General features: G+C 38.2%; 51 protein-coding genes, 1 pseudogene and 1 riboswitch (1 of these 53 only partly in view). Of the genes and pseudogenes, 13 read left to right on the plus strand and 39 right to left on the minus strand.

Annotation, left to right across the window (positions count from 1 at the left end):
* The 10 genes from kduI to J7E81_RS25780 form a co-directional block, all read right to left on the minus strand.
* Positions 1 to 308, minus strand: the beginning of a protein-coding gene (gene kduI / locus J7E81_RS25735; protein ID WP_215046857.1) for a 5-dehydro-4-deoxy-D-glucuronate isomerase. It extends 523 nt beyond the left edge of the window; 308 of the gene's 831 nt are visible here — the first part of the coding sequence; the start codon lies at positions 306 to 308; the stop codon falls past the left edge of the window.
* Positions 309 to 405: 97 nt separating this feature from the next.
* Entirely contained in the window at positions 406 to 1917 is a 1512-nt protein-coding gene (gene arfA, locus J7E81_RS25740) for an arabinosylfuranosidase ArfA (RefSeq protein ID WP_215046859.1), read from the minus strand.
* Between the two features lie 114 nt (positions 1918 to 2031).
* The gene (gene iolE, locus J7E81_RS25745) at positions 2032 to 2922 is read right to left on the minus strand and encodes a myo-inosose-2 dehydratase (RefSeq protein ID WP_215046861.1); all 891 of its coding nucleotides are present in this window, start codon (positions 2920 to 2922) and stop codon (positions 2032 to 2034) included.
* Between the two features lie 143 nt (positions 2923 to 3065).
* The gene (iolG, locus tag J7E81_RS25750) at positions 3066 to 4091 is read right to left on the minus strand and encodes an inositol 2-dehydrogenase (RefSeq protein ID WP_374104100.1); all 1026 of its coding nucleotides are present in this window, start codon (positions 4089 to 4091) and stop codon (positions 3066 to 3068) included.
* A gap of 147 nt (positions 4092 to 4238) precedes the next feature.
* Entirely contained in the window at positions 4239 to 5243 is a 1005-nt protein-coding gene (locus J7E81_RS25755; protein ID WP_215046865.1) for a LacI family DNA-binding transcriptional regulator, read from the minus strand.
* 56 nt (positions 5244 to 5299) lie between these two features.
* The gene (locus J7E81_RS25760; RefSeq protein WP_215046867.1) at positions 5300 to 6418 is read right to left on the minus strand and encodes a glycoside hydrolase family 88/105 protein; all 1119 of its coding nucleotides are present in this window, start codon (positions 6416 to 6418) and stop codon (positions 5300 to 5302) included.
* A gap of 15 nt (positions 6419 to 6433) precedes the next feature.
* A complete protein-coding gene (locus J7E81_RS25765; protein ID WP_215046869.1) occupies positions 6434 to 7261 on the minus strand; it encodes a carbohydrate ABC transporter permease in 828 nt (275 codons plus the stop codon).
* Positions 7258 to 8220, minus strand: coding sequence for a carbohydrate ABC transporter permease (locus J7E81_RS25770; RefSeq protein WP_215046871.1), 963 nt, complete (start codon positions 8218 to 8220; stop codon positions 7258 to 7260). Before J7E81_RS25770 ends, J7E81_RS25765 begins: the two co-directional genes overlap by 4 nt.
* Positions 8138 to 10633 carry a hypothetical protein gene (locus tag J7E81_RS25775; RefSeq protein WP_215046873.1) on the minus strand — a complete coding sequence of 832 codons (2496 nt, stop codon included), beginning with the start codon at positions 10631 to 10633 and terminating at the stop codon, positions 8138 to 8140. The genes J7E81_RS25770 and J7E81_RS25775 overlap by 83 nt, the downstream gene beginning before the upstream one ends.
* A gap of 61 nt (positions 10634 to 10694) precedes the next feature.
* The gene (locus tag J7E81_RS25780) at positions 10695 to 11963 is read right to left on the minus strand and encodes an ABC transporter substrate-binding protein (RefSeq protein WP_215046875.1); all 1269 of its coding nucleotides are present in this window, start codon (positions 11961 to 11963) and stop codon (positions 10695 to 10697) included.
* Between the two features lie 333 nt (positions 11964 to 12296).
* Here J7E81_RS25780 and J7E81_RS25785 point away from each other — a divergent pair, with 333 nt between their 5' ends.
* Both J7E81_RS25785 and J7E81_RS25790 read left to right on the plus strand, forming a co-directional pair.
* On the plus strand, positions 12297 to 14672 hold the full coding sequence (locus J7E81_RS25785; protein ID WP_215046877.1) for a glycoside hydrolase family 95 protein: 2376 nt from the start codon (positions 12297 to 12299) through the stop codon (positions 14670 to 14672).
* Between the two features lie 551 nt (positions 14673 to 15223).
* Entirely contained in the window at positions 15224 to 15547 is a 324-nt protein-coding gene (locus J7E81_RS25790) for a tyrosine-type recombinase/integrase (RefSeq protein WP_215046879.1), read from the plus strand.
* 72 nt (positions 15548 to 15619) lie between these two features.
* Here J7E81_RS25790 and J7E81_RS25795 read toward each other — a convergent pair whose 3' ends face one another.
* The 5 genes from J7E81_RS25795 to J7E81_RS25815 form a co-directional block, all read right to left on the minus strand.
* A complete protein-coding gene (locus J7E81_RS25795; RefSeq protein WP_215046881.1) occupies positions 15620 to 16474 on the minus strand; it encodes an ROK family protein in 855 nt (284 codons plus the stop codon).
* Between the two features lie 76 nt (positions 16475 to 16550).
* The gene (locus tag J7E81_RS25800; protein WP_215046883.1) at positions 16551 to 19661 is read right to left on the minus strand and encodes an alpha-mannosidase; all 3111 of its coding nucleotides are present in this window, start codon (positions 19659 to 19661) and stop codon (positions 16551 to 16553) included.
* Positions 19662 to 19686: 25 nt separating this feature from the next.
* Positions 19687 to 20511 carry a carbohydrate ABC transporter permease gene (locus J7E81_RS25805; RefSeq protein WP_215046885.1) on the minus strand — a complete coding sequence of 275 codons (825 nt, stop codon included), beginning with the start codon at positions 20509 to 20511 and terminating at the stop codon, positions 19687 to 19689.
* Positions 20512 to 20525: 14 nt separating this feature from the next.
* A complete protein-coding gene (locus J7E81_RS25810; protein WP_251028894.1) occupies positions 20526 to 21398 on the minus strand; it encodes a carbohydrate ABC transporter permease in 873 nt (290 codons plus the stop codon).
* A 124-nt stretch (positions 21399 to 21522) separates the two neighbouring features.
* Complete coding sequence (locus J7E81_RS25815; protein ID WP_215046889.1) at positions 21523 to 22896, minus strand: ABC transporter substrate-binding protein; 1374 nt, start codon at positions 22894 to 22896, stop codon at positions 21523 to 21525.
* Positions 22897 to 23287: 391 nt separating this feature from the next.
* Here J7E81_RS25815 and J7E81_RS25820 point away from each other — a divergent pair, with 391 nt between their 5' ends.
* Positions 23288 to 24421 (plus strand): GntR family transcriptional regulator, encoded by a 1134-nt coding sequence (locus J7E81_RS25820; protein WP_215046891.1) that lies wholly within the window; start codon positions 23288 to 23290, stop codon positions 24419 to 24421.
* A gap of 167 nt (positions 24422 to 24588) precedes the next feature.
* Here the strand turns inward: J7E81_RS25820 and J7E81_RS25825 are convergent.
* Together J7E81_RS25825 and J7E81_RS25830 are read right to left on the minus strand one after the other, a co-directional pair.
* Positions 24589 to 24855: pseudogene (locus tag J7E81_RS25825) on the minus strand (phosphorylase family protein); the annotation flags it as partial.
* Positions 24856 to 24955: 100 nt separating this feature from the next.
* Entirely contained in the window at positions 24956 to 25465 is a 510-nt protein-coding gene (locus J7E81_RS25830; RefSeq protein WP_215046893.1) for a DUF6241 domain-containing protein, read from the minus strand.
* 283 nt (positions 25466 to 25748) lie between these two features.
* Between J7E81_RS25830 and J7E81_RS25835 the strand changes: the two genes are divergently transcribed.
* The 3 genes from J7E81_RS25835 (at position 25749) to J7E81_RS25845 (ending at position 27327) form a co-directional block, all read left to right on the plus strand.
* Positions 25749 to 25934, plus strand: a complete 186-nt coding sequence (locus tag J7E81_RS25835; RefSeq protein WP_215046895.1) for a hypothetical protein — start codon at positions 25749 to 25751, stop codon at positions 25932 to 25934.
* Positions 25935 to 26206: 272 nt separating this feature from the next.
* Positions 26207 to 26860, plus strand: coding sequence for a TerC family protein (locus J7E81_RS25840; protein ID WP_251028887.1), 654 nt, complete (start codon positions 26207 to 26209; stop codon positions 26858 to 26860).
* A gap of 281 nt (positions 26861 to 27141) precedes the next feature.
* Positions 27142 to 27327, plus strand: a complete 186-nt coding sequence (locus J7E81_RS25845) for a hypothetical protein (protein ID WP_215046897.1) — start codon at positions 27142 to 27144, stop codon at positions 27325 to 27327.
* Positions 27328 to 27586: 259 nt separating this feature from the next.
* Here J7E81_RS25845 and J7E81_RS25850 read toward each other — a convergent pair whose 3' ends face one another.
* From J7E81_RS25850 to J7E81_RS25895, 10 genes are all read right to left on the minus strand, one after another.
* The gene (locus J7E81_RS25850) at positions 27587 to 28462 is read right to left on the minus strand and encodes a 5'-methylthioadenosine/S-adenosylhomocysteine nucleosidase (protein ID WP_215046899.1); all 876 of its coding nucleotides are present in this window, start codon (positions 28460 to 28462) and stop codon (positions 27587 to 27589) included.
* A gap of 175 nt (positions 28463 to 28637) precedes the next feature.
* Positions 28638 to 28741: riboswitch (purine riboswitch) on the minus strand.
* Between the two features lie 344 nt (positions 28742 to 29085).
* The gene (locus tag J7E81_RS25855) at positions 29086 to 29622 is read right to left on the minus strand and encodes a D-lyxose/D-mannose family sugar isomerase (protein WP_215046901.1); all 537 of its coding nucleotides are present in this window, start codon (positions 29620 to 29622) and stop codon (positions 29086 to 29088) included.
* A 48-nt stretch (positions 29623 to 29670) separates the two neighbouring features.
* Positions 29671 to 30555 (minus strand): class II fructose-bisphosphate aldolase, encoded by an 885-nt coding sequence (locus tag J7E81_RS25860; protein WP_215046903.1) that lies wholly within the window; start codon positions 30553 to 30555, stop codon positions 29671 to 29673.
* Positions 30556 to 30569: 14 nt separating this feature from the next.
* The gene (locus J7E81_RS25865) at positions 30570 to 31586 is read right to left on the minus strand and encodes a carbohydrate kinase family protein (RefSeq protein ID WP_215046905.1); all 1017 of its coding nucleotides are present in this window, start codon (positions 31584 to 31586) and stop codon (positions 30570 to 30572) included.
* Between the two features lie 82 nt (positions 31587 to 31668).
* The gene (locus J7E81_RS25870) at positions 31669 to 32667 is read right to left on the minus strand and encodes an ABC transporter permease (protein ID WP_215046912.1); all 999 of its coding nucleotides are present in this window, start codon (positions 32665 to 32667) and stop codon (positions 31669 to 31671) included.
* A 1-nt stretch (position 32668) separates the two neighbouring features.
* Positions 32669 to 34159 (minus strand): sugar ABC transporter ATP-binding protein, encoded by a 1491-nt coding sequence (locus tag J7E81_RS25875; protein ID WP_215046914.1) that lies wholly within the window; start codon positions 34157 to 34159, stop codon positions 32669 to 32671.
* Positions 34160 to 34239: 80 nt separating this feature from the next.
* The gene (locus J7E81_RS25880) at positions 34240 to 35196 is read right to left on the minus strand and encodes a sugar ABC transporter substrate-binding protein (RefSeq protein ID WP_215046916.1); all 957 of its coding nucleotides are present in this window, start codon (positions 35194 to 35196) and stop codon (positions 34240 to 34242) included.
* A gap of 310 nt (positions 35197 to 35506) precedes the next feature.
* Positions 35507 to 36748, minus strand: a complete 1242-nt coding sequence (locus J7E81_RS25885; RefSeq protein ID WP_374104101.1) for a response regulator transcription factor — start codon at positions 36746 to 36748, stop codon at positions 35507 to 35509.
* Positions 36749 to 36774: 26 nt separating this feature from the next.
* Positions 36775 to 38559 (minus strand): cache domain-containing sensor histidine kinase, encoded by a 1785-nt coding sequence (locus tag J7E81_RS25890; protein WP_215046920.1) that lies wholly within the window; start codon positions 38557 to 38559, stop codon positions 36775 to 36777.
* A 22-nt stretch (positions 38560 to 38581) separates the two neighbouring features.
* Complete coding sequence (locus J7E81_RS25895; RefSeq protein ID WP_215046922.1) at positions 38582 to 39586, minus strand: substrate-binding domain-containing protein; 1005 nt, start codon at positions 39584 to 39586, stop codon at positions 38582 to 38584.
* A gap of 285 nt (positions 39587 to 39871) precedes the next feature.
* On the opposite strand from J7E81_RS25895, the gene J7E81_RS25900 reads away from it, so the two are divergent.
* Positions 39872 to 40378: a hypothetical protein gene (locus J7E81_RS25900; protein ID WP_215046924.1), complete on the plus strand. Its 507-nt coding sequence runs from the start codon at positions 39872 to 39874 to the stop codon at positions 40376 to 40378.
* Between the two features lie 164 nt (positions 40379 to 40542).
* Here J7E81_RS25900 and J7E81_RS25905 read toward each other — a convergent pair whose 3' ends face one another.
* Positions 40543 to 41052, minus strand: coding sequence for a DUF6241 domain-containing protein (locus J7E81_RS25905; RefSeq protein ID WP_215046926.1), 510 nt, complete (start codon positions 41050 to 41052; stop codon positions 40543 to 40545).
* 68 nt (positions 41053 to 41120) lie between these two features.
* The gene (locus tag J7E81_RS31015; RefSeq protein ID WP_285292055.1) at positions 41121 to 41249 is read right to left on the minus strand and encodes a hypothetical protein; all 129 of its coding nucleotides are present in this window, start codon (positions 41247 to 41249) and stop codon (positions 41121 to 41123) included.
* Between the two features lie 87 nt (positions 41250 to 41336).
* Here J7E81_RS31015 and J7E81_RS25910 point away from each other — a divergent pair, with 87 nt between their 5' ends.
* The 4 genes from J7E81_RS25910 to J7E81_RS25925 all read left to right on the plus strand — a co-directional run bounded on the left by J7E81_RS25910 (position 41337) and on the right by J7E81_RS25925 (position 43384).
* Positions 41337 to 41522 carry a hypothetical protein gene (locus J7E81_RS25910; RefSeq protein WP_215046928.1) on the plus strand — a complete coding sequence of 62 codons (186 nt, stop codon included), beginning with the start codon at positions 41337 to 41339 and terminating at the stop codon, positions 41520 to 41522.
* A gap of 477 nt (positions 41523 to 41999) precedes the next feature.
* Positions 42000 to 42569 carry a competence protein ComK gene (locus tag J7E81_RS25915; RefSeq protein ID WP_215046930.1) on the plus strand — a complete coding sequence of 190 codons (570 nt, stop codon included), beginning with the start codon at positions 42000 to 42002 and terminating at the stop codon, positions 42567 to 42569.
* Between the two features lie 170 nt (positions 42570 to 42739).
* The gene (locus J7E81_RS25920; RefSeq protein ID WP_215046932.1) at positions 42740 to 42967 is read left to right on the plus strand and encodes a helix-turn-helix domain-containing protein; all 228 of its coding nucleotides are present in this window, start codon (positions 42740 to 42742) and stop codon (positions 42965 to 42967) included.
* A gap of 153 nt (positions 42968 to 43120) precedes the next feature.
* On the plus strand, positions 43121 to 43384 hold the full coding sequence (locus tag J7E81_RS25925; RefSeq protein WP_215046934.1) for a helix-turn-helix domain-containing protein: 264 nt from the start codon (positions 43121 to 43123) through the stop codon (positions 43382 to 43384).
* 259 nt (positions 43385 to 43643) lie between these two features.
* Here J7E81_RS25925 and J7E81_RS25930 read toward each other — a convergent pair whose 3' ends face one another.
* Together J7E81_RS25930 and J7E81_RS25935 are read right to left on the minus strand one after the other, a co-directional pair.
* A complete protein-coding gene (locus J7E81_RS25930; protein ID WP_215046936.1) occupies positions 43644 to 44723 on the minus strand; it encodes an acyltransferase family protein in 1080 nt (359 codons plus the stop codon).
* A 438-nt stretch (positions 44724 to 45161) separates the two neighbouring features.
* Positions 45162 to 45575 (minus strand): acyltransferase, encoded by a 414-nt coding sequence (locus J7E81_RS25935; RefSeq protein WP_215046938.1) that lies wholly within the window; start codon positions 45573 to 45575, stop codon positions 45162 to 45164.
* 633 nt (positions 45576 to 46208) lie between these two features.
* Here J7E81_RS25935 and J7E81_RS25940 point away from each other — a divergent pair.
* On the plus strand, positions 46209 to 47192 hold the full coding sequence (locus tag J7E81_RS25940) for an LCP family protein (RefSeq protein WP_251028888.1): 984 nt from the start codon (positions 46209 to 46211) through the stop codon (positions 47190 to 47192).
* Positions 47193 to 47336: 144 nt separating this feature from the next.
* Entirely contained in the window at positions 47337 to 48596 is a 1260-nt protein-coding gene (locus tag J7E81_RS25945) for a right-handed parallel beta-helix repeat-containing protein (protein ID WP_215046941.1), read from the plus strand.
* A gap of 62 nt (positions 48597 to 48658) precedes the next feature.
* Here the strand turns inward: J7E81_RS25945 and rfbB are convergent, their stop codons facing one another.
* The 8 genes from rfbB to J7E81_RS25985 all read right to left on the minus strand — a co-directional run bounded on the left by rfbB (position 48659) and on the right by J7E81_RS25985 (position 57639).
* Positions 48659 to 49681: a dTDP-glucose 4,6-dehydratase gene (rfbB, locus tag J7E81_RS25950; RefSeq protein WP_215046943.1), complete on the minus strand. Its 1023-nt coding sequence runs from the start codon at positions 49679 to 49681 to the stop codon at positions 48659 to 48661.
* 83 nt (positions 49682 to 49764) lie between these two features.
* On the minus strand, positions 49765 to 50643 hold the full coding sequence (rfbA, locus tag J7E81_RS25955) for a glucose-1-phosphate thymidylyltransferase RfbA (RefSeq protein ID WP_215046945.1): 879 nt from the start codon (positions 50641 to 50643) through the stop codon (positions 49765 to 49767).
* A gap of 26 nt (positions 50644 to 50669) precedes the next feature.
* The gene (gene murJ / locus J7E81_RS25960; RefSeq protein ID WP_215046947.1) at positions 50670 to 52166 is read right to left on the minus strand and encodes a murein biosynthesis integral membrane protein MurJ; all 1497 of its coding nucleotides are present in this window, start codon (positions 52164 to 52166) and stop codon (positions 50670 to 50672) included.
* Positions 52167 to 52175: 9 nt separating this feature from the next.
* Positions 52176 to 53228: a polysaccharide pyruvyl transferase family protein gene (locus J7E81_RS25965; protein WP_215046949.1), complete on the minus strand. Its 1053-nt coding sequence runs from the start codon at positions 53226 to 53228 to the stop codon at positions 52176 to 52178.
* A 42-nt stretch (positions 53229 to 53270) separates the two neighbouring features.
* Complete coding sequence (locus J7E81_RS25970; protein WP_308162284.1) at positions 53271 to 54167, minus strand: glycosyltransferase family 2 protein; 897 nt, start codon at positions 54165 to 54167, stop codon at positions 53271 to 53273.
* A gap of 64 nt (positions 54168 to 54231) precedes the next feature.
* Positions 54232 to 55506, minus strand: a complete 1275-nt coding sequence (locus J7E81_RS25975) for a hypothetical protein (RefSeq protein WP_251028889.1) — start codon at positions 55504 to 55506, stop codon at positions 54232 to 54234.
* 2 nt (positions 55507 to 55508) lie between these two features.
* Positions 55509 to 56324, minus strand: a complete 816-nt coding sequence (locus tag J7E81_RS25980) for a glycosyltransferase family 2 protein (RefSeq protein WP_215046953.1) — start codon at positions 56322 to 56324, stop codon at positions 55509 to 55511.
* 28 nt (positions 56325 to 56352) lie between these two features.
* Positions 56353 to 57639 carry a glycosyltransferase gene (locus J7E81_RS25985; protein ID WP_215046954.1) on the minus strand — a complete coding sequence of 429 codons (1287 nt, stop codon included), beginning with the start codon at positions 57637 to 57639 and terminating at the stop codon, positions 56353 to 56355.
* Positions 57640 to 57671 lie beyond the last annotated feature (32 nt).

Below are 57671 nucleotides of genomic sequence, written 5' to 3' on the forward strand. Positions count from 1 at the left end.
TATAAGCCGTCATAGCGGATCATGTCATATTCCACACCATCGAGGGAGACAACTCCATCTCCGCCGATGTTAATAATCCCCATTTCACGCCGTTCCAAGAAATAATTAACCCCTAACTCTTTATCCAGTGTTATTGCTAATTCTTGTTTTGCAGGGGTTACCCCGCCAAAGATCATCCGGTCAACATGTGTGTAAGTTAAATGCACTTGATCGGCTTCAAACAGTGTATCTACTAAAAAATGCTTTCGTAATTCATCTGTTGTATATCTTTTAATCTCCTCAGGATGGTTCGCATAACGTGTTTCCATTTTATATTCTCCTTTATTGAAATGTATTTGAACAATTGAAAAAATGTTTCCCTATCCTTTCGATCTGGTGCTAGAAAAGATAGGAGAACCCAGTTTTTTACTTTCGCTTTGCCAACCGGATTACATTCCATGATAACTTCGGAAGTTCGGTTGAAACTCGGCCATTTTCTGACTTTGCATTCCCATTGGAATGTGGTGCAACAGGAGTTCCATCTGCTGAGTTGGTAAGCTTTAGGTCATCATTTTCAAGAACGGTATGTTCCATCACTTCATAGCCTTCAAAGTTTCGGATATCCACCTCTAATTCCAACCCTTCTTGTAAATGGCGGTTTACGGCAAATATCGTCAGCTGTTCATTCTCCTCGTTATAAACGGCAGTGGATTCTAAGTACGGAACATCCGTGAAATCTTTGCTATCATATTTTGGACTTGAAATAATCGGATTTAATGCAACACCTCTACCATAAACAGAAGCATGCATATAGGGATAGAAAATAGTTTGTTTCCATGCCTTCCCGTTATTTTCAGTCATGATCGGAGCAATGACGTTCACTAATTGAGCAAGGCAAGCAATCTTTAATCGGTCCGCATGCTTTAACATGGTAATCAGCATACAACCAACTAATAAAGCATCTTCAAACGTATAAATATCTTCAAGCTGCGGAGGAGCAATACTCCATGGCTGAATCTTCTGATCTGCCTCATTACTGTGGTACCAAACATTCCATTCATCAAATGCAAGATTAATATTCTTTTTGCCGCGCTTTTTGGCTTTAATATAGTCGGCAATTGAAATGACAGAACGAATGAAATCATCCATTTCAAGGGAAAGAGCTAAATAGTTAGAAATATCATTGTCACGATTCCCATAATATTGGTGAAGAGAGATATATTCAACATGATCATACGTATGATCAAGTACAGTGGCCTCCCAATCTGCAAAAGTCGGCATCGTACGGCTTGAGCTTCCGCAGGCAACTAGCTCAATAGTTGGGTCGACCCATTTCATTACTTTTGCAGCTTCTTGAGCAATCCGGCCATATTCAACAGCAGTCTTGTGACCAATTTGCCATGGACCGTCCATTTCGTTACCTAAACACCAAGTCTTGATCCCATAAGGATCCTTTACACCGTGAGAGATTCGCAGGTCACTATAGTAAGAGCCTCCCGGATGATTACAGTATTCTACTAAATTTCTTGCAGCATCAATGCCGCGGGTTCCGAGGTTTACAGCCATGTTCACTTCAGCGTTTGCCAGCTTGGCCCACTTCATGAACTCGTTCGTTCCAATTTCATTTGTTTCCGTCGTACGCCACGCCAATTCCAGGCGGTGCGGACGCTGTGCCACAGGGCCTACCCCATCTTCCCAGTTATAACCGGAAACAAAATTCCCACCGGGATAACGGACTAATGGTACCTGAAGCTCTTTTACCATTTCGATTACATCCTGACGGAATCCATTTTCGTCCGCCTGAGGATGCCCTGGCTCGTAAATACCGCCATATACGGCACGGCCTAAATGTTCTATGAAGGAACCATAAATGCGATTATCAATCTCAGAGATTCTAAAATCTTTTTCTAAAATCATTTTAGCTTTGTTAGTTGTCATCCTTCTCTTCCTTCCATGATCTATTTATTTAAGTACCAAGTTCTAATAGGGCGCACCGATTGGACCGCCCTACCGCTTCAAAAAAGAAGCACGAGAACCGTCCCCGCATTTCCTTTACAGCCCGCTTTGTTCAGCGATATAGTTTCTCGCTTTTAAAGCATATTCCAAAGGATTGGCAATGGCCGGGTCTTGTTCCGCTTCTACGACAAACCAGCCTTTATAACCAGATGCTTCTAATGCGTCAAAAACGGGTTTAAAGTCAATGGCTCCATCGCCAGGAACGGTGAATACTCCTTGTTTGACTGCTTGAAGGAAGCTCAACTTCTCTTCACGGACCTTGTTAGCGACATCCAGGCGGACATCTTTTAAATGCACGTGAAAAATACGGTTCATATGTTTATGTAGTACCTGCAGATAATCTTCTCCTGAAAAAACAAGATGGCCTGTATCGTACAGAAGTGAGACCTTATCCGGATCCGTTTCTGCCATTAGGCGGTCAATTTCCTCAGCGGTTTGGATGCCTGTTCCCATATGATGGTGATAGACAATTTTCATCCCTTTTTCAGCGGCAAGGTCTCCAAGCAGGTGCAGTCCTTCAACCAAACGCTTCCACTTTTCTTCCGTAAAAACAGGTTTCTCATCAAACAAGGGGGTCTCCATCTGTCCTTGAATGCTGTTGCCTTGTTCAGATATCACAATGACCTTTGCACCCATTTCATGTAAAAAATCCCGGTGTTCAATAAAGGCTTGGGTGGTTTCCTCAAATGGCTTCGAGGTTAAGAAGGCACTAAACCAGGCACTGGCAATTTCAAGCCCACGTAATCCTAATGCCTTTTTTAATACCTCGGTATTACGCGGATATTTATTGCCGACCTCACTGCCAGAAAATCCCGCAAGGGCCATTTCACTGACACATTGCTCAAAGGTTATTTCTCCGCCAAGCTCGGGCATATCATCATTGGTCCAACCGATTGGCGCAATCGCCAGCTTCACATCCTGAAACATATCGCTTCTCCCTCCGTTGTTCTCTTAGTAGAATCATAACCCCTGACGGTTCTAGCTATTTCCATTGGTTTACTTAATAATTCCGTCTGTTTTCCTGTTTATTCTAGAGCTAGTATAACCGTCAAACTTATTTCAACCACAGACTACAAAATCACAGCCGACTGACCGGCACTCTGAAGCTGCACCGGTGCCCCAGTCTCGAGCGACTCTTTAGCCGCCTTCGCAATCCGCTCCGCCTGCAATCCATCATATCCGCTGCAAATAACCTCTTGATTTTTCAAAATAGCCGTTACAAATTCATTCACTTCATCAATATAAGCCTGCGTATAGCGTTCTAAGAAAAAGTACAATGGTTTTTCCTTTGAAACATGCTGAGCCGTAGAAATCTCCACCGTATTCGCACGATTATTCTCAGCTTGTGCGGCACCCTGATCCCCAAAAACCTCCAGACGCTGGTCATATCCATAAGCAGCGCGGCGGCTGTTATCAATCACACCCAGCGCACCATTCGCAAATTTCAAGGTAATAATCGCTGTATCAATATCGCCTGCTTCACCAATCGCCGGGTCAACCAGCACCGCTCCATTTGCAAACACTTCAACGACTTCACTGTCCATGATGTAGCGCGCCATATCAAAATCGTGAATCGCCATGTCCATGAACAGTCCGCCCGATGTTTTTATGTAATCAATTCCTGGTGGTTCTGGGTCACGTGAGGTGATTTTTAAAATATGTGGGACGCCAATGTCACCCGTTTGGACTAGCTCGCGAATCTTGCGGAAATTAGGATCAAAGCGGCGGTTAAAACCAACCTGCAGCTTCACACCTGCTGCTTCAACCTCTTCAAGGGCCTCTTCTGTTTCTTCAACCGAAAAACTAACCGGTTTTTCGCAAAAAATATGTTTACCTGCTGCTGCCGCTTCCTTAATCAAATTGGCATGAGTCGTGGTGGGTGAACAGATGAATACGGCATTGATTTCTGGATCATTCAAAATATCCTGGTAATTCGCCGTCAATACTTCGATTTGTTTTTCCTTTGCCCATTCCTCCAGATGGTCAATGACCACATCGGATACACTTTTCAACCTTACTTCCGAAATCCCTCTTAAGTTATCAACGTGGATCTTTCCAATTCGTCCTGCTCCAATAATCCCAACAGTCAATGCCATATTCAACATCCTCCCCTTAGTAGATTGCTTCTTAATGCAACCTCTATCTATGATTGTTTTTGTATCATCCTTCACAAACAAGGTTAAGCGCTTAACTCAACTCTTAAAATGAAAGCTGACGAAACACTTGTTAGTCAGCTTTCATTATTATGAACTTACATCTTTCACTGACTCCCGCTCAACGAGTGTGGGAGTAAGCATAATTCGATTCGCAGGCATACCAGGATCCTCAATCGAATCCAGCAATTGTTCAATGGTGTAGCTGGCCAGCTTTGCAATCGGCTGAGCAATCGTGGTTAAACCTGGATCAGCGATTTCCGCGTGGATGGTATTGTCAAAGCCAATAATCGAAATATCATCAGGAACCGATACACCCGCTTTTCGTGCTTCATTAATAAAAATAGCAGCAATTAAATCGGTGGTCGCAAAAACCGCGGTTGGCCTTTCTTTCAATTGAAAAATTTGATTCGCGGCCAATTTCGCTTCTTCTATTTTGGATTTGGCTTCAATCACTTGAACGTCAGCAGGGTTAACCCCTTCATAAGCAACAGCCTTTTTAAACCCCTCTACACGCAGCCGGCCGCTCGCTCGTTGTGGTTCGGTAATGACGGCAAAAGTCCGGTGTCCCTTTTGACAAAGGTAACGTCCTGCTAGATAACCGCCCCTGATATCATCAGTCGTGACAACGTGTGAATCAAGCGCAAGGTGGTCGACCGAGAACAGAACGCAAGGGACGTTTTGATCATGAAGGTTTCTTAATTTTTTTACATCCTTTGGCTCGGTCGCAATGATAATTCCGTCCACTTGTTTCTTAATCAACAGGTCCAAATAATCATGCTCACGCTCCAGCTGATAATCGGTACTGCATAAAATAATCGAATAACCCAAATCCCGTGCATTATTCTCCAGCGCACGGGCTACCTCTGCAAAGAATGGGTTCGCGATATCGGGAACCAGCACGCCAATCGTGAAGGTCTTTTTCCCGGTTAAAGCGGCAGCCACACTGCTTGGCTGGTATTCTAGGTCCTTCATAATATCCAGCACCTTGTTTTTGGTTTTTTCACTGATCCGGCCTGTATTATTTAAAACTTTCGATACCGTAGCAATCGACACATTGGCCTCTTTTGCTACATCATAAATAGTAGGTTTCATGGCATTCCCCTCTTCTCCCACTACGTGAAGTTGTTTTCATCATTATACTATTTTGTTTAGTTGCTTAACAAACCCTCATGTTGCAGGACCTCGGAAAGTAAGACAATCGCCAATGCCTGACCATATGCAGTCGGTGCAATAATAATTCGCTTATAATCTTCCTTTTCCTTCCCAATCGCCGTACCAGCCGAAACATTTAAGACAGTTCCATCCTCAGCGATGTTAGCCAATACCGCTTCGACCGCTTTTCGACAAACCGCTATATAGCTTGAGTCTAATAATCCAAGACGAATTCCTTTTAATATTCCTGCCGCAATGGCACTCGACCCGGAAACTTCCGTATAGCTATCGGAATCATCAAGCAGCGTATGCCACAAACCATTTTCAGACTGAAGGGCGACTACTCGGTCCACCTGTGCTTTAAAGGTACCCGCCATCTTCTCATAAGCATCAGTGGATAGTTTGCCTTTTAACGTTTCAATTAATTCCGGGGCAGCTAAGGTATACCAGCTGTTCCCGCGGCACCAATACGCCTCACTAAAATGGTGGTCATTGTCAAAATCATAGCCATGATAGAAAAGAGAATCTTCTTGATTAAACAAATGGTCAATATGAAGATTCACTTGATAAGCCGCTTCATCGATCCAAGCTTGCTGACCATATTTAATCCCCATTTTACTTAAGAACAAAACCACCATAAACAGAGTGTCAATCCAGATTTGTCCTTCATTCAGCTTCAAATCATGTTTGGTATCGCCAGAGGTTACATGCTGAAGCCCATTTTCCTTTGTTCTTGGCGCCTGATTGATGATCCAGTCGACCCATTCCAAAGCTAGGGTTTCCCTCTCTTCATAGTCCATTAACGTTAACATTGGGGCAGTGGTATTGATATTTTTAAGCGGTAAACCGCACTGAATTTGATCCTCTGCCCAGTTCCTAATATATTCACGATAATCCGGAAAAGCATCATCCCCGGCTAGATTTTTCAAACCGAGCAGTCCAACTCCCTGCGGCCAATCCCACTCTTCCATTCCAAAGTCCCTTGGGAAGTAGCCGATTTTTTCTGCATCGCCCACCTCTTTCAAGGAATCTTCATTCGAAGGCCGTTTTAAATCCAGCAGCTGGTTCGTTATTTTTAACACAGCTTCACGAACATCCGTTAGTACTTTTGTCACCCTTCATCACCTCATTTAATCTTTCAATCCGGAGCTGGCGCCTGTATCCATAATGTACCGTTGGAAGACGGCATATAAAATCGCCATCGGAAGAATCGAAATCACGGAAGCAGATAGCAGCAAGACCCAATCAATATTGTTGGCCCCGACGATACTTCTTAACGCAACCTGAATCGTATACTTGTTCGGATCGCTGATAACGATTAACGGCCAAATGTAGTCATTCCAACGCCACTGGAAAGATAAAATCGCTAAGGTAATGACAATCGGTTTCGCGATCGGTAACATCAGTCTAAAAAAGATTCGGCCTTCGCTCGCTCCGTCAATTCGGGCTGCTTCTATTAAATCATCAGGTACTGTCATGAAATACTGTCTAAACATGAAAATCCCGGTTGCTGTATTAATAGAAGGAATAATTAATCCCCATAAACTATCATAAAGGTGTAGCTTTTGAATCACCATGAAGGTTGGATTCATGATAACTTCCGTCGGTAACATCGTCGTGGTTAGGATACAGAGGAAGAACACCGTCAGCCATTTGTATCGGTATTTTGCCAAGGCAAACCCACAGGAAGCACTGGCAAGGATGGTTAAGGCCGTTGTGGTCACGGTGACGATCAGCGTATTCCCTACATATTTCGTAAATTCCATGGTTTTCCAGGCGTATTCATAGTTCTCAAATGAAAACTTTTTAGGAAAGATATGAAGCGGATAGGAAAACAATTCACTTCCCGGTTTAAAGGAACTTAATAAGAACCATAGAACAGGAATCAAGAACAAGAGTGCTAATAACCCCATAATGGTAGTAAGGAGAACAGTTGTGAGCCTATTTCGATACGTCATTGTTTACCCCTCTCTTCAACCTTTAGATTAATGACGGCAAAGATCAGCAGGATGATAAATAAGATCATCGATACGGCACTGGCATAGCCGATATTCTGATTGTTAAATCCTGTCTGATAAATGTATTGAACAATAAACGTATTATCATTTCCCGGTCCGCCGTTTGTCAGTGACTGAACTAAGGCAAATTCTTTCATAAAACCAATCGACGATAGCATGATGACCATAAACGAGGTGGGTCTTAGGGACGGCAAGGTAATATGGAAGAACTTTTGCCAGCCATTCGCTCCGTCAATTTCTGCCGCCTCGTAATAGGATTTAGAAATGTTCAGCAGGGCGGAAATGAAGATTAGCATATTGAAAGCCGTTCCTCCCCATGCTGACGCAATCAAAACGGTTAACAGCGCTAAGTTTCCATCTGTAGACCAATGAACAGGCTCAAATCCCATGAGTTGAATGATATAATTGATAAACCCGAAATCTTCTCCAAACATCCAGCGAAAAATGACCCCTACTACAATCGGTGAAATCAGCCAAGGAAGGAAGAAAATGACTTTTGCCACTGACTTCCCTTTGGTATATTTGCTGACTAAAAGCAATGAGATACATAAAGAACTGACGTACAATGTTGGGACACCGATAATCGTATACGTAAATGTCCGCCCAAGTGCTTTGTAAAAACTAGAATCGTGGAAAAGGTTGATATAATTTTGCAATCCAATAAAGTGAGCCTCTACCCCGGCATAATCTGTAAAAGAATAATAGATACCCAGGATGGCCGGCCAGGCGAAGAACAGGGTAAATAGAACCATGTTCACGACGACAAAAGCAAGGGCCCATTTTTGATTTCGATCCTTTCTCTTTGGTGCTACTTTCTTAACACTTACTTGTTTGACACTCGAGTAATTCACTGTCAAATCGGTATCCGGCGTTATACTCGACTTTTTGATGATTGACATACAATTCCTCCTCCTTCATGGTCAATGTGCCAACCTGCTGATTCTGGTATGACCACTCCTCGTCCGCGATGTGAATTTCCGATTCCGATTGTTCCTGCATGAAATGACTAAAGGTCTTATGCTCATATTCCGAAGAACAGATACACACGATTTTGTGTGAAGTTCCACAGGCCCGAGCTTCCCTAAAAGTGACGGCACCTTCCTTTATAAGTTCAAAGCCCTGGCTGAAGTAAATTCCTAGATAGGTTTGATCCTTCCTGACAAACAGCCAATTCCCTTTTTCGTTAATCTCATCCAGCTTCCAGAAAGGCAGATACGCGTGAATGAATGGTAGGAAAGGTTCTTGTAACCGGTATTCCATCAGCATGTACTGCTTATATTGACGGATATTTGGGCTGATTCCATTCCCAGCCCAGAAGCTAGGCCGGTTTTCCCCGCTATACACCGATTCTCCCGGATGATTAATCCAGACTTGGGTATTATCCTGACCTAAGGCAATATTCATCGCATGCTGCTGATGGCCTCTTTTAAAAGCATTGAAGTTAATCGCTGAACTCATACAATAGTTCTTCGTTTTGTAATTATAGGTATAAACCTTCTTAATTCCCTGGATATACTGGGAAACAAGCGCCTTTGATTCGTCTTCGATAAAATTCTGCTCTAACTGAGGCGGAGTGTAGTCTGAGATACAGAATAAGGTCGTCGATCTCAGCGCATGGTTTAAATTTCCCTTCTTCCAGGCGATAAAGGCTAGATTAGCGACCTCGCCCAGCTCCATTGCCTTTAAATCATGTTCATATACTCGCCCGTAGGTTGTGGACATCGTTTTTCCCTGAAGATTAATCGCAATAATTTCAAAGGTGATATCCAACGCTTTTTTAGCCAAATCTCGAATTGAAGCGTCCGGTGCCGATTCATAGAGACTGAAGAACCCGATTAAATCAATTGGCAGGTAGGTAGTTGAGTTCCATTCGGAAAAACCATAGTCGAAAAAGACGTCAAACCACTCTTCCAGGCGCTTTTTACCGATTTCATACTGTTCCATTCCGGTTCTGTTACTGACGGTAAACACTCTTTCTGGATACATATGGCCGGCAAGGTACTGTGAAATATGGAAAAGCAGGGCATGATTTTCACTGAAATACCACATGACATCGTTGCCAGGCTCATCAATCCAATACCTGAAATTCACAGCGAGCTCCTCGATTTCACGATGAAAATCGGCTGGGATAATGTCTTGATACTTAATCGTAAACCCAAGCAATGGAGCGAGCCTGAAATCGGCACAATCGCCCTTTTTCTTAATCTCGTTAAAGCAGCTTTTGATATGTTGAATGGCACGGGAATCGACGACGCCATTAAGGTGTGCCAGGGCAATCCCCACATTTAAGTCCAGGGCATCTCTTTCCGTAAAGAACTCCAAAATCTCCTTCTTTCGTTCAGACAATTCATCTGAAAAGGATCTGGAGGAATAATCATTGGCAAGAATTGCGGTCACCAATCTTCTGCTAATCTCCACTTCCCCATCGACCACGACACCAATATCGAAATAGGCAAGTCCATTGGCGGAAAGTTCACTGATTGGCATCAGTGTAATCTTGTTTTCATCCAGGTTATTTACCTGAAAGAAATAATCATAGGGTGATTCGGTCCCTTCACCTGATTCTTTTACTAAGACCGGATTTAATAAATGATTACGATTGACATTCACAAACAGGTTGGGAAACAGATCGATATGATTGGAATCAAGACAGATTTCCAGGCTGCCAGAATCATAGAGATCTTTTGAAAAATAAAAAGAAGTCAACAATTCTTCTGCTTTCTTTATTTTTTCCGGAGACGCATTGACAGGAATGTAGGCATCTAACGGCTGTTCACCCGTATAACGCAGCTCCATGAAATAGTTAACATCTCTCTCGGCCAGATCATCCATATAAATAACGATCTCATTCGTTCCCTTTTGCAGGTTCAAGTGAATTGGTGTATAGGAGGCTAGATTTCTTGTATAAGGAGTGTAGCTAATCTGTTTACGATTGTTGACCCAAATCTCGACACTTCCGCAGGTACTGAGCGTAAAGGGAAGAGTTTCTTCCTTTTCTGTAACGATATAGGTTTTACCGTAAACACTTAACACGTGTGGAGTGGGAATAAAGGAAGAAAACTCAAAGCGTGTGTTTTCAAAAGGGAAATAAATATGATGAAAAGGTGAATCAGTCAGTTTAATATCATTCTTTAAGCGCTCTTCTAAAAATTGTTTTCTACCAGGATAGACAATTTGTACATATTCCTCCGTCAAATTAACAGGCTGCTCAAACGTATCTTTTTCAGATTCATAGGGTTCGATGCTTAAATCGGTATAAATCCAACGATTCAAAGGTTGGTTGGGTTGAACTTGATATGTATAGCGTTCCATACGAATACCTCACTTAATAGGGAGGGAATACTGAAACACCAATATTCCCTCTCATGATTTATTATTTTGCGTATTGTTCCGTAAATGTTTTTTCTACATTGGCAATCGCTTGATCAATAGACTCTTCTTTATTTAGAACTTTAATGACTTCTTGTTTTAGAGCATCTACCGCTTGCTTATCAGAAGTTAGCTGTAATTTATCATTAACCGATCTTGCTACGGCAGCAACTGGATCTGAAGAGCTGATTTCATTACGATATACATCATAAGCACTTGTAGCGGTCGCGCTAGCATTGTAATCGACATTTGCTCCCTCTACTACTGGAAGATAGCCGCCTAAACCTGCCATTTTTGCATAATTTTCTTTTGTATATAACCAATCAATAAATTTCTTGGTTTCTTTTTCTACCCCAGATCCTTTGAATTGGATCACATAGTTACCACCTAGGTTAGTAGAACGAACCTTTTCGTATGGCATATAAACAGATTGCCATTTGAAGTTTTTAATATTTTTGTCAAAATCTTTTAACTGCCAGTTACCAGAGTAATAGGCTGCAACCTGGCCGCTTTTGAACATAGCGGATGCATCCTGGCCGGATAACCAAACAGAGGTTGGCATGATTTTGTTGTCATTTAATTTAACAAAGGTTTCCAAACCTTTTTTGGTTTCAGCATTTGTGGTATACTTTCCGTTCTCATTCACAAATCCTTTACTTCCAAATTGGTATAAGAATGAACTTAAACGGTGTGAAGATGGATCCATAACTAAGCCGTATTTCGCATCTGTTTTATCAAGGACGATCTTTAAATCACTGATAAATTCATCCCAAGTCCAAATATCTTTGTCACTTGTCGGAACTTTTACACCGGCTTTATCAAATAAATCTTTATTAATATATAAGCCGACGGCAGTTAAATCGATTGGAAGGGCTACAGCCTTATCATCGATGGTGATAGCCAAATTCTTGTCTACCCCTTTGCTATCCAACGTGGAGGACAAGTCAGCCAATTTATTTTTCCAAATTGGACTAAATCCTGTTACCCTTGCTAATGCTGGCGGATTACCGGATTTCACCATGTTTGTAATCCTTGTAACAAAGTCACTGTACGGTACATCAACCACTTGAACATTGACCCCAGTTTCTTTTTTATATTCTTTGGCCATTTCTGTTAAAGCGCCGCCTTCAACCGTATCGCCAGATACAAAAAACTGGATTTTCTTAGAACTCGATGATGATGCCTGTCCTGAACTTGAATTAGAACAAGCTGAAACTACTAGAAGCAAGCAGGATACCAATAAAGCCAAACCTAATTTGATCTTCCCTTTCATTCCATCCACCTCTTTACGTTTATGTAGAGTAAGCGCTTTATTCATAAGTAAATAGAAAATTGCTGAAATTCCCATCAATCCCATTTTATTATGGGAAAGCGCTTACCTTATGTGCCCATTATATTCCAATCCCAAATCATTTTCAATACATTTTTAAAATTCTAATAACTTTTTTTAAGTTGCTAAGATTACTATTTATAGTCATCTTCTAAACATGTAAACTATTGGTGTGCATGGGGACGGTTCTCGTGCTTCTCCACATTATTACAATCTTTCTCATGCTAGTAAGTTAAGCGTTTACCCTTATAAGATCATAAAAGGAGAGAATTAACGATGAAGTTACGATATGATCGGCCGGCTAGATCTTGGAAGGAGGCGCTTCCGATTGGGAATGGGCGTCTGGGTGCCATGGTTTTTGGCGGAGTAGAGAAGGAACATTTGCAATTAAATGAGGATACGTTATGGTCAGGAACCCCGAAGGATACAAATAATCCAAAGGCAAAGGAAATACTTTCTGAGGTTCGTAAATTGATCGTTGAAGAGAAATATGTAGAAGCAGATCAATTATGCCGGAAGATGATGGGACCATACACACAATCCTATTTGCCGCTCGGCGATTTACACCTGCAATTTTATCATGGAGATACTTTTCATTCCTATGAGCGCAACCTGAATTTACAATCAGGGACGGTTCATGTGGACTATAAGATTGGGAATGTCCACTATACACGTGAAATGTTTGCCTCCTTTCCGGATCAAGTGATGGCCATTCGACTTACGGCCAGTAAACCAGGCTTCTTACATTTCTCAGTCAATCTGGGGAGTCCATTAAAGTTTACGACGGCTCCCGATCAAGATCAGTTTGTTCTTAGTGGTATTTGTCCCGAGCATGTTGATCCTTCTTATTATCATACGGACGATCCGATTCAATATGGGGATCCAGATAAGACGGAGGCCGTAAAATTCGAAGGACGTATAGGGGTAAACGCTGAAGATGGCTGTATTCAGGTTGATCATGATGGCCTTCACGTTACGGAAGCTACAACCGTTACCCTGTACTTTAGTGCAGCGACAAGCTTTAACGGCTATGATAAATCGCCAGGAAAGGATGGGAAGAATCCTTCTTTAGCTGCAAAAGCATTTTTAGAGAGGGCCATGGCGAAATCTTTTGAAGAACTAAAACATTCCCATATGGAAGACTATCAGTCATTATTTAATCGTGTGGAGCTGGACTTGGAACCCAGCATGGCTCCGGAAAACCTGCCCACCGATCAATGGATCTTAGATTATGGGGCACAGGATCCAAAGCTGGTGGAATTACTATTTCAATATGGGCGCTATTTAATGATTGCCAGCTCTAGGCCCGGTTCACAGCCGGCTAACCTTCAAGGAATTTGGAATCGTGAGGTCAGGCCGCCATGGAGCAGCAACTATACCTTAAACATTAACGCTCAAATGAATTATTGGCCGGTTGAAACCTGTAATCTTTCAGAATGCCATGAACCTCTTTTAAACTTTATTGAGGAACTAGCTCAAAACGGCAAGAAAACGGCTTCCATTAATTATGGATGCAGCGGATGGACGGCGCATCATAATGCAGATATTTGGCGCCAATCTGGTCCAGTTGGTGATTACGGACATGGTGACCCAGTTTGGGCTTTCTGGCCCTTAGGAGGAGTTTGGTTATCTCAGCATCTGTGGGAACATTTTACCTTCGCGAAAAATCAAGCTTATCTTCGCGAAACGGCCTATCCCATTATGAAAGAAGCCGCCCTTTTCTGTTTGGATTGGCTGATCAAGAACGGTAAAGGAAATTGGGTCACAGCTCCCTCTACCTCGCCTGAGCACAAATTTAGGACGGCAGATGGACAACTGGCTGCCGTTAGCATGGCCACGACGATGGACATGAGTTTAATTTGGGATTTGTTTACGAATTGCATTGAGGCTGCAGAGGTATTGAAAATAGATGACCCTTTCCGCCATCAATTAACCGCAGCACGTGATCAATTATACCCGATGCAAATTGGCCGCTATGGACAGCTTCAAGAATGGATACATGATTTTGAGGACGAGGATCCTCACCATCGGCATGTATCACATCTTTTTGGCGTTTTTCCTGGGCGCCAGCTTACCGATTCTGAAGGAAGGGAACTCTTCGATGCTGCCCGAAGATCGCTGGAAAGAAGAGGCGATGATGGTACTGGCTGGAGTCTTGCCTGGAAAATTTGTTTGTGGGCACGGTTTAAAGATGGGGATCGAGCTCATAGATTAATTTCTAATCTTCTTCAGCTCGTAACTGAGGAGAACAGCCAAAGTCAAAAGGGCGGCGTTTATTCCAATCTTTTTGATGCGCATCCCCCCTTTCAAATTGACGGGAATTTTGGATTTACAGCAGGACTAGCCGAAATGCTGGTTCAGTCGCATTCTGGTGCCATCCACCTGCTGCCGGCCCTTCCTTCTGCCTGGTCAACTGGATATGTGAAAGGATTAAGAACACGCGGAGGATTTGAAATAACTATTAAGTGGGAAAAGAATGCATTTGAGAGTGCTGAAATCTACTCCCATTTAGGAGGACCTTGTCATTTAGAGATAGAACCATCCATAGAAGTGACGGTAGATGAGCAGAAAATACCTGTAAAAAAGATGTCTACTAACAGGATATCCTTTGATACACTAGCAGGACAGAGGTATATGCTAAAAAGAACTTAGAATCACGGGGACGGTTCTCATGCTTCGAAAACATGAGAACAGCCCTAGTATTTGAGAAGCAAAAGAATGACGAATCGACAGCGTTTCGACTCTATTCCCTATATGTTTTACTAATCAAACGTTTATTTAAAAATTCCGAAAGGGTTCAGCCCTCTAATTTACTCTATAAAAGTAGTAAAAAAATTGTCGAGTAACGTTAAACTATTTTACCAATAAAACTTCAATTTCCCGGAAAATTCTATTGTTATCGACTCAACCTACAACCTTCTCGTCAATTCCCAATATTTCGCAACTAATCAAACATTTGTTTAAAAACAAGCCTATCCACGTCATCTTTGAATTTGTTACTCCAATAACATAAAAAGAATGTCGAGAGCAGCCAACTATTTTAATAGGAACCCTTGTAAAAACATTTTCCTTTCTCTACTTCATCCAAATTGAAAGATGTTTATCTTCAAATTACAGTTGGAACCTTTTGTTTTTCCAATCTCTAACCACTAGAAAAGAATTTCTCTAAGAGTGTTAATTTTTAAGAATTAAAAGCCACCAGAATGGCGGCTGGGCTATTAAGACAGTGTCAGTCACGGAATGACTGGTTATTTCCACTCAGTAATAAGTTAGAACACCTCCATGTCAAATCGATAAAAAACACTTTGATTAAGTGGAGGGATAAAGCTGATCTTGACCCGAATATTTCTGCTCATACTCGGAGACATTGCTTTTCCACCCATCTTTTAGAGGATGGCGTAGACCCAGTGTTTATCCAACAAATGCTTGGACATAAGAGTCTGAAAACAACACTTATGTACCTACATATAGCCTCTAAAAGCTTAATGGTATGGATCATTTACCTAAAAAATCAAAGGCACAACTAGCTCATTTAACTAGTTATGCCTTTTTGCGCGCAAAACCTCCGATTGTCCGCTATAAGAACCGTCCCCATGCTTCTATAAGCTATCCCAGGCGAGTAAAAGGGAACCGGTGATTCCTGCTCTATCCCCTAACCCAGGACTTACAATATAATCGGATAGATCCGGGAGTATGACATAATTATTGATCAATTCTTTCAGATGTTTTTTTATGGCTGTAAATACTTGTTGCTGGTGCATAACTCCGCCGCCAAGAATAATTTTTTGGGGTGAAAGAATTAAAATGTACTGCATCAACGCTTGAGCAATGTAATACCCTTCTAAATCCCAGACTTCCTCACGATGGACAAGGTTCATCCCCTTATCGCCCCACCTTTCTTCGATAGCGGGACCCGCTGCTAGTCCTTCTAAACAATCATGATGATATGGGCATCTTCCTCCATATGTATCGTTTGAACGGCGCCGTACTAAAATATGCCCCATTTCCGGATGTGATAGTCCCTGGAGCAGCCTTCCTTGAACCATCGCTCCAGCACCAATCCCCGTTCCAATCGTGATATATAAGCAGCTGTCCAACCCTTGGGCGGCCCCAAGTTTGGCTTCCCCTAACGCAGCAGCATTAACATCCGTATTAAACCCGATGGGCACCTCAAAGGCCTCTTGGATTGTTTTTACAAACGGGTAATCCCTCCATGCCGTTTTAGGTGTTGAAGTGATATAACCGAAGGTAGGGCTGTGCTTGTTTATATCGATCGGGCCAAATGACCCAATTCCAATCACGTCCAAATCAAACTTTCTAAAAAATTGAATAACCTCTTTTATCGTTTCTTCTGGAATAGTGGTTGGAATTTGAATCTGGTCTGTAATATTTCCCTCTTTGTCTCCTACGGCACAAACAAATTTGGTTCCTCCTGCTTCGATGGCGCCCAACATCCTGCTTTCCCTCCTCTGAAAATTCAACGTGCATTCATTCTAAAAAAGGGGGGGAAATCTCCCCCCTCATCAGCTGTTATGTTAACTTTACAATAAAAGTCTTAATTTCATATGGTTTGATCTCAAACGTAAAGGCCTGATCTTCCCTAACCTCCGAAATACCTCTTTCCATTAAGTCGCATTCCTGCCATGAGTCAATATGGAAATCACTTGCTACCTCCACAGTTCCTCTTGCACCAGCAAATTCATGCAGTCGGATAATGAGATGATCCTCATTTTCTCCTTTTTTAACGGCATCCACAATAACATTCTCTGCCGCAACATTAAACAGTGAAACATTTTGTGTATGGCCTTCCGCATAGGTCAATGGAGAATTAAGCTCCCAAGCCTGCCGTACCGTATTTCCTTCATACCAGCTTCCCTTATGAGGAAGGATGGAATACGTAAACAAATGTTCACCTTGGTCAGCCTCTACATCAGGATAGGTAGCCGACTTTAACAGGGTAAGGCGGATGACATTATCTTTGATATCATGTCCGTATTTGCAATCGTTGAGTAAGCTGACACCATAATCTCTTTCAGAGAGATCTGCCCATTGATGACCAACTGATTCAAATCGTGCGTGATCCCAGCTCGTGTTCCAATGAGTTGGACGTTTTACATTTCCATACTGAATATCATAAGTTGCTTCGGTTGCCCGGATTTCAACAGGAAAAGCTACCTTCAACAATTGGTTTTGCTCATGCCAATCAATCTTTGTTTCAAAATCAATTCGCGGACTTGCAGCATAGAGAACCATTTTCTGATTGATCACGGAGTTTGTGTATCCCCAAGTAAACTCAACAACACAACGAACTGGACCATTTTCAATAACGCTTGCTTCTTGTAGAGTCGAAATCTCTTTCATCTTTTCTTGATAATAGAGATCAATATCCCAGGCATCAAACCGCATTGGTTTATCCTCAAAAACCTGGAACACATTCCCCCGCGCATTAGGGGCTAAAACATTTCTTTGATTTTTCTTGTCATAGATTTTTGTCAGCTGACCATTTTCATTCCAGGAAATAACATAATAGTCGGATGAAATACTAGTATCAGAAACAGTAAACGACGAACTAGTTGCATTTGTTCCCTTTTCGTAAAAGATAGAGCTTTTTCCGAGAGATGGCACTTTATCAACTTGAACAAGCCATGCTCCTTCAGAGGTTTGCTGGGCATCGAGCACCTCACCTACCTCGTTCTTCCACAATAATTCTCCGGTTGTGTTCGTGTTAATTTTAACGGTATCATTTCGCTGCCAAGAAGAGGAATTATAAATGGCGAACGATTGTTGTCCGGTCATTCCTCCTAATGACTGGGAAGCTTCCTTCCAAGCCTTCACCGCAAGATCATATGCTTGTGCATATTCCAGTTTACTATCTTCGTAAACCTCACGAATGGATGAACCTGGAATGATATCATGGAATTGATTCCGCAGGACAATTTTCCAGCTTTCCTCTAAATCTTGGACAGGATAGGCAGACCACGAACCCGAAAGGATACTGCTCAAGGTATTAAGCCATTCTGTTTCCCGAAGAAGCAGCTCCATTTTGCGGTTCATCCGTTTATTATAAGCCTGAGATGTATAGGTTCCACGGTGATACTCCAGATAGAGCTCTCCATCCCAGGTATGAACATATTGGTCTGTATTTTCTACAGTCTCATGAAGGCGTCTAAAATACTCATCTGCTCTTCCTGTCTTAACAGCCGGCAGGCCAGGCATCTTATCTAATTTTCTTCTCATTTCCAGCATTTCACGATTAACGCCGCCTCCGCCATCTCCATAACCGTAGGAAATGAGCAGCTCCTGGTTTACAGCTTTATCACGATACGCTTCCCAAACCCCTTTTACAGAACGGGGGGTAATTTGTCCGTTGTATGTATAGAACCAGCGGTCATCTTCAGGAGTCGTGACAAAATGAGTTAAAATTTCCGTTCCATCGATCCCTCTCCATTTAAACGTATCATGCGGCATTCGATTGTACTGACTCCAACTAATTTTCGTTGTCATAAAAGTCTTAATGCCGGATTTCACTAAAATTTGCGGAAGGGCCCAGCTGTACCCGAAAACATCCGGAAGCCACAAATATTCACATTCTTTTCCAAAGTGTTCCCGGAAAAATTTCGTACCCAGCAGTAATTGACGAACAAGCGATTCACCTGACGTTAAATTGCAGTCCGCCTCCAGCCACATTCCACCTTCAGTTTCCCATCGTCCTTCCTGAACCTTTTTTTCAATCTGCTTATAAATCTCCGGATAATCCTTTTTAATATAATCATATAATTGCGGTTGCGTTTGTAAAAAAACGTAGTCCGGATATTTCTCCATTAAACGGAGAACCGTCGAAAACGAGCGGGCTGCCTTTTCTCTTGTATGTTTCAGCCTCCATAGCCAGGCGACATCGATGTGGGTGTGCCCAATCGCGGTGACCGTTACGGGATAGTTTTTCGGAATTTGCTCTATTTCTTCATTTAAACTAGCTTGCGCCTGGTAAAGGGAATCATAGAATCCTTCTGAACCCGGGGAAGACCAATCGACTAACAGGAAGGCCCGGTCTAATGCCTTTAATAAAGATTGTCTTTCCGGCTGATTTTCCTGCAAATACTCTATTGTTGCAAGGGCCGCTCTTGCGGTGTAATATAAATCATCCACCTTTTCATCCATGCAGGCAATAAAAGCCGTTTTCAACTGATGTTCCTGCAGGGTCGGCTTACCTCCACCTTCGAGTCCTGACCAAAGCCGGAAACACAGTTCAATGGTGGTACCTGAATAGCTTCCATCCAAAAATACCTCCTGATGATTCATGTCGACTCCTTGGTATGGCTCTCCGTTTATGTAGAGGAGAGACTCAAACCCTGAGTTATTTCCACCGCCTGTTTTTCCAAAATCAAACACTCCAACAACTTTTTGCTGCCCCCATTGTTCAGGGATTGGTATGAGCGTTTTTAGCCAAATGTATTTATCTCGTCCTTCCCAGCGTTCACCTACATTCATCGTCTCCCACGGTCCATCCTCAGGAGGCTTTTGCGCAATCTTTCCTTCCTCATCTTCTTGGGCTTGAAATGAGGCCACCGGCAGAATATTTCTATAACGATAGGAATCTAGTTCTTGTATCCTTCTCTCTAGCTTTTCAGTAGTCCAAAACATATTTAAACACTCCTTTAAATAGTGATTAACCTTTGGAAGCTCCGCCTAGGCTGAAGCCTTGGGACATAAATCGCTGCGAAAACATATATAAAATGACTGAAGGCATCGTATAAATCATCGAAAAAGCAGCCAGCTTTCCGTATTCAATCATTCCAAAATTACCGAAAAACTGAAAAATCGTTACGGAAGCAGGAAATTTATCCGGCGTTTGGATTAAAATGTACGGGACGAAAAAGTTTCCCCAACTTCCGGAGAAGGTAAAGATCGCGACCGTGCAAATTCCAGGAATCATTAAAGGGGCAACCACTTTCCTTAGACCAGCCCAAACGGATGCACCATCAATCCACGCCGATTCTTCCAATTCCAATGGCACAGAATCCATAAAATTTTTCATCATCCAAATCGCATAGGGCAGCCCGGATGCTGTTAAAAACAAAATCGTCCCGATAAGAGAATCCTGTATATGCAAATATAGAAAGAGCTGATAGACAGGCACCATCACTGCAGTAATCGGCAACGCTGTCATGAACAAGATCGTATACATAAAGGACTTTTTAAATTTCAGCGCATATCGTGATAATGGATAGGCTGCCATGATGGCCACAACGACAACCAGCACGGATTGGCCAAATGATAAAAATAACCCGATTCCAAAGGAACGAATATTGGCTGGATCCGTCAAGATCGAAGTGAAGTTCTTAGCCGTAAAGGAACTGGGCATTTTCAAAGCTTGCTGTGCATTAGGATCAAACGATGCAAACAGTACCCATAATAGTGGGATGATAAACAAAATACCAATAATGGTTAAAATGATGTATGGAACAACTTTTTCAGTTTTGTAACGGTTCACTTCTAACTCCTCCCTTAAACATTGACCTTCATGGAACGGATATAAAACAAGCTTGCACAAATTCCAATGAGGAGCAGAATTAAGGATATGGCCGTTCCATAGCCAAGTTGGTAATTTACAAAAGCTTGGTTATACATAAAGATAGGAAGAGTTTGTGTAGATGTGCCAGGCCCGCCGCCTGTCATCGCAAATATTAACGTAAACACACCTAACGTTTGCAAGGTTACTAGAATCATATTGGTAACAACGGATCCTTTCACCATCGGCAAGACGATACGGAACAATACTTGAAAACGGGAAGCTCCATCTACCACGGCCGCTTCTTCCACACTTTTAGGAACATCATCTAAGGCTGCCTGGAAAACCAGCATCGAAAAGGCCGTACCGTGCCAGATATTAGCCACTACCACACTCACCATTGGAAAGGTATACAGCCATGTGACCGATTTTAGACCCATATGCTGCAGGAGCATATTTAGCGTTCCATTATCACTTAAAAAGGCCACCCAGCAAAAAGCGACGACAATTTCAGGGGTTACCCAGCCGGCAATGATAATAATGCCGATGATCCGGCGAAATGTTTTGTTTTTCTCTTTCATTAGGACAGCCAGAATAAACCCTAAAACTTGCTGGCCAATGACGGCAGAAAAAAGCAAGAACACGATCGTTTTGACGACACTAATGCGGAAATTAGGATCTTGAAACATCGTGATAAAGTTTTGAAAGCCGATAAACTGAACACTTTTTGCCTCTGTACCTGTTAAAGATAGATTCGTAAACGCAAAGTAAAAAGTGAGTAAAATGGGGCCGACAAAAAAGACAAGCAATAGGATCCAAGCAGGAAGCAAAAAGAGAACCGATTTCAGCAGCGTATGATCCTTTTTCATTTTCTGCTTGATTGTGACTGTTTGTGATACAACCGTATTTGTATTCATTTCACACCCCGTCCTATTTTTAGAATTCGGCTGTCTTTTTGGGGTTCAAAAAGACAGCCTTTCATTCCTTTTTCGATTACTTTTCCATTACCTTATCAGAGCCAACAATTTTTGTTACATTCATTTGATATTGCTTGGCAGCCTGATTAGGGGTGATTTTTTCTGTTACAACATCCTCGACAAGTGATTGAATTTGCGTGGATACTGTTGGGTATTTATCAACAGCTGGGCGGAAATGCGTAAATTTCAAAAAGTCAGTTGCTTCTTTAAACATCGGGATATTTTGATACTCTTGCTCTTTGGCAACATCATTACGAGGAGTCAAATTCCGTTCTTTCGATAGGAGTGAAAGATTATTTTCTTTGCTTGACGCAAATTCAATAAATTCCCAAGCTACATCTTTATGATGTGAATTTTTTGGAATAGCTAGTGCCCATCCACCGGACATGGATGTGGTTCCAGGAGCTTGTCCATGTTGTGTTGGCATTGGGGCAAATCCTAACGTCTTAAAGGCTTCAGGCCAGGGTGCAGCACCCGTCTCACCCCAGTTACCTGTCTGCCAGAATCCATCAAGTCCGATAGCAAGCTTTCCTTTAGGCATTAACTGCTGGTAAGCCACTGAACCACCCTGTCCATTTAATACCTGGGAAAGATTTGGTCCAAGCTTCTCCTTATATACTGTATGGATAAAATTGAATGCATCTGTAAGCCCTTGGCTTTTTACAATCCACTTGTTCGATTCGTTATCATATAGAGGGGTTTCCGTACCATATAGCAGCATCTCAAATGTTTGCATTGATGTTGCTTCCCCAGTTGCTTTGCCTGAATTCATCCATAATGGAGTGACACCTGGCAACTTGTCTTTTATCGTTCTAGCTGCTTGCAGGATATCATCCCACGTTTTAGGCTCCCACGGAACCGGAAGACCCGCTTTTTGGAATAAATCTTTGTTATACCAAAGTCCCCGGGAATCGGTGTTGTAAGGGACCCCATAAATTTTCCCATCCTGAGCCATTACACCTTTTTTAACACTGTCATTATAGTTGCTCCAGTCACTCCAGTCCTTGATCTTATTATCAAGTGGCTCTAAATATCCTGCACTTGCATCTGAGTTCACCATAAAGGTATCCTCTGTAACGATGTCAGGTGCCGTATTGGGGGATTTCAACATTAGAGCAATTTTGGCAAAATAATCACCTTCTGAAACATTAAGCGGGGCAAGCTGAACATCTACCTTAGGGTGATCCTTTTCAAATTGCGGAATGATCTCTTTATTGAGCCAATCCGTTAGCCCTTTGTTCGTTCCTCCCCCAGATCGGTAGGTGATTTTGACTACTTGTTTATCACTGCTGTTTGAGGATGCACTTTGATTTGAACACGCTGAACTTAATAAAACACTGCCGGTGATAATGGAAACAGCCGTAATTTTCTTCAACATTTTTCTGTTCATAACTCTCTCCCCTTTTACCCTTATTCTCTTATCAGAAAGCGGTTACAAAATTGATCAAAAAAATAGGATTATTATTCTGCTTTGATAGTTCATTCCTCCCTTAACATCATCTACCAACTTAGTATACCAACAGCATAATTGATATATTTGGCATATGTCAATATATTAATTAAATTTTCTTTATATTCATAAAAGTAAATTCAAAAGACCTAGGTAACAGCATTAGATTTCTACTTATCTTTTATTTTTCAAGTATCTATTGGATTATTTTTTAAACCCTTTACTATGTTTATTACTTCATGAGAATAAGGAGACATTGTAAAATAAATGATTTGTAACAATTTGTACTATATGATATATTCAATATATCAACTATCAGGAGTGAAAATAGATGGAAACTCCATTATATGAAAAAATTTATCTTAACTTACTAACCCAGATTGAAACGGGTCAATTAAAACCAAGGGATCAGGTTCCCACTGAGAAAGAATTGGCTGACCAATATCAGGTCAGTAGAATAACTTCTAAAAAAGCGCTTGAGAAATTAGTGCAAATCGGAGCGATCGAACGCATCCGTGGCAAAGGTTCCTATGTATCTCAAACACTTCCTGATTTCGGAACCATTCATCCAAGGACTCAGTCGGAACAAAGTGATCCTGGGATTCAAGAAATGAATGCGTTAATCGGACTAATCATTCCTGAATTTTTTAAGGATTGCTTTGGCAGGCAAATAATGAGTATTATTGAGAAACGCTGCTCGGAATTGAAGTTTAACTTATTAGTGAAGTTGACATATGGAAGCCAGGAAGCGGAGGAAGAAGCCATTAATACAATGGTTCAGCAGCAGGTGAAAGGCATCATTATTTTCCCAGTTCACGGGCAGCATTATACAACAAGCTTACTGCGATTGGTTCTGGAGGGTTTTCCACTGGTATTAATTGATAGATATTTAAAAGGAATTCCAGCTTGCGCCGTCTATACGGATAATCAAACGGCGGCTCAGAATCTTACAGAATTTCTTTTCTCGCGAGGACATGAGCATATTGCTTTCGTTTCACCTCCAGAGGAATATACATCTTCCATCGAAGAGAGAATCCAAGGGTTTAAAACCGCTTATTTACAAAAGGAAATTGCTGTTAGCCCAAACTATATCCTAACAGATATGTTTAGTACATTGCCGACGTTTGATCGATCCGCTGAGTTTGTCGAGGATCAGATTAAGCTGTGCAATTTCATTCAGGAAAATTCTCATGTAACGGCATTTATCGCCTGTGAGTATGAAATCGCCTGTGTCTTAGCACAAGTACTGAAATCTCTTGGGAAATCTATTCCATCTGATTACGCTATTGCTTGTTTCGACCATCCCGCCTGGTTATATAATGATATGATTTTCACTCACATCAAACAAGATGAAGAAGCAATTGGATCTCAAGCAGTCGAATTACTACTCAAACAAATTCAAGGACAAACCGTCCCCGTACAAAATATGGTAGATTACAAGTTAATCGAAGGAAATACCATATAGAAGCATAGGTAGAAGCATAGGGACGGTTCTCATGCTTCGGAAGCACGAGAACCGTCCCTATGCTTCCCCACATTTTTCTATTAATTTTGATGTACTTTTTAACCAAAAAGAAAACGGCTTAGAGGTTCTCCTCTAAGCCCTTTTTTTACAGAATGGAGCACCCACTCTTATTTTTTTATTGTTGATATATATTGTTTCACAACATCATATACATATTCTTGGTTTGCTGCTGCAGTATTAGGATTATAGGCGCCTCCATTTGTTTTATTGTTAGAGAGGATTCTAATACCTAAAAAAGCTATATCATAAGCACCGGCAATTTGTACAGCCGAGGCACCTTCCATCTCTTCTACAGATGTACCGTACTTTTCATGAATCCAGTTAATACGGTCCACTTCATTGTTCCAAAAGTCAGCTGACCCGATCGTCCCTTCACTAGCTAATCATGATTACTACTAGTTTCTCTAACATTTGGGGCGCAGTACATAGGAACCTTATTTTTTTACGTTTCACAAAGAATTTTCCACCCGCATCTTAACGAAAGTTCTGTTCAATGAATTCTTGTTCTTCCTCGGGTGTAAACAACCGTGTCGCAACTCCGATGGTCCCACCTTGAAGGGAAAGAATTTCGTTGTGTGCTTCCACCGCGTTTTCGAATTTCCCTTTGTCCCACTCGTTCAAGATTTCTAAATAAACGTCTTTGTTGTCATAATCCGTTTCATCTAATGTTTTTAGCAATTCGTCAATTCTTTCAGGTGTCATTTCGGTTGCTCCGTCCTTTTCATCTGCAGCAACTTTTTGGTGCGTCATACGGTGAAGAATCCATTGGAATTCGTCTTCTTTAGGTATATAATTACCTTCCGTAATTTTCTTTTCAAGCTTGGCATCGCTTTCGACTTTCGTATCAAGCGAAGACTCGGCATCAGCTACTGTTTTTTCGCTCCGATTGTTAGTCGCTTGATATATTAGGACACCGACAATAATGACCCCCAACACCGCAACAGTCGAAAGTCCTATCAATAGCCCTTTTAAAAATTTCTCCATTTACCCAACCGCCCTTTTTATACCTAATTATTGTAATTCTTATATTACGGATTTCAAAACAAATAGTTTCAAAAATATGGGTGAGCCCCTATTTTTCCAAACTATATAATACCATTTTTATAGCAATGATCCATCCTTGTGCACCGAGGAAACTACCAGGAAGCCCGTTGCCGTACGTCCGCATGGTCTTATTCATATGAGCATTCCTATTGTTACAAAACTGACATAATTGTAATCTGGATGACATATAATTTATCAATCACCTAGGAAGGAGGAAAAACCTATGGATAATCGTATCTTCTTGTTTCTTGCTACAATTTTATCTGGTTTTGCACTTATAAGAGTTCCTTTAGCTGGTTCATTCCTTGAAGGCGTTTCACCTGTAACAAATATCCTTGGCATTCTAACCGTTATTGTCTTCTCACTTGTCTTAATTTATAAAGGTGTAAAAGGCTTGTTCCAAAAGTAAAGAGGATTCAGATGGGGAGCACTCTATATGGGTGCTTTTCTCATTTATTGCTCTATTAACAGCACAATATACAAACAAATAGTTTTAGTGGTCCAATCGCTCCTAAATCTGCTCAACCGAATGAAGTCTTAAGATAGGCAGAACAGCTCCATAAAAAAGAAGCATGAGAACCGTCCCTGTGATCTTTCAAATCCGGTCTTTTTTAAGCCTCTAATTAATATAATGACTTAGTTAGCTTATATTCAGAGGTGAACATTTTGGAGATTTTTGGATTGTCTTTTGCGGTTCTTTTGGAGGTTATTTTAATCAATATTGTATTAAGCGGGGATAACGCAGTTGTAATCGCAATGGCATCACGTAATGTTCCAAAGAAGCAACAAAAGAAAGCCATCTTTTGGGGAACATTTGGAGCTATTATTTTACGTTTACTATTTGCAACAGCGATTGTTTATCTACTAGCCTTACCTTTCGTAACTTTTATAGGCGGTCTTCTTCTAGTGTATATTGCCATAAAACTTCTAATAGCTGATGATGAAGACGATCATAGAGAAGGCGGTTCAAGTTTAATTTCAGCTGTCAAAACCATTATTACTGCTGATGCCATCATGTCTCTTGATAATGTCCTAGCTATTGCTGGTGCGGTTGAAGGAAATATAGCCGGTATAATGATTGGAGTTATTGTTAGTATTCCTCTTGTTGTTTTTGGCAGCCAATTCATATTAAAAGCAATGGAAAAGTACCCAATCATCTCTTATGCTGGCGCTGGAATATTGGCTTGGACAGCAGGTGAAATGATCGTTAGAGAACCAAAGTTCGAATATATTCTTCCAGACGATTTACATTTATTGATTCCTACTGCTATTACCGTTCTCGTCATATGTTTAGGTTATTTATCCAATAGGATAAAAACAGCTAAAGAAAGTTAAGGAAGAGTGAACTGGAATTTATCTATTTCAACTTTGCTTCATTCATATATAATTAAGGTAATGGATCCCCGAACATTGACAACCTTCTTGAGGAATTAAAAGATATAGAAAGACAATCTTAGAGGCGACAATATTTTGTCGTTTTTTTTGTTGGGTAAAATTACTACATAAACCGTCCCTATGACTTTATTTGTAAGAACAATCTCTTCGTTACAAAATTGACATATTCGTAATCATAATGTCATATAATTTATCAATCGCCTAGGAAGGAGGAAGAACCAATGGATAATCGGATTTTCTTGTTTCTCGCTACCATTTTATCTGGTTTTGCACTTATAAAAGTTCCTTTAGCTGATTCATTCCTTGAAAGCATTTCACCTGTAACAAATGTCCTTGGCATTCTAACCGTTCTTGTCTTCTCACTCGTCTTAATTTATAAAGGTGTAAAAAGTTTGTTCCAAAAATAAAGAGGAATCAGATGGGAAGCACTCTATATGGGTGCTTTTTTCATTTATTGCTCTATACAACACATATGCAAACAATCTCACCCGTTCGTCAAACTCTGGGCGTTACCTGGTTTTGAAACAAGATCCGCCTCTAGTCACAAAAAGAAGCATGAGACTCCCATTGGATTATGGTAAAAAATTTGGATGTATTGCATCATTTAAAAGAAAACAGCTTAGAGTTTCACCACTAAGCCGTTTTCATAGAATGGAGCACCCACCCTTATTTTTTTATTGTTGAGATATATTGTTTCACAACATCATATACATATTCTTGGTTTGCTGCAGCAGTATTAGGGTTATAGGCCCCGCCATTTGTTTTATTGTTAGAGAGGATTCTAATACCTAAGAAAGGTACATCATAAGCATCGGCAATTTGTGCAGCCGCAGCACCTTCCATCTCTTCTACAGATGTACCGTACTTTTCATGAATCCAGTTAATACGGTCCACTTCATTGTTCCAAAAGTCTGCTGACCCAATCGTCCCTTCCACAACCTTACCTTTCGTATATAAGTGCTTTACCGCATTAGCTGCTGCGAGCAGCTCTTTATCTCCTTCATAGTAGCGAACCTTATTAGCATTCGCATCTGCTCCGCTTCCTTCAGAAGCCATTAAGTCCATTGGAATCCATTGACTCGGGTCCATTCCCTCGCCTGCATTTTTCGTTTCTGTTTTTAATGAACCGATGTTGGTTACTCTTTTTCCTAATACAATATCAAATACGTTTAAAGACGGATCATGTCCTCCAGCTGTTCCTTGATTGATGATCGCAATCGGCTTATATTTTTCAATCGCCAGAGCTGTAACGGCTGCCGTATTTTCCATTCCCTTGCCTGTTTTTGCAACAATAACAGGATAACCATCCAGTTTTCCTTTATAGAATACAAAGGTTCCTGATTTTTCTACTTTTACTTTTTCTAATTTCTTCGCGAAATTCTCAGCTTCTATTGGCATTGGACCTTCAATAAGAATCGGTCTTGCGGCACCTTCTACTTTTGTTTCATGTAGTAATGAAGACTTCCAGCCTGCGAGCATCGATAAGAGCAAGATCGCAATCGCTGTCCATGAGACATACTTGTTTAGAAATCCCTTTTTCATTAATTATTCCCCTTTTCTCTTGTTGTGGATGTACTCGTTGTTCGTTCCAAAGAAAAAGGTCTAGAGCGGTAGAACCTTTCTACCTCCTAGACCTACGAAAAGTCAAAGTATCAATAGTTTAGCAAAAAAACCCCTTCACTAAACATACATTGGCAGCCATAAAAATGATGGCGTGTTAGACAATACTTTAACTCGTAGTCTAGTTCTTACATTGGGAACCAGGTAGAAACGCTCAGACCCTATTTCTGAGTATATACGAGTAATGCTATTTAAGATGATTACTATACTAGACTAACAAATATCCAATGGGTTTACAACCGGAAAGGTGAACAATAATTAAAATTAAAAGTAAATCGTTCGTTTTTACATGATAAAAAAACATTTTTTGTGTTTTTTAAGTAAATTAATTCTTATTTAACTTCTTAAATTCATCGACCTATCCCCTTGCTTCTTTATCAGATTTCAACAAAACTCAAGGTGTGACAGGCACTAAACTTAAAGGGCAGAGATACAATTACGCTCTGCTCTCTTACTACATAAATGTGCCCATTACTTCTGATACAGAGATAATGGGCTTATTTATGTTGAGCATTTCCCCACTTTATCATTCGTAATTTTATCTTTTATAATTCTGGTATTCTCTTAATTCTCGAGTCTGTAAATATATCACTTTCATCTGTACTTCTTGTCGAGAATTCAGACACTACCGCCCCTTCGCTTCCTGCTTTAAACCAATGAAGGATATTCGGGTAAATCGTATATTGCTCCCCTGGCTGCAAAATGATTTCCCTGAAAACAGTATAGTACTCTTCATCTCCCTGCGGAGGATTCATTGTACGATTTTTTGTTTCTTCCCCTTCTACATATAGATATACTGTTCCATATCGACATCTAAACGTCTCTTCTTTTCCGTCATCGAAACCCCTTTTAGGATGCTTGTGTTCAGGACAAGTTTGATATGGCAGCAAGGCCAGTTCCTTCGCGCAAACCAGATCGGTATTAACATATGTAATCAATTGTAATCCTGTATCCTCAATTTTATTTAGTCCAAAGTCAGCTACCTCTAGGCCATTTTTCTCTTCTTCTGTCAAAATGATATTGGCCTTATCGAACAATTCTAAAGACTTATCTTTTACACTTTCAAGTTCTTGTAGATTCAAGCTTCATTCCTCCTTGGACGGATAATCATTATAAAAACTTATAAAACTCTAATTTCCTACAAATTGATTCCTATTTGAAAATATCCCCATTGCTCTTTTTACATCTTTTTTGATAGCGGCTTTTGCAGCGACCGTAAAGTCATGATAGAAAAGATTTTTGTGATGATCGATATAATCTTTTACAGCTAGTGCACCTGCGTTTGCGGCATAGCTATAGTAATTAATCTTTCTTACGCCGGAAGTAATAACGGCTACATAGTCTTCTTCGCTTAATCCGGAACCGCCATGCATAACAACTGGTCTTCTAATATTCTCTGAAATCATTTTTAGTCGTTCTACATCAAGATTTGGCTCCTTGATATACATACCATGAACGGTTCCAAAGGAGGCAGCTAATGCATCAATTTCTGTTCTCTCAACAAAGTCTTTTGCCACTTTTGGGTCTGTATAATAATCAACTGAGTCACCTTCACTAAGATGCTCTTCCCCTTGGGTTTCTTCACCGCCAATACCGGATGAAGTCATCATTCCAAGCTCCGCTTCGACTGAGACGTTATGCTCATGTGCATATTTAACGACTTCGTCCACCGTTCTGATATTCTCTTCATAACTCATATGTGAAGCATCAATCATCACGGAGGTAAAACCGATGTCGATTGCTTTTTTGACATTTTCGAGATTTGAGCCATGATCAAGGTGTACGACTACCGGAACACTTGCTTTTTTAGCAAATTCCACAAGAATCGGTCCCATGATTTCGAGCGGGGTAATTTCAAAGTGCACCTCTGCATGTGACAAAATAATCGGAACCTGTAATTCTTCTGCTGCTTCAACGACAGCCCTTGCAGATTCCAACGTTGGGCAGTTAAACGCGCCAACCGCGTAATTTCCTTCTTCCGCTTTTAATAAAATTTCTTTTAATGTAACAAGCACTATTAAAATCCTCCTTAAAGTTCTATTGGTTCTCTTTTCGGAAATTCCTTATACATGTTAACAAGCCGTTCGTAGCTTCTAACTCCGGACGTACTGTCCTCTGCAGATAAGGAAGAGGCAGCCGCTGCGGTGCCTAATTTCATAGAATCCGGGAGGTCCAATCCTTTTAATGCTCCGTATAATACTCCGGTCACATAAGCATCTCCTGCACCTACTGTTCCCTTAATCCAGTGCCGGTCCAGCAATAGGGAAGGGATACTATAGGTAATCGATCCGTCGTATCCAAAGCTGCCTTCCGGAGTATGGATCACAACCCAGTCTTTAACTCCTAATTGCTTCAATTTAAAAAGAGTCCTTTTTATTTTTGAGATAATTAATGCACCTGATGAATCTCTTAAACTGATACCCACACTTTTACCTGCCTCGAGTTCATTGATTACACAGTAGTTTGTATATTTTAAAGCCGGCGGGACAAGTGTTTCATACCTGTTACTATTTTCACTAACAATATCAATCGATGTTTTAATGCCCAAATCTTGTGCTTGTTTCAAAACCTTTGCCATCTTTGTCCCAAACTCAAGATCCTCCTGGTCTAATGATTCTAATAAAAGAATGTAAGCTATATGGAGAATCTTCGAGTTCAGCTTTTCCAACTCAATCATTTTCTCATCAAATAAACTTGAATTGCCTCGGTAGGTAAAAAAGGTCCGGGTATGGTCATTCTCATCTTGAATCACATCTGTAAAGGGAGTATCTCCAATCACTTTCACATGGCTCATATCGATGTTTTTATAGTTTCCTAGTTTGTCTTTAAGAAAATGACCCTTATCATCGTCTCCAAGAAGTGCGATGATCTCAATCGGCAGGCTGTGATCCATTTTTGCTAACGTAATCGCACAATTGGAGACCGCCCCTCCATTTGACCTTGAAATGCTTCGGATTGTTGTCAATTCAGATTTATTGGGATACTTTTCAATTTTCTTAATTTCATCTACAGCAATTGTTCCTGCAAATGCGATTCCCTCATTCAATTGATCACCTTCTTAGTGATCATAGCCCAAACCATATACCTATTGATAACTTCGTTTCATCCATAGGCTTTGGAATGATAGACTATGCTCTTCTTTTTTTAATGACATCCGCATAAACAGCCACTAATATGACAATCCCTTTAACGATATATTGCCAAAACGAACTTACTCCCATCAGGTTTAACCCATTGCTTAGTACACCAATAATGAGAGCACCGATTACAGTACCGCCGATCCTGCCGTAACCACCTGTCATACTCGTTCCACCTAAAACAACTGCGGCAATCGCGTCAAGTTCTGCTCCAGTTCCTGATGTAGGCTGCCCGGAGAACATACGAGATGCCAGGACAATACCAGCTACAGCTGCCATTAAACCACTGAATGTATAAGCAAAGAACTTTACTTTTTTGATATTAATACCGGCAAATTTAGCCGCTTCCGCATTTCCGCCGACCGCATACATATAACGGCCAAGCTTGGTTTTATTCATGATTAGATAACATACGACTAATAGAATAATTAAATATAGTACCGGCATAGGTAATACTCCGCCAATATAACCGGAACCAATGGAGTTAAACGATTCTGACATGACCCTGATTGGTTTACCATCAGAGATTACATATGCGGCACCCCTCGCGATATTCATGGTTGCAAGAGTGACAATGAATGGAGGTATGACAGTGGTAGCTGAAACATAACCATTCACAGCACCAATTAGCATTCCCACTAAAAGACCTACAGCAACTGCAGCAATAACCGGTGTTCCCAATAAGGCGATCAGTCCCGTTGTTACCACTCCTACTACCGCCATGATGGATCCTACCGATAGGTCAATACCGCCTATTATTATGATCATCGTCATGGCTAAAGCCAAATATAGATTGGTAGAAGTTTGTCTTAATACATTAAGCAGGTTATTGGAATTTAGAAAGTTGGGATTGACCATCGATATGACGATGCATAAGACTAGCAATCCTATAATGATTCCTATATTATTTCGAACAAAGCTTATGATCCCACCCCCGACATTTGGAGCGGAATGGGCTTTCTTGTTTACATTGATAGACACTTGAGACATGTCAATTACCCCCAGTCGCGTAATGCATAATGGTTTCTTGGTTAAAACGATCTTTATTCAATATCGTTTGGATTTTGCCTTTGCACATGACGGCAACTCGATCACTCATATTGATCACTTCAGGCAGTTCCGAGGAAATCATGATAATAGAAACGCCTTCTTTGACTAATTGGTTCATGATAGAATAGATCTCCGCTTTTGCCCCTACATCGACACCTCTAGTAGGTTCGTCTAGAATTAAAACTTGCGGTTTGGTGGCCAGCCATCTCGAGATTAAAACCTTTTGTTGATTTCCACCACTTAGATTCTTTACTTCTTGCTCCGGGCTTGGTGTCTTAATCTTTAGGTCTCTTATATAGTTATTTGTTTCATTGCTTTCATATTTAGAATTAACCCTGAAGAATTTCATGAATTCATCCAGTATCTTGATTGTTAAATTATATTGAACCGATTGTGTTAGGAATAATCCTTCTTCTTTACGATTTTCCGTTACATACGCAATTTTATTTTTTATCGCATCATTTGGATTTTTAATTGTAACTTTACTTCCCTTTACAAATATTTCACCCTGTTCGAAAAGATCCAAGCCAAATATGCACTTCATAAGTTCTGATCTGCCGGCGCCTACTAATCCAGAAAAACCAAGGATTTCACCTTTCCTGAGTTCAAAACTAGCATTTTCAACAACGCCCTTTTTCGTTAAATTACTAACTTTTAAGACACATTCATCTGATGCGGTAAAGTCCCTGACATAGTAATTGGTTAGTTCCCGGCCGACCATCATGGCGATTAATTTATCATATGTTGTATCTTTTGTTATCACTGTGCCAATATAAGTTCCATCACGCATGACAGTGATTCTATCCGTGATTTCAAATAATTCATTCATTCTATGGGAGATATAGACCATTCCGACGCCTTGCTCTTTTAAATTTCTAATCGTTTTGAACAAGAACTCCACCTCTTTTTCCGTCAATGATGAGGTTGGTTCATCCATTACAATGATTTTTGAATTAAAGGATACCGCTTTAATGATTTCAATCATTTGCTGTTGAGCGACATTTAATTTGTTCACTGCTGTATGTGCAGCTAATCCCAAGTCAAAAACGTCTAAATATTTTTGAGCATTCTCATACATGGTCTTTTGATCGATAAACCCCGTTTTTGTTAGCGGTTCACGACCTAAGTAGATATTTTCGGCTATCGATAAATAAGGGACTAAGCTGATTTCTTGGTGGATAATACTTATGCCGTATTTTTGGGCATCTTTTACACTACTAATCTGAACTTCATTCCCATTTATATAGACTTTCCCTTCGTCAATGCTATAAATGCCATTCAATATTTTCATCAGTGTTGATTTACCTGCACCATTTTCCCCAAGAAGTGCATGAACTTCGCCCAATTCCAATTCGAAATTCGCGCCCTTTAAAGCATAAACCCCAGGAAACCGCTTTGTTACACCTTTCATTTCCAACAGTTTACCGCTCATATTCTCCACCTCGTTAAATTAGAAAGGGTGACACTTATATTTCTAGTCACCCATTAATCTAAATCATTATTTACTGCTGCTTACTGCCATCCATCTGTGCCGTATTTATCAACATTATCTTTGTTGATTAAGAATGTCTCAACTGGATTTCTCTTCTCAAACTTTTCACCTTTTAGCACTTTGTATGCTACATCAACTGATTGCTTTCCGATTGAGATTGGTGATTGTGCACCTGTTCCAACAAGTGGTCCGCCTTCTTTAATTGCTGCTTTGGCATCCGGAGAACCATCTACACCATAAATGGCAATGTCTGTTTTATTTGCTGCTTTTGCTGCTGCTAATGCACCTAACGCAGTTGGATCATTTCCGCCCATGATTGCAACGATATCAGGATGAGCTTGAAGGATATCTTCGGTGATGCCTAGAGCTGTCTGTAAATCTCCTTTAGCATCTTGTTGTGCTACAATTTCAAAATTTTTCCCTTTAATGGCTTCCATAAACCCTGCAATTCTATCATTGATAGAATTCATTGTTGGGCTGTCAAGGACGGCAATCTTTCCGCCATTTGGAAATCTTTTCACAAGATCTTGGCCATCTACTCTGCCTGCATTTTTGTTATCAGAACCAACGTAAGCGGTAACATATTTAAAGTCTTTAACTTCTGTATCATAGTTGATAATCGGTATATTGGCTTCTTCGAGCATCACTAATGCAGGTCTAATACCTTCCCAATCCACTGGATTTAGGAAGATCCCATCAATTCCCTGAGCAATCATGTCTTCAATTTGATTAATTTGAAGTTCCACGTTCATTGCTGGATTTGTTGTAATTAGCTTGTCGCCATTCGCCTCTACCTTTTCACGGATGGACTTTTCAAGCACTTGGAAGAATGGATTGTTCTGTGTCATAGATGTGTAACCAAAAACGTAATGTTTTTTAGATTTTCCAGCAGATCCACTGGCTTGATCGCTTTTGTTACATGCAACTAACGCAAAAGCCAGCATTGCAACTAAGAAAATTGAAACTAATTTTTTCATTGGTATGCCCCCTCTTTACTATGTAGATAATTTTTCCGAGTCAGGATGTAAGCCCTTTCTCTTGAAAACATCATACCAAGGACAACCTAACACGTCTTTTCAATTAATTAACAATTTTTATAAAAATTTAACTTTTATTAAGCGCTTACGTTTTCTCTATAAAAATATAAACATAAAAAGGGCGGCACACTGCTGCTAGCAGGTGCTCACCCTTTTGAAGATTATTGAACTTTTGCAGTCCGTTTTATACATTGTTTTGGCGCTGCTAAATGTGTCTCTTGATTTACGCTTCAGGCACTGATGTCTTTTTTTAGCTGTTAGTATCCATCATATATAGCTGCTTCACAGCACCTTTTCGATATTGATTGGGAGAAACACCGACAACCTTTTTAAAAGCCGTACTAAAATAATGCTGGGATTCATACCCGACTTGTTCTGCTATTTCATAAACTTGTAAATTAGTTGAATTCAGCAGCTTAATTGCTTTTTTTATTCTCATATCGGTAACCAAAGCTGTAAAGGATGTTCCCAATCCTTGTTTAATCATCCGGCTTAAATAGACAGATGAAACTTGTAATTGTTGGGCAATGGATTCCAGAGTCAACTCAGGATTCGAATATTGTTGGCAAATATAATTTTTTGCGCGTCTTACAATTGGAGAAATATGAGACTCCTCAAGAACCTTTGTTTTACAACTCTCATAAACAGAAGGAATTGCAGCAAAATCCCCTAGAATGGACTCTGAATAAAGAGTCGGGGATACCTTTAAGTAGGACTCGATACTCATTTCTATTTTTGAAAATGATTCAGCCTGAACTTGTCCCCATAATAGGATGAAAATTAGACCAGATGAATCACTAAAAACCAGCTTTTGCTGTTTTTCCAACACTTCTAAAATAACATTCTTCATGCCGAATCGAAACAAATCCTTATCCGACCCTAGTATCAGGGGCTGATTCATTTCCAATTCCTTACTGCGAACGACCGCTAGTAAATGAGGAACACCCACAGGCAGTTCCCAAAATTGCAGCTGCTCCTTAATTTCATCGGCTGTCAAATTTCCTTCCACCCAATTTCGACAAAATTGTTCTTGAATGAACGATGTATTCTGTGAAATGTGGCTCGAGGCTATTTCTAAATACTTCCTTTGTGCCCTCGTGGTCTGTAGTTTACTGGCCACCTTTTTAAGGACTTCCGTTAAACTAGCAGGTTTGATGGGCTTTAAAATATAATCCTCCACCTGTAACCGTAAAGCTTCCTGAGCATAGCTAAATTCATCATAGCCTGAAATGATTACGACACTGCACTTAGGAAGGCTGTCCCGAATATTTTTGATTAACGTCAGTCCATTCATAATTGGCATGTTCAAGTCCGCCAAAAGAATATCCGCTTTATATTTCAGCGCCAATTCTAATGCTTCTTCACCGTCTTCAGCTTCAGCTGCCACTTCCATCCCAATATGATTCCAATCGATGGAATACCGGATCCCTTCACGAATATTTGGCTCGTCATCTGCAATTATTACATTTAAAAGCTGCTTCAAGCATAACACCCCATTATTTATAGGATCTTTATTTATCAACTCAATGGAAGAAGAATTTTTACAGTCGTACCTTTTCCTTTTAAACTATCAATGTATAAACCATATGGATCCCCATGCGTTAGCTTAATCCTGGCTTGAACATTCATAACTCCATAGCCAATAGTAGTCATCTGCTTCGTTTCTTCCAAACTATTAAAGTTAATGGCCAGATTTTCTCGTAATGCAGCTAATCTTTCCCCTTCGATTCCCGCTCCATCATCCTTTACACAAAGGACCAAATTCCCCTGATGTTCTTCCCCGGTAATGGAAATATACCCTGGTCCCCTCCTCTCTTTAATTCCATGGTAGATGGCATTCTCAACGATTGGCTGCAGTACGATCTTTATGACTGATATATTGGCAAGTTTGGGGTCTATTGAGATACTATAATTTAACTTTTCTTTATATCTGGCCTTTTGGATTTTCAAATAGCTTTCAATATGTTCTATTTCATTTGCCAATGGAATCAGGTCGTTGCCTTTACTTAGACCAATTCGAAAAAGCTGTGATAGGGAGTCCACCACTTCGGCCACATCCAATGCCCCTTTTCTCCGGGCCATCCAATTAATGGTGTCCAGCGTATTGTATAAAAAGTGCGGCTTAATATGGGATTGCAGGGCCCGTAATTCTGCCTCCTGCTTTTGCCTTCCCTGAATTTCGATTAGTGAAATAAGCTTGTTTATTTGTTCCAGCATTTTATTAAAACTGCGCCCTAGTTTCCCAATTTCATCTGCCCGATTGCCTTTATAGCGAATCGATAGGTCACCTGACTCCACTTGTTTCATAAAAGCATTTAATTGATTTATGGGTCTTGACATCGAAAAGGATATATAATACGAAGCACCAACTCCAAATGCAAAAACGATAAATAAAAAGCTAATCACGTAAAAGTTAATTTTATGTACTTCCATTACCGACTCATTTGTCGGAAATACCCCAATCGTCGTCCAATTAGAAAATGGAGATCTTCTATAGATGAATTGCATGTTTTTCCCGTTAATCTTTTTGGAAAATGTGCCGGATGCCCCCTTTTTCAACCAGCTTACCTTTATTTTGTCGACTAAAGAGTCTTGCGGGGAATAAATGACTTCCCCCTCATCATCGATTACCATTAAATAACCTGTCTTCCCTAACTTTACATCTTCAATGATTTCCGATAACACCCGCAATTTTAAATCGATTAAGATAACTCCAATCACCGTCTGCGAATCTGGATCCAAGATCGCCCGAACCCCCGATACAATTTCACTATTCTTATAATTTACATGGGTTTTGACACTTCTATCTGCCGGATGGCCAATAATTTTAAAAATACCGTTATTCTCAATCGCTTCCCGATACCAATTTTCTTTTATTAGAGACTTAATATTACGGGTATACATCTCATTACTGATAAATTTACCTTCTTCATTTATCACAAGAATCCCTGCAATTTCAGGGTTAACGGTTGTAAACCCTTGCAAAAATTGCTGCATTTGGTACTGATTATTTGCATTTGCCGCTTTCCCAGCCTGGAGAAAATGAATGATTTCCGGATTGAATGAGACTAGATAGGAAATATCCTGCATATTTTCAACGTAAGATTCCAACGATTTGTTCGCCTGGCCGATCAACTGCAGTGTATGGTTTGTTTCCTGTTTTTCAATAATTTTATCTACCGCTATACCAATCAACGAGCTAAAACCGATGGAGGGCAGAATGCTGATTATAAGCAATAAAGCTATAATTTTATGACGAATGGGTAAATCATTCATTTCTAATGAGGTTATTTTTTTCAACATTATCACTCAATTCCAAAACTGCCTATTTTGCATAATAGTTTTCTACATTTTTTTTGGACACCACCGTTATACCTGTATCCATTTTCGGAAGAATTTCGTTCGTATACGGATCATCGGGAAGTTTAATCAGGTCATGCCGAACATGAAACAAATATTGAAGAGACCAATAACCCATGTTCCAAGTTCCCTGTGCAAGAGTAGCCGATATCGTTCCGTCCTTTATCATGTCTAGCATTTGTTTATCTGTATCAAAACCAATAATTTTTACTTGGCCAACTTTTTTTAAGAGAATGGCAGCTTCTCCTACCCCAACGCCGCCATTTGCCTCCGTTACAAAAATACCTTTTAAATCTGGATACTGTTTTAAAATATCAATTGCAACATTCTTAGAAACAATTTGATTCCCTCTTCCATCTTTAACAGCTACGATTTTAATATCAGGATATTGCTTTTCAAGCGTCTCTTTAAAGCCCGTCAATCGGTCAATTTGATTTTGCTGATTGGATAACGTGATGACTGCTACCTTTCCGGTACGATCAATCATATCCGCCATTTCATGGGCTACTGTAACACCTGCATTATAATTATTGGTCCCTATATAGGAATAAGCATTACTCTTGGGAGCATCAGAATCAAATAGTACAACAGGAATTCCTGCATCTATGGCTTTATAGATGGTTACATCTAGTGCATCCGGATGGATGGCCGAAATCGCAATTCCTGATGGTTTTCTGGCAATGACCTGCTCAAGAACCGTGATTTGCTCTTTTACATCATATTGGGCTGCACCACGATATTCCACGGAGACATTTAGTGCCTGTGATGCATCCTCAAATCCTTTTAAAATATTTTTCCAATAATCGGCTCCTGCCTGAAATGTAACCATTACATATTTCTCACCAACTTCTCCGTGCAGACCTTTTGATTTTCCATCAAGACTTGCAGCAGCTTCACGGGATTGAAATTCTATTAAATATATTAGAAAGGCAATGATTAATAAAGCATATACAGTCAAAAGCTTTTTCATTTGAAACCCCTTTCGATATTTAAGATATAAATCTATTATAAAAAAACCATTAGAATATATCCAGATTCTGCATACTTGTTCCGGATACCGGTTCCTCTACTGTAGTATCAGGTTGACCGCTCGTTCCAGCTACCATGGCGTTTCCAGTTGGCCGGTAGTAAAAACAAAATATAATGATTTTGGTTTTAAAAAGTATTTTCCGGGTATTCCAAATATCGACAACGTTTTAATTTAATCCTATTACAATTAAACTATAGGAAAAAGTGATACGAGGGGGAAAATTGTATGAAGTTACAAAGATTAATGAAGCTATTCTATCCTGTATTAATGATTTTTACATTGTTATTCCTGCCCTCACAGAGTTCACAAACATATGCAAAAGCGAACATTATAAAACCCCCGAAGGTGGAAAAAACAACCACCTACATAACTTCATTAAAACAGATTGATGGGAAATGGTTAGGGAAATTTGATTATATCCAATGGTATTTCGGCAAGTCTGCTGATAGAGAATTTCTAAAGGATTGCAAATGCCAGAAAGAAATGGATGGTGCCCCAGACGGGTACTGGATACGAAACGTTAATCCTAAGATACGCACCTTTACCATTTCAAATCATGCCCAGTATATCTTACAGACACGTAGTTTATACGAAATCAAATGGAATGAAAAGGTAACCAGAAGTCAGTTTATTGCGTTCTTGAATCAGCGGGATAAGCACCATCAGATTCCTTTTCATCTAGAGATAACAAATGGAGTTGTAACAAAAATTACAGAACAATATATACCTTAATATAATAAGCCCATTATTTCTAATACAGAGATAATGGGCTTAGATTCGCAACCATATTTTCCCATATAAAACACCCCAAACGTCAGATTTTACTCTAACTTTTGGAGTGCAGTACATAGGGACCTTATTCTTTTACATTTCACAAAGAATTTTCCACCCGCATCTTAACGAAAGTTCTGTTTAATGAATTCTTGTTCTTCCTCGGGTGTAAACAACCGTGTCGCAACTCCGATGGTCCCACCTTGAAGGGAAAGAAACTCGTTGTGTGCTTCCACCGCGTTTTCAAAATTCCCTTTGTCCCACTCGTTCAAGATTCCTAAATAAACGTCTTTGTTGGCATAATCCGTTTCATCTAATGTTTTTAGCAATTCGTCAATTCTTTCAGGTGTCATTTCGGTTGCTCCGTCCTTTTCATCTGCAACAACCTTTTGGTGCGTCATACGGTGAACAATCCATTGGAATTCTCTTTCTGAAGGTATGTAAGTACCTTCAGTAATTTTCTTTTCAAGCTCGGCATCGTTTTCGATTTCCTTATTAAGCGAAGTCTCGGCATCAGCTACTGTTTTTTCGCTCCCATTGCTAGTCGCTTGATATATTAGGAAACCGACAATAATGACCCCCAACACCGCAACAGTCGAAAGACCTATCAAAAGCCCTTTTAGAAATTTCTCCATTTACCCAACCGCCCTTTTTATACCTAATTACTGTAATTCTTATATTACGGATTTCAAAACAAATAGTTTCAAAAATATGGGTAGGCCCCTATTTTTTCCCCAACTAGATAAACCATTTTTTTAGCAATGATCCATCCTTGTGCACCGAGGTAACTACCAGGAAGCCCATTGCCGTAAGTCCGCATGGTCTTATTCATATGAGCATTCCCATTGTTACAAAACTGACATAATTGTAATCTCGACGACATATAATTTATCAATCACCTAGGAAGGAGGAACAACCTATGGATAATCGTATATTCTTGTTTCTTGCTACCATTTTATCTGGTTTTGCACTTATAAGAGTTCCTTTAGCTGGTTCATTTCTTGAAGGTGTTTCACCTGTAACAAATATCCTTGGCATTCTAACCGTTATTGTCTTCTCACTTGTCTTAATTTATAAAGGTATAAAAGGCTTGTTCCAAAAGTAAAGAGGATTCAGATGGGGAGCACTCTATATGGGTGCTTTTCTTATTTATTGCTCTATATAACCACACAATATACAAACAATTAGTTTTAGTGGTCCAATCGCTCCTAATCTGCCAAACCGAATGAAGTCTTAAGATAGGCAGAACTGCTCCATAAAAAAGAAGCATGAGAACCGTCCCCATGCTCCCCAGATTTTTGTCCACAAAAATGTCAAACTTTGACGAATTTTGTATACTTTAGTACATGGTTAAAAGGTCCTGATTACATTTAAATAATATTAGAGGAAATAACTCCCATGTTTACAATCCTATTTCCAAACAATTGAATTGCTGAATACACCTATTATAACCAGGGGAAGAACCTGCAGCAAAAGAGGTGAAGGACACGTATCAATCTAGTAAACCTCAACTAAGTTGCTTACAAAAAAGTTCGCGCCAATCTATATTAAGTATTTCAAAAAACAAATAGGGAGATGTTTTATGATTATTGATCAGTTTTATTTATTGTATGAAGACATCATTTTAATGACAGGTGAATATAACCACCATGGGTTGTTTTGCGCGAGAATCATGATCGGCGGACAAACATTATTAGTAAACAGGTCACCAATACAGGTAATAGATGACACATTAAAATACATAGGATTCGATTTAAAAGGAGCCATCAAAGGTTCCAAATACTTACTGGGAAATAGCTATATGTGCCCCATCATGGTCAATTCCTATAAGGGCATTTGTCTATTTCCTTATAAGTCCTCAAGAAAGGAAGATTGTGTGTGGTTTAACCCTGATCATATTGTCAAAACCAAGTCCCGTGGCTGTAAAACAGAAGTTGAGCTTAGCAACGGTGTTTCGATTATTATCGATTTAAAGAGGAACTTTTTTATAAACAAGATCGAGGCCGCCCAAAAATTGAAAAAGATATCCAGCGAAAGGGGAAACCATCCACATCCCCTCTCATACTTCAAAGCATCAGAAGAACAGAAACAAATTACCTGGCTAAAAGAAGGCAAATATAACTTTTCCTCTTTAGTTGAATTTAACGGTTAACTGCCTTATATACAGCAAAAATGTATGCGCAATCATAAAATCATTAAAAAAAATGAAACAATAGTTTTCAGGAAACTTCGACCCAAAACTAAGAGCACGGGCTAGATAATTGAAATTAGAAATAAACAATAAAAGGACAAAATACACTAATGATACTTAAGGAGATTAAAATGAAAAATAATCGTAGGGCTCTTTTCGGAGTTCCATTGAGGAAATTAAGAAATGATATGAATCTAACACAATGGGGACTCGCCGACCGCTGCTCTATTGACCCTTCTTACATCAGTTTGCTAGAGAACAATATAAAAAGTCCAAAGTTAAGCACTGTCTTCATTATTGCTGATGGTCTTGGTATAAAGGCTTCTGAGCTAGTAAAGGCAATCGAGGAATACATGTAAGTGAACATTTTTTTATTTAAAAATAGCAACTTATATATTTAGAAAGATAAACAAGTTCTTCCCGCATTTTTCCTTAAGCCAACTTTCGGGTAGTTAACTACGTTTGAATTCCTCTCCCCAAATTATGTAATTGGGGTAAAAGGGGATTTTCCCATGAAAGAACATGAGATATCGTCCATTGGAGAATTAATAGTACAGAAAAGGCGTGCTATAATAATGTCTCAGGATGAACTGGCATTTAATTGTAGGAAAACGAGGAAAGCAATCAGTAATATTGAAACAGGGAAAAGTTTGCCAAGTCTACCGGTCTTCGAAAAAATTGCACAAGCCCTAGGAATGGATGGATCTGAGCTTTATAAAGAAATAGAAGACCTGGGTTTAATTGATGATTTATTTCGAGATGAAAAAGACGAATAACAAATTGGGTTCAGCCCCTCACAACAACAAAGTAGTGAGGGACTGAACCCATTACCCTTATATGGGCTTATTACAGTTAATTTCGCTTTATTTTCCAATACTTCTCCTAAAAGGTTGGCCTACCTTCTCTTAGTTTTACTTTTTTCAGTCTTTTAACATTTTCTTATTTTCTATTTCCCTTTTTACCTCCTCTTCAGCCGTTTATGGCATTATAAAAATGTAGGTTATGGCATTCAATTTGTGTAGTGCCTGGGCTAGACTAGGCTATTTCCTTTTTATTTATACCGTGAATTATTGTTCTTTTCTTCAATTTCATAGCGTTCTTTTCAATTAAATGCCATGATAAAATCGAGATAATCAAAGTAATAGGTAAAGAAATAATAAAGTTTTCAACTGGCGATAGTTGGTTATTAAAATAGTGAGTTACGGTTTGTTGAATTGGAAATGCAAAAATATAAAGTCCGTATGAAAAATCACCATATTTAGTGAAATTACTGAATTGTAGATTGGTCTGAAAAGAAAGGAAGAATAAAAGGTAGGTTCCTAATACAGGGAACACGTAGTCGAAGAATCCTAAATAGGTTCCTACTATAACACCAATAAGAGATGTGATTGCTAATCTACTATCGAGCTTTATTTCCTTTCGAAACAAATAGAATAGGGCTCCAGCATTAAAGTAGACAAATAGGCTGACGTACTTATATAAATATTCTAAATACCAGATTCCGTGGGTAAACTCTTTTAAGGATGTAGCTACCAAGCATAATGCAAACGATCCTAAAATGAGTTTTTTGTTTAACAACTTTAAAATACCCAAAAATGCCACTACAAAGTAAAAGAAAAATTCAAACCAAAGCGTCCACAAAGAACCATTAACGCTAATTGGAAAAATATTAAACTTGAATACTCCAGGTAAATCATACTGTACACCAATCAAAGAAATGTTTAAGAACAAATATTTCCATGTATTCATATCTGAAAAATAACCTGTTATTGGTAATGTAGTCAAGAGTGGACCTAACACGAACACCGTTAAAAGTAACATCACAATCAAAGCAGGAAAGATTCTTAGTACCCTAGCTTTTGAAAATCCCCAAAAACCACTAGAATTTTCGAAACTTTGAGTAATGAGAAACCCACTTATGATAAAGAATATAATAACTGCCAAATGTCCAAAACCGGTTTGATTATTAGACAGCCGCATCAGCGGTTCTGATTCATCAAACCCTAAAGTTAAAGGAAATGAATGTGAAAAGATAACTGAAATAGCAGCTATAAATCTAATAATGTCAAAATTGTTTTTTCGTAAATCAAAACTGCTTAGGCTTCTGCCATTCATTTAATTAACCACCTATTCTTATATTAATGCACTAGGGTATTTTACCATATCATTACCAATAGGTGAGGAGAAATTATTGGAAATTTAATACGAGGGATGTTATGAACGTTTTCTTTTGGCATTTAACGAACTCCTCTTCATAGCAGCTATTTATTATGCGCAATGGGTTGGGCAATTCTCACTTAGCCATATGAGGCATAACCCATATAGCCGTCAAATTTAGAAAGAGAGGCCTCCTAATTTAAAGAAATGAAATCAATAGTAATACCTTCCTGTATTGTTTGAAGCAGGATAGAAAAATGAAAAACCAATCACAATAATCTAGGAAACTTTAAAATTAGATTAACTAGAAAAATGTTAATTCATCTGCATATCGTGATTTAAAGGGTTTTAATTAACTGTTTTACATCAATCTGTTGATTTTTCTCCAATAGCATATCAATTATATAGGCGATTTCTATCCCATGTTACATTTTCTTTCACTTGTTTAGCTGGGGTACCAACAATTACACAGTTACTCCCATATTTTTTTGTTAAGATAGATCTACTACCCACAATACTGTTATCCACTATTTCTGTTCCTTTTAATATTTGTACTTCGTGACCAATCCAAACATGATTTCCAATTACAACATCTTTAGAAAAATTTATCCTCTTATTTGAAGTTAGATCGATTATAGAGTGTGAATCGCTATTCAGTATATCAATACCGAAAGAAAACATACAATCCTCACCAATGCTTATTTTACCATTCGGTTCAACCACTGAAATTCCAGCTTCCATAATAGTTGTTCCATCTCCTATTTCAAGGGTACAGTTATTATCTGCGTACCAAATTACTCCTCTTTTCATATAGCAATTATTTCCGATGTATAGTCTATGATTATCCCCATTAATATTAATTTTTAAATTTGATAGTCTCGTACCTTTCTCTATTTCAATTATATTTCTATTTCCATTTATACTTATTACAACATTTGATAAAAAAGCGCCCGAATACGATAATTTGTTTGAATGACCCTTTATTTTTTTACTATTCTTTTCAAAATATAATAAAACCGAGAAATAAGCTTTTGAAATTCTTGATTTTCCGCTTGCTTCTGTTTAATTACTTCTCTCATTGTCCCCAATAATAACACCCTTTTTTTTTAAAAATTAAATAATGTAAAAACATTAGAAATTCCCTGTTTGATTAATATTGCTAAATGATTGTATCATTAATTGTCATATTTGTTAATTCCCTGTCAAATTAAAATGCTCTTTTTCTATTAAACACTTTTATAAAAACAAACAACTATTCAGGGGTGATAGTCTTTGAACTCTTCCTAATTTCTATAAATAACTATTATTATTATAATTACCACAAATATTGCATATTTCCAAATTAATTATATTGAACCGAATCTCCAAAGATAGTAATATTAGTCAGTAATAATAAAACAAGCTATCAACATATTATTTATTTCATATATTATGGAGGAAAGTATGAAGAAAAATGGAAGAAAAAAGTGGAAAATCCTTGGCTTTAGTATCTTAGGGATCTTTGTGTTAGGGATAGCCGCATTTGGATATGAATTCTACCAATTACAGCCAGAGAATCATTTTTCAACTGTTCCTGTAGTGGGAGCAAAAAGTACATCTAGTTCCACTACTAAAGATGAAAATGTTGAAGTAAAAACACCTATATTTAATGTACTTTTAATAGGTTCAGATCAAAGAAAAGGCGATAAATTAGGCCATACGGATTCTATGGTCCTCATTCATGTAGACTTAAATAAAAATCAGTATCATGCCGTAAGTATTCCACGTGATACTCGTGTCCATTTAGATGGTTATGGTTATACCAAATTAACGAGTGTCCAATATATAAAGCAGGCTACAATCGGTTCTCAAAAAGGGATAGAAGCTGCTGTAGCTGCCGTAAGTGAGTTTATGGGTGTTCCGATAAATTACTACGTTGAAACCAACTATTGGGGCTTTCAATCAATGGTCGATGCTATAGGCGGAATTAAGATGGATGTACCGTTTGATGTGAAATTAACCCATCCATGGTATTCAGAGAATAAGAATAAGTTAATCAGTGCAGGTACTTATTCATTTGATGGAAAAATGGTAACAGAAGTTGTTCATGAACGTTATTCACTTAAGAATGGTGAATATGGCCGTCAACAATTACAAGAAGAGGCATTAAAGGGAATTGCCAAAAAGGCTCTAAAACCTAGCAATATTACCAAATTACCGGCTCTTGTTAAAACCATTCCTGACTTTATTGTAGCAACCAATATGTCCACATCCGATATGTTGAGCCTTGGTCTATCTGCAAAGGACTTTGATCCTGATAAGCAGTTAGTTTATCGGCAGATCCGTGGCGAAGGAAAGAAACTTTACGATGATATTTTAAAAGCAAACAACTACCAAATTGTGATTAGTCAACAGCAGGTTAAGGATATCGCAGTTAACTTTCAGTAAAAAATTTTACTACCATGGGTAATCACATTATTGATTGCCTATGGTAGTTTTTTGTTTTAGCAATAAAAAGAGGATGAATGGATCTTCTTTGTTAATATATTTTTTAGTAAACTATTATAAGCAATTATTCTGGGAGGATTAATCTTGAAAAGAAGAAACTTTTTATTACAGTTTTTTATCGGAGTATTGGCCTTCTTGTTTGGGTATAAAATCAAACAAGACGATGAAAATATTTCGTTGTACCCTAAGCAGAAAAACACATTGTTTGGATATTATCCTGAGGATTATCGGAAAGATAATGAAAAGGACTACACAAATGCCTTTTCCCATATCATTTCTGAAATACAAAAAGTAGGGCATGGTTCCATTATTTTATCCCATAACAAGGTATATAAAGGGGATTTAATTATTACAACAAGTAATGTAAATATAAATGGCAAAGGAATATTAAAAGGGACCATAAAAATTGAAGGGGAAAAGAAACTATCTGAAACCGACAGATACAGCGGGACGAACAACATAACTATCAATGAAATTACTATTGATGGTGAAGGGAAACGACACGGCATTACCATCCAATATGTTTATGGTATTACTATTGATGGAGTATTTTTTAAAGATTGTATAAGATCCATTACAGTCAACTCTATAGATTACCGTCAACATGTTTCCAGATTAGACATCATCAATAATCATTTTATAGACTGCCAATACGCTTACTTTGTCCACAGAGGAACGTCTAAACTTTACATTTGCGGAGATGTTAAGTTTTCTAATAATACAGATGAAAGTACACCCAATGCCTTAATAAAAAGAATTGCTACAATTGTTGCAGACGGACAAGATGGCATTATTATAAATGGAAATGTCATGTTTGGAGGATCTGGAACTAATAAAAATATCTATATTAATAATGCAAATTGGATAACCATAGGAAATAACAATCTCTTTGCTCCTAACGAAAATTGCATTCATATCAGGAATTCAAAAAACATTTCCATTTCTAGCGGCAACAACTGTGCCTGGGCTAAGAAGGATGCAATACTTCTAGAAGAATGCAGTGCCTTTACAGTATCTAGTAATACTATTTCCTGGTACCAAAGTACCGGTTTGAATGTGCAAGGTTTCACAGGTAGTGGGATTGTAGTGAAAGACAATCAACTTTCCTATGGAAACATTAGCTCTAATACAATCCTTTTTCCTTATAGGAATGGGATAAGGCTAGAAAAGGCAGGGCGAACGACGGTAGGTATGAATACCATTCAAAATTTTGAAAGCAAAGATGAAGCCATATTTGCAGACGGTGACCTAAACCATATCCTTGGAAATTCATGTATTGGATTTGTTAAGAAAAACAGTGTCTTAGGGAGCAATTCCATAGATAATCAATCATATGTTCATTGATTAGTCAGCTGATAATAGAAAAAAACAACCCGTATCCTGTAGATACGGGTTAAACCTATAACCTATTCTAATGTATATTGCTTCTTAAAGTAATTCTGATATTCTCCACTAATGATTTGCTCCCACCACCACTTATTATCCATATACCATTGAACAGTTTGGGCAATCCCTGTTTCAAATGTAAAAGTTGGTTTCCATCCTAGCTTTTCTAGTTTTGTCGGGTCGATAGCATAACGCTTATCATGACCTAAACGATCTGCAACAAATTCAATGAGGTCTTCTGACTTTCCTAATGTATTAATAATGGTTTTAACTACTTCTAAATTAGTCCGTTCATTATGACCGCCAACATTATAAACTTCGCCATTTACACCTTCATGTAAGACAAGGTCAATCGCTGCACAATGATCTAGAACATGAAGCCAATCTCGAATATTTTTTCCATCGCCATAAACGGGTACCTTTTCATGATTTAATACGCGAGAAATGGTTAACGGAATTAACTTTTCCGGAAAATGAAACGGTCCATAATTATTAGAGCAGCGTGTGATGTTGATAGGTAGGCCAAATGTTTCATGATAGGCTCTAACTAGCAAGTCAGATGATGCCTTGCTTGCACTATAAGGACTATTTGGCTGTAATGGCGTATTCTCTGTAAAGAAAGTTGTCGGATCGAAATCTAACTCCCCATAGACTTCATCTGTAGAAACATGAACAAATTTAGTCACCCCAATTTGCTTCGCAGCATCGAGTAATACTTGCGTTCCTAAAACATTCGTATTTACGAAGATCTCAGGATCAGTAATCGAGCGATCCACATGACTTTCTGCAGCAAAATGAGCGACATAATCAAACTTTTCTTTTTCAAAAAGTGCCATGATGGCTTCACGGTCAGCGATGTCTGCCTTTACAAAATGATAGTTATCCTTGTTTTCGATTTCACGATGCTTGGTTAAATCCCCCGCATAGGTTAATAAATCTAAATTATAAATATCATAATCAGGATACTTTTTTACCATAAATTGAACAAAGTTCCCGCCAATGAAACCTGCTCCGCCTGTTACTAGAATCTTTTTTCTGTTCATTATTTCACCTCATGTTGTAATGCCCTAAGTATTTTGATAAGAAATCATGCCAAATTTATAAAAAGGGAGAGCCCTAGGCATTATTAATATTTTATACCACCATTTGCTACCTTTAACAGATACTGACCATATCCTGTCTTAGAAAACTTTTCTCCTGATTCTAGAAGTTGTTCTTTTCCAATCCAGCCATTAATATAAGCTATTTCTTCAAGAGCAGCGATTTTGATTCCTTGATGTTCTTCAATAGTTTTAACAAAATTCGTTGCCTCTACTAAACTTTGATGTGTACCAGTATCTAGCCATGTAAAGCCACGTCCAAGAAGCTCTACCTCCAGTTCACCCATCTTCAGATAAGCTTCATTAACTGAAGTAATTTCTAATTCCCCACGAGGAGATGGTTTCACATTTTTTGCAATTTCCACAATTCGATTGTCATAGAAGTATAAACCAGTTATCGCGTAATTAGACTTTGGAAACTCTGGCTTTTCTTCAACACTTAACACTTTTCCTGTCTCATCAAATTCGACCACACCAAATCTCTCTGGATCTTGAACATGATAGCCGAAAACAGTAGCCCCAATTTCTTTTTGAGCCGCTCTCTGGAGAATTTTCCGCATACCTGAACCATAATAGATATTATCTCCTAAAATCATAGCAACGGAGTCCTCACCAATAAACTCCTCACCAATAATAAAAGCCTGTGCCAGCCCTTCCGGACTCTCCTGTACTTTATACTGAAGCGATATACCAAATTGTGAACCATCGCCTAGTAATGCTTCAAACCGTGGTGTATCCTCTGGAGTTGAAATGATCAGTATTTCACGAATCCCTGCAAGCATTAATGTGGATAATGGATAAAAGATCATAGGTTTATCATAAATCGGTAATAATTGCTTACTTGTTACCATTGTTAGTGGATAGAGTCGGGTTCCACTTCCCCCTGCTAGAATGATTCCTTTCATATGTGTTCCTCCTGACAGTAGATTAATTACTTACGGATATTTTGTAAACTATTCAAGACAAAATCTTTTTTGGTTATAACAAGTAACAAAATATAGATAATGCCTCCAATTAAAATGAGTAAAAATAACTCCACATATGGTACCAAGTGCCCCAGATTGGGCTTTATAAATAATAATACTAAGCACATTATTAGACCAATAATTGTAAAAGTGAAATTGTTTTTTAATAGATTATTATACTGGTCCACTACTCCAATTTTTTTCCTTAATTTGTTATATGACATGACCAATGAAATAACGGATGCTAACACTGGTCCAACAGCGATAGAGTATACTTTTAATATAGGAATTAATGCTAAAATCAAAACAATATTAATCGCCACTACATAAATGGAATTTCTTGAAGGCGTTTTTGTATCATTGATACAATAAAAGCTCCTATATACAAAATCCCGTGCGGTATTTATTGGGAAGGATATAAAAATGATTGAACTTATCAAATACACCTGATGGGTATTATGGGCTGTAAAGTTTCCCCGTTGGAAAATAATTTCAATAATTAAATCACCAACAGCAATAAAGCCAAATACAATTGGAATAATCATCATGTTAGTTAAATTAATGTAATTGACTAAAGAATCTTTTGCCGATTCAATGCTCTCTTCAAACTTTCTAGCGAGATTTGGATAAAGCATGGTTATGATATTTAAGACAATCAAACCATGAAAGATATTAACAATTTGGTTCCCGTACCCAAAAATAGAAACATACCCTTTACCAAAATAACTAGCAATAAAGTTTGAAAATACCAGCGATACTTGAAATGCAGCAGAACTTAATATGATTGGTGCCGTATTTCTTAGTAACATTTTGTAAATTGGATTTTGTGTTTTAAAATTTATAGTAATGTTTGTTCTCAACCCTCGTTGCTTCACAACCATGACAAGAAATTCAAACATAAAGGAAATCCCCAAAACAATGGTTACCCCATAGATATTTGGATGTGAACTAAATAAAAAATAGCTTATGCTTACTACAGAAGCCAAAAGTCCTGCTAACTTGGGGGTGAAGAAATCTGAATTTGTTTGTAAATAAGCTGTTGAGATGCCAGAAATAACTTTAAAAATTTGTGAGACAGCTAATATAACCGTGAGAAGAAAGATTAATGATTGCTCATTACTCTTATAATTTAAAGAAAACAATTTAACCAATGGACTTCCAAAAATCACAAACAATCCCACGAATCCAATACTTAAAAAGGTCAGGACAGTAACGTAGGTATTAATTCCTTCTCTTTCTTCCAATGAGTATTTTTGGTTAGACAGCGAAGGAATTAATACGGTGGTAATCGCCGCCGATACGATTCCAGTAATACTTACAGTTAATACATTGGCCAAATTATAAGCATCCATCTCAACACTGACACCAAAATGGTTGGCCATAAACATACTTCTTGCCATCATCAGGACTTGTGTAATTAATGTTAATAAAGCCACTCCTGAGAAATATCTAATGAATTTCATTCATACCACTCAATTTCTATTTATAGTATCTAATACGGCAAAATGCTGTGTAGCTTTACAGGACAATTCAGAAATGAGGCTCTTTTCATAAGTTAACTCATAATTGAGGAGTGAGTTTTCTACTTCATCAAGGCTTTTACCGTTTGAAATGGAATCTAGTTCAAAATGTCGAATATTTATGCCTAGAAATTTCATAGTATTTAAGGTCTTATCACTATAAATAATTGGGCAAATTCTCTGATTCATTAAAAGGGACAGAATAAATGAATGAAATCTGCATGTTACCATGGAATAGCATTCATCATATTTCTCAAGAAAACCTTTTATATCTCCATCGTAACTTACAATATCAATATTTTTTATATTGTCCACTTTTTCAATAACCTTATTTATAACTGTAAGATCACTGATTTCTTGTGTATCCTGGAAAGCAAAAAGCCGTACACTCTTATTTTTTGCATGAAGTCTTTTTATTAGGTCAACATTAAAATGAATATATCCTTCTATATTGTTGTTTTTAGGCCAATCAATAATAGATATTCCAATTAGATTACTATTTCTTTCAGGTCTATTTTCTAAGGTTTTCCCCAAAACAATATCTGGATGAACACTTATTTCAATTCCTTTATTATCAAGTGATTCAAAAGAATATTGATCTCTTACAGTCAAGTGTGAAAGCTTCTTGAATGTACTAACATATTTTTCCTTATATTCATTGGTTTTAATAGGTCCGAAATTACATCCCAAAACGAATGTATCTTTCCTGAAGAATTTAAAAATCTTTATCGTTGTATCAAAAGTTTTCCATTGTTTTTTCCAATTTTCAGGTTCTTGGAACATAGAACCGCCAATGAACAGATACGCATCATATTTAAAAATATTTAATAATACCTCTTTACGACTTTTAAAGTTAACCCGTTTATGGTTGATAAATGCCTTTGCAGCTGATTGGTCATTGATTAAAAAGTCAAAATCAGAATTCTCGTACCTATTTACTAAGATATCTAGAAATAAATCATCACCTAAGTTATTATCAAAATATGCATCCACAGCTATTCTCATTTAGATTTATTACTCCTCTTATTGCGCAAAATTTAAATTTGTTTAATATAATTGTTCCCTTTTAAAAAATCTATTCTTAACGTTTAATAGGTGTTTCATTATTTTAATTAGACCTAAGTTGTTTATGAGTGCGTCTACACTCCTAAGTACTGGCATTATTTCATATGGTGATATATCCTTCTGCTTTATTGAATTATCATCATACTTTGCTAAAATAACTAAATATTGCTTTAAGAATTTTAAATCCCTTAAGATTGAACGATCTTTCGTATATTTCTTTATGACCAACAATATATATAATTCACCCATTAACATGTCATAATGGTTTGCCATGGTATTATTTTCGTGAATATATACATTTGAACCATAGTAGTCTGTTTGGAAAAATACCATTGCATTGTATAAAGTTTTCACCCAGAAATACCAATCTTCGCAATGAGATAATCCATCTGGAAAGTTAGCGGCTAACTCACTCTTAAAGACAACCGAATGAATAGGGAAAATATTTTTTCTTAATAGTACCTTTTTGATATTCTTTAGTGGTTTTACTTTTGATACTGATACTAACTTATTTTCTTTCCAATAGTTTGTGCCGCACTGGACTGCATCAACTTCTGGATTACTTTCTAGGATGGCAACTGCTCTTTCTACCATATCTTTCTCTAGAGTATCATCTGAGTCTAAAAATTGAATATATCTGCCAGTTGCCCTTTCAATGCCTCTATTTCTTGCCATGGAACGACCGCTATTTTCAAAGTAATAATATTTAATTCTTGAATCATTAAACAAATTTACAATCTCTCTAGTTTGATCCTTCGAACCATCATCAATCACAACGATTTCTATATTATTGTAGGTCTGCTCCAAGCATGATGTTAAGGAGCGACTGATTGTCTTCATTGAGTTATAAGCTGGAATTATTATAGAAACTTTGTTCACCCTTCTATTCCCCCTTAAACAGACTGACATGAACAAAGTTATATCTCATGTCCAAATATAAGTCCTAATTTTGATCTAACTCTTTTAATTCTTCACCTTTTTGCCAGATAGTTAAGAAGAACACAAGTAATGCTACCATGATCATCGTGTAGTGATCTCTAAAAGGCTGCGTAATTAATGAGATAAACCCATAGATGATATAAAACAAGAAATAGAGTAAAAACGTACTTTTTTCAAATATATTTTTAACTGCTCTCACTGTAAGAACAGTATAGATATTAATAATCGACAGATAATACCATACTCCACCTTGAATGACTATTAAGGATAAACTATTAATTCCTAAGTTTTTATGGATTGTTTGGTGATTAAAATCTAAATTATTAATTCCCATTCCTAATCCCATCGCGTCAAAGTATCTGAAGGCAAGGTAATTTAAATAGGCTCGTTCATTTTCTGGTGATGGAGTCCCATTTACAAAAAAGTCAGAAGCTAACTGAAGTAACTTATCAACTTGTTCCCGTATAACGTCACTAGACAAATAGGCAATCAAGCTAAGAAACAGACCAATTATGAGGATAATAATAAAGTTGAAAACTGCCTTAAATGAAAACTTATTTGAAAAGTTTACATAAAATATAAATAAACCAAGGAATAGAATGACTGTTGGAATAAACGATTTGTTCTCATTAAAGTAAGATAATATAAGCATGGTCGGAATTTGGACCCAAAATAAGATCAACCAGACTTTTTGTTTTTCCATTAAATAATAAAAGAGATTACCTAATAATAAAGCACACCAAAAAATATTCAAAATACCCGTTCCAAAAGGACCAATAAATCCAGTCATATGGTCAAATGCATACATTCCCCACGACAAGAAACGTCCCATCATAAAAGTCCCAGTGATAAACTGTAAAATGATAATCGGCACGTTTATCCAGAAATAAATATTTAGAAATATTAATATCTTCCTACCCAGCTTAAATAAAACGTCATATTCATATCTATTAGACATATAAGACGTGTATAATAGTAATGTTGCAGGTGTGAAAATCATTAAGATATTATTTATAAAAACCTTTCCAAATCCGTAAAAATATATATTTAAAAAAGCTATAACAACGAGTAAACCTACGGAAATAAACATCCAAAAGTGGTGTCCTAAACTTCCTTTAGCCTCATTTTTGGTTGATTGAAAGAAGATATAAATCAGTAAAAAAAGGTCAAAAATATACCAAGGTTCGTATAATACCTTAATATCTCTTAGAAAAAAAACTAAGATTAATATCAAGAAAAGAATTACTTTGTCTGTTTTATTAATTGTAAGAGCATCCAATCCTATCGCTCTCCTATTTCCCTCTGAATTTTATTGCAAATGTTTTTAACATCCTTATTAAAGTAAAGAAATAACTTTACATTAAAAGGATGCCACCAGTGTTTTTTACGAAGAATCTTTTTATTGTTTTTAATATAGGCTGCTTTATCACTTTTAAATGAAGTACTACCGTAATGATAAATAAATGTATTATCTGCCAAGATATTTTGGTATCCCTTTTTAATTACCCTGCATGAAAAGTCTTCTTCTTCTCCATATCCTTTACCAAAATTCTCTTCATCAAAATATCCGACTTTATTTAATACACTTCTTTTTATAAACAAAGCATGACCTACTGCAGTAGGAATCACAGGATACTCGTCTTCAGAAACACGTTCAACCAAGTTTGAAAACTCGTTAATAGAATATCCAGCTGGTAATACATTATCTTGGTTAAAGAATGGTACAGACGCAATGGTACCATTATTGGTAAGAGCCGTAACAGTTCCCACTTTTTCACTTGAGTAGGCCGCCTTATATAACTTATCTATCCAATAATTTGTCACAACAGTATCTGAATTTAATAAAATAACATCGTTTTGTGAGTATTTCATACCTTTGTTTACTGTTTTGACAAATCCTAAATTTTCTTCATTCGTCAATAAGATTACATTATTCTGAGAAAAACTTTTCAATAATTGACTGATTTTGTCATTGGGAGACCTATCATTAATTAAAATTATTCGATTCTCTAAATTATTTTTGCATTCCAATACTGACTCAATACACTCTTTTGTTTCTTCATAACCATCATAAATCGGTATAATAATATCAATCATTGCAGGCTCCAATCCTTATTAATCAAATTCAACTATAAATTTTATTATTAATATTATTTACATGTTCATTAATGAGATCTAATTTAAAGGTTTGATTAATCGATTTATTTCTTTGCTGTAATGTATTTTTATCTAGCTTCCTAAATAAATTATTTAATTCCAATGGCGATGAAGCTTTAAAAATCACCCCGAAGCTCTCTTGAACTAAATCCTTACTTCCTACATTATCTGAAATAATCACTGGTGTCCCATTGCTTAATGCCTCTAAGACTACAAAACCAAAAGTTTCCTTCCAAAGACTTGGTATTACAAGTACATCAATAGACGAGAAAATAGAACTTAATTCGCTAGAATCATATCTCCCGTGCAGAAATACATTTGAAGGTACCTCTACCTGGGTTTCATCACCATATAGATGTAATTCAAACTGATCATTCGGTAGGTCTTTAAAAGCCTCTAATAAAAAGAAGAAACCTTTATAATCCTTAAATGGACCCAAGTATCCAAGCCGAATCTTTGATGCCTCCGATTTATCAACCTTACCTTTGTTTATACCTCTATGAGTGATACCTACTACCTCGCCCTTAATTGAAGGCATATATTCTTTAAAGAGCTTCTCGGTTAAACTGCTGTTAAAATGGAAATAGTCAACCATCCTAAACATTTCAAAGTAATATTCTCTTAAATGTACATATTCTTCAGCAGACTCCTCGCTAATATCCGCACTGGATCCTTCACTACTATTCACACCAACATTGTTCTTTTTTAGTAAAAACTTTTTTGCCTTCTTTAAAATGGGATAAAAAGGGGTTTGACTTAGTAATAATGCTTTTGTCCCTAAAGCATTCCTAGAACACTCAGCACACCCTTTGCCATTTTCAAAATCCGTGCAATTAATTTTTTTATTATCCTTATATAGGTTAATGGTTGGACAAATTCCATAATAGTCATGTGTGGTATAAACAATTTTAATCCCAAGATTTTTTGCTGTAATTAGAAATTCTTTATGAATTCCCATAAGTGTATGAATATGAATTGTCTCTGGCATAATCTTCTTTAGAAAGTCTGTATATACTTCTGGTGATACAGAAACCATAAAATCTTTTGGCTCTTTCACACCTCTAAATATTGGAAGAGGTAATGAATTAATTAATTCATAATGCTCGATGTTACCCTTTGGATTTTTGTTCCGAATTATCCTTGTATTCTTATTAAATAAGTCAACATTACCAGGGTATAAATGATAAACATTATGGGATTTAGCTTGTTCTTCCATAAGATCCACTGCATAGCGAGTAAGTCCACCACTTCTCATCGGTGGAAGTCCAAGGGTGTAATGTAAGATTT

Origin of the sequence: Bacillus sp. ISL-18 (assembly GCF_018613415.1) — a bacterium.
Classification (GTDB): domain Bacteria; phylum Bacillota; class Bacilli; order Bacillales; family Cytobacillaceae; genus Neobacillus.

What these genes read in the sequence shown, in the direction of transcription:
- J7E81_RS25985 (WP_215046954.1), bottom strand. Translation starts at nt 57,639, where the DNA reads ATGAGAAGTGGTGGACTTACTCGCTATGCAGTGGATCTTATGGAAGAA.
- J7E81_RS25780 (WP_215046875.1), bottom strand. Translation starts at nt 11,963, where the DNA reads ATGAAAGGGAAGATCAAATTAGGTTTGGCTTTATTGGTATCCTGCTTG.
- J7E81_RS25850 (WP_215046899.1), bottom strand. Translation starts at nt 28,462, where the DNA reads ATGAAAAAGGGATTTCTAAACAAGTATGTCTCATGGACAGCGATTGCG.
- J7E81_RS25915 (WP_215046930.1), top strand. Translation starts at nt 42,000, where the DNA reads ATGATTATTGATCAGTTTTATTTATTGTATGAAGACATCATTTTAATG.
- J7E81_RS25930 (WP_215046936.1), bottom strand. Translation starts at nt 44,723, where the DNA reads ATGAATGGCAGAAGCCTAAGCAGTTTTGATTTACGAAAAAACAATTTT.
- J7E81_RS25935 (WP_215046938.1), bottom strand. Translation starts at nt 45,575, where the DNA reads ATGAAAAGAGGAGTAATTTGGTACGCAGATAATAACTGTACCCTTGAA.
- J7E81_RS25820 (WP_215046891.1), top strand. Translation starts at nt 23,288, where the DNA reads ATGGAAACTCCATTATATGAAAAAATTTATCTTAACTTACTAACCCAG.
- J7E81_RS25775 (WP_215046873.1), bottom strand. Translation starts at nt 10,633, where the DNA reads ATGGAACGCTATACATATCAAGTTCAACCCAACCAACCTTTGAATCGT.
- J7E81_RS25875 (WP_215046914.1), bottom strand. Translation starts at nt 34,159, where the DNA reads ATGAGCGGTAAACTGTTGGAAATGAAAGGTGTAACAAAGCGGTTTCCT.
- rfbB (WP_215046943.1), bottom strand. Translation starts at nt 49,681, where the DNA reads ATGAACAGAAAAAAGATTCTAGTAACAGGCGGAGCAGGTTTCATTGGC.
- J7E81_RS25835 (WP_215046895.1), top strand. Translation starts at nt 25,749, where the DNA reads ATGGATAATCGTATCTTCTTGTTTCTTGCTACAATTTTATCTGGTTTT.
- J7E81_RS25920 (WP_215046932.1), top strand. Translation starts at nt 42,740, where the DNA reads ATGAAAAATAATCGTAGGGCTCTTTTCGGAGTTCCATTGAGGAAATTA.
- J7E81_RS25770 (WP_215046871.1), bottom strand. Translation starts at nt 8,220, where the DNA reads ATGTCAATCATCAAAAAGTCGAGTATAACGCCGGATACCGATTTGACA.
- J7E81_RS25940 (WP_251028888.1), top strand. Translation starts at nt 46,209, where the DNA reads ATGAAGAAAAATGGAAGAAAAAAGTGGAAAATCCTTGGCTTTAGTATC.
- J7E81_RS31015 (WP_285292055.1), bottom strand. Translation starts at nt 41,249, where the DNA reads ATGAATAAGACCATGCGGACTTACGGCAATGGGCTTCCTGGTAGTTAC.
- J7E81_RS25785 (WP_215046877.1), top strand. Translation starts at nt 12,297, where the DNA reads ATGAAGTTACGATATGATCGGCCGGCTAGATCTTGGAAGGAGGCGCTT.
- J7E81_RS25790 (WP_215046879.1), top strand. Translation starts at nt 15,224, where the DNA reads ATGGCGGCTGGGCTATTAAGACAGTGTCAGTCACGGAATGACTGGTTA.
- J7E81_RS25765 (WP_215046869.1), bottom strand. Translation starts at nt 7,261, where the DNA reads ATGACGTATCGAAATAGGCTCACAACTGTTCTCCTTACTACCATTATG.
- J7E81_RS25910 (WP_215046928.1), top strand. Translation starts at nt 41,337, where the DNA reads ATGGATAATCGTATATTCTTGTTTCTTGCTACCATTTTATCTGGTTTT.
- J7E81_RS25815 (WP_215046889.1), bottom strand. Translation starts at nt 22,896, where the DNA reads ATGAACAGAAAAATGTTGAAGAAAATTACGGCTGTTTCCATTATCACC.
- J7E81_RS25980 (WP_215046953.1), bottom strand. Translation starts at nt 56,324, where the DNA reads ATGATTGATATTATTATACCGATTTATGATGGTTATGAAGAAACAAAA.
- J7E81_RS25755 (WP_215046865.1), bottom strand. Translation starts at nt 5,243, where the DNA reads ATGAAACCTACTATTTATGATGTAGCAAAAGAGGCCAATGTGTCGATT.
- J7E81_RS25965 (WP_215046949.1), bottom strand. Translation starts at nt 53,228, where the DNA reads ATGAGAATAGCTGTGGATGCATATTTTGATAATAACTTAGGTGATGAT.
- J7E81_RS25830 (WP_215046893.1), bottom strand. Translation starts at nt 25,465, where the DNA reads ATGGAGAAATTTTTAAAAGGGCTATTGATAGGACTTTCGACTGTTGCG.
- iolG (WP_374104100.1), bottom strand. Translation starts at nt 4,091, where the DNA reads ATGGCATTGACTGTTGGGATTATTGGAGCAGGACGAATTGGAAAGATC.
- J7E81_RS25800 (WP_215046883.1), bottom strand. Translation starts at nt 19,661, where the DNA reads ATGTTTTGGACTACTGAAAAGCTAGAGAGAAGGATACAAGAACTAGAT.
- J7E81_RS25870 (WP_215046912.1), bottom strand. Translation starts at nt 32,667, where the DNA reads ATGTCTCAAGTGTCTATCAATGTAAACAAGAAAGCCCATTCCGCTCCA.
- iolE (WP_215046861.1), bottom strand. Translation starts at nt 2,922, where the DNA reads ATGTTTCAGGATGTGAAGCTGGCGATTGCGCCAATCGGTTGGACCAAT.
- J7E81_RS25810 (WP_251028894.1), bottom strand. Translation starts at nt 21,398, where the DNA reads ATGAAAAAGGATCATACGCTGCTGAAATCGGTTCTCTTTTTGCTTCCT.
- J7E81_RS25900 (WP_215046924.1), top strand. Translation starts at nt 39,872, where the DNA reads ATGAAGTTACAAAGATTAATGAAGCTATTCTATCCTGTATTAATGATT.
- J7E81_RS25890 (WP_215046920.1), bottom strand. Translation starts at nt 38,559, where the DNA reads ATGTTGAAAAAAATAACCTCATTAGAAATGAATGATTTACCCATTCGT.
- J7E81_RS25845 (WP_215046897.1), top strand. Translation starts at nt 27,142, where the DNA reads ATGGATAATCGGATTTTCTTGTTTCTCGCTACCATTTTATCTGGTTTT.
- murJ (WP_215046947.1), bottom strand. Translation starts at nt 52,166, where the DNA reads ATGAAATTCATTAGATATTTCTCAGGAGTGGCTTTATTAACATTAATT.
- arfA (WP_215046859.1), bottom strand. Translation starts at nt 1,917, where the DNA reads ATGACAACTAACAAAGCTAAAATGATTTTAGAAAAAGATTTTAGAATC.
- J7E81_RS25895 (WP_215046922.1), bottom strand. Translation starts at nt 39,586, where the DNA reads ATGAAAAAGCTTTTGACTGTATATGCTTTATTAATCATTGCCTTTCTA.
- rfbA (WP_215046945.1), bottom strand. Translation starts at nt 50,643, where the DNA reads ATGAAAGGAATCATTCTAGCAGGGGGAAGTGGAACCCGACTCTATCCA.
- J7E81_RS25905 (WP_215046926.1), bottom strand. Translation starts at nt 41,052, where the DNA reads ATGGAGAAATTTCTAAAAGGGCTTTTGATAGGTCTTTCGACTGTTGCG.
- J7E81_RS25880 (WP_215046916.1), bottom strand. Translation starts at nt 35,196, where the DNA reads ATGAAAAAATTAGTTTCAATTTTCTTAGTTGCAATGCTGGCTTTTGCG.
- J7E81_RS25795 (WP_215046881.1), bottom strand. Translation starts at nt 16,474, where the DNA reads ATGTTGGGCGCCATCGAAGCAGGAGGAACCAAATTTGTTTGTGCCGTA.
- J7E81_RS25925 (WP_215046934.1), top strand. Translation starts at nt 43,121, where the DNA reads ATGAAAGAACATGAGATATCGTCCATTGGAGAATTAATAGTACAGAAA.